Source organism: Legionella nigrisilvae (genome assembly GCF_977063395.2).
Window position 1 is genome coordinate 346,028 of the sequence record NZ_CDRUGZ020000043.1, and the last position, 57,671, is coordinate 403,698.

The following is a 57,671-nucleotide window of genomic DNA, read 5'->3' on the forward strand; positions in this document are numbered from 1 at the left end:
AAAAACTATTCTCCTCAAGACTACGCCTGGCATCTGAGTCGCTCTAAAACTGAATATCAAAATTCTAACTCGCCTATTTTTTACCATGAAGATGAGCTTTTTGGTCAAACTTTTCCGCACCACATAACTCAAGCACCAAGCCCCGAATACTTTAAGTCTCTATCGCGTTCCCCCAAAGCGGACCAACTCACTGCAGATTTTGCCGAACATCTTTTAACTGAAGAACGATTGGGACAATCTTCTGGAAAAACTGATTATTTAGGTATTAGCTTTTCTGGCGTTGATGCAATTGGCCACCAATTTGGTCCCCATAGCCTGGAGTCAGAGGATAATTTATTAGAACTAGATAAGACTCTCGCACATCTTTTATCAGTTATTGACAAACAGGTAGGCCTCAACAATACGCTTATTGTGCTTACTGCCGATCATGGTGTAAATGATGGACCAACTTATCTCAAAGCACATCGTATGCATGAAATTAATCCCATTGACGTCCCTAAAATGGAGCAATACATTCGTAGATTATTAAAGAAACAATATACGCTCCCAGAAGAAACATTAATGTCCGTCACTCCGCCTTATATCTATCTCAATCATAAAGTGATAAGTCAGCATAAAATAAAACTGAGCGAGGTGAAGCGTTATCTTGCACGGGCTTTAACGCTACAGCCTGGAATTTTCAAAGCTTATGCATTGCCACTTACGGATAGTGAAAAAGATTGGCTTAGTGCTAAAGTGGATAAAATGTATTTCCCAGACCGGTCTGGAGATCTGTACCTGGTTCAACCTCCAAATCAATCCAATGGTACTAAGGGTATAGACCGTGTAGCTCATGGAAGTCCATGGCAATATGACAGTTATGTTCCGCTCCTGTTCGTCCATCCTGATTTTAAACCACAACGTATCTTTCGTTCCACTTACACGACGGATATTGCTCCTACTTTATCCGCGATACTTATGATAAAAAATCCATCTGGAGCTGTGGGACATCCTTTGCTGGAAGTGGTATCGGCTTTTAATTAAAAATAGACCCTGGGTTTTCTAACAGCCCAGGGCACTATTTTAACTATAGAAATCAGCTAAACTTATATTAAAGAATTGGTATGTTTTGAAGCTTTAAAAAACAGTACTATAACAAGCAAACCCTAATTAAAGATTGAATTTAACGCAAAAAACCTTTAGTATTTGCACGAAATTTCTAACGATATCATCATGAACAAACAAGCGATAATTATTGGGATTTCAGGCCCTTCTGCATCAGGTAAAAGTCTTTTAGCGAATACAATTGTCAATGAGCTTGGCTCGGAACAAGTAGTAGTTATTTCTGAAGACGCCTACTATAAAGATAATGGTCATTTACCGTTCCCTGAAAGAGAAAAAATAAACTACGATCACCCTGATTCTTTTGATCATGCATTACTTTGTGACCATTTACGACAATTAAGAGATGGTAGACCGGTTGAAATTCCAATTTATTCTCACTCAAAACACATGCGCTTGCCTGAAACCAGAACAGTCGGGCAACACGCAATTATTATCCTTGAAGGTATCTTACTCTTTAGCGATAAAGAATTACGTGAAATAATGGATATTCGAATTTTCATGTCCACTCCGCTCGATGTGTGTTTAACCCGGCGTTTAAAAAGAGATGTGGTTGAACGGCATAGAACTTTTGAATCTGTGGTACACCAATATGAAACCACGGTACGTCCCATGTACCTGCAGTTTATAGAACCATCTAGTCGCTATGCAGATATTATTATTCCTCGCGGAGGAGAAAACAGGATTGCTATTGAAATGATTCAAGCTAAGATGCGGGAATTATTAGCATTGCATACTAATTAATGTGGGTTCGAAATGGAAAAAAAGAATTTTATTTTTTCATATCGAACTTAATTATTTAAAACTAGAGCCGCTTATAAATGCGAGCATTTTACGGGATAACATTCGTTTAGCGATAAAAGTCATCAAATGCCTTTTATATCGAACTCATGTTAATTAATTGAGGAGAGAATGGTGGGATTTTTAACAGGAAAAAAAGCACTTATTATTGGTCTAGCTAGCAATCGCTCGATTGCTTATGGCATTGCCAAAGCATTTCATGAGCAAGGGGCTGAGTTAGCTTTTACCTATCAAAATGAGCGTTTACAAGATCGTGTTGAAACAATGGCAGCTGAATTCAATTCATCCCTAACCTTTCCTTGTGATGTAGCTCATGATGAAGAAATCCAAGCTCTGTTTTCAAATCTTCGCAAGCATTGGGATCATTTGGATATCTTAATTCATTCAGTAGCTTATGCTCCAGCGGATCAAATTAGTGGAGATTTTGTAACATCTTGCACACGTGAAGGCTTTCGAATTGCTCATGATATCAGTGCCTACAGTCTAATAGGGCTAGCACAAGCCGCTTTACCTATGATGGAAGGTACTGAAGGTTCTCTTTTAACCTTAAGTTACTATGGTGCTGAAAAAGCAGTACCTAACTATAATGTTATGGGAGTCGCAAAGGCTAGTCTTGAAGCTTCAGTACGTTATTTAGCTTCAAGCTTAGGTTCCAAAGGCATCCGCATTAATGCTATATCAGCAGGACCAATCAAAACACTTGCTGCGGCTGGAATTAAAGATTTCCGTAAAATTCAAACTGCCTATGCTAATATTACCCCGCTCCATAGAAACGTTACTATTGAAGAAGTCGGAAATACAGCTGCATTTTTGTGCTCTAACTTGGCTTCAGGGATTACTGGCGAAGTAGTTCACGTTGATGCCGGTTATCATGCGGTATCCACTATGAGCGATATCAGCTAATTTTTTACCTTTCCTATAATCCGGAGAGGTTTCTAGCGCAAGTAAATTTTATTCCAAAACCCAAAATTTGGCTCGAACCAGGAGCCAAATTTTAACGAAATATAATTACACCTTATCTCCCCCTCCCCAAAGTTCATAATCAAGGTTTCTCCAAAAGATTAGTTCGTGGACTAAGAGTCAAAACTTTAACGAATTGATATTTATAAGCTATTCTTTATACACCAATCCTTAAAAAGAGCCATCATGCATCAAACCCTCAGTTCGATTCCATTTATTTGGACCTTCGTTATGATGAGTTCTTTAGCACAGGGAGCTCCATTTTCTTTAGACAATATGATCAAGGTCACTCCAGAAAATGACACTCAGTGCGTGCAATACTACCTGTATAAAGGTGTCCTTTATTGTAATTCAACAACAGACTCTAACCCCATAGATTCTCAAATAAGAAACTATGAGCAATTAAAAATTTCATTTGATGAGCGTCCTTGGAAAATGGCTTGGGGCAACAAAAATTCAATTGGCACAACAATCGAATACGTTCCCGCAGGCGATGATATAAATCATTGGCTTGAATTAGTTACAAGTCAGTATTTTCCCGGCTTACAGAAAAAAACATCATTAAAACAATTTGCTAACACCTTAATAAAAAATCTAACCGATTTGGGTTATCAACCCATCATTACTTTCCATGAAGATACAGAAAACCGGGTGTTATTAGAAATAAGAATAGAAAAACCAGAAAACCAAATTCGAGATGAGCTGGAAATGTTAATTAAAGACAACAATGGAATCTATCTTTTGCAGTATGTCATTAAGAAAAGTGACATGGGCAATGAAAATAGACAAAGATGGATAAACAATTTAAAAAATAGTGTGAAATTAAAGGAGGCAGGTCCTCAGAACACTATGCAATGATTAGCTAAGTTTTGGAGCATCAGGTTCCAGATCTTCAGTCTCCGCAGGCGTATCATTCGAATCTAAAGGGTTTTGCTGATTCATGAGCTGTGCAGGGAGACGTGTCTCACCCACGCGAGTATTCGTAAGAACATCCATTTCACCTTGGGTGTCATTTGGATCATAATTAATTTTCCTGCTCTGTTCTAATTCTATTTTAGTATCGATAGGATCATAATTAATTTTATCCTTAGTCAGTTCTTCTTTATCCTCATGCTTTAATTTAATCTCATGCCATTTAGAATTTTTCATAATATGCTCAATAAAAGTATTTAAGTATATTATAGCATGATGCCCATAGCATGAGATTAAGGGGAAGAATTGATTACTCAATTTCCCCTGTATTTTTATATACTGCATCCAACGCCTTTAAGGATTCCAACAAAGGTTTCATTTTCTCTAAAGGCCAACTGTTAGGACCATCACTCAACGCCTTATCGGGATCAGGGTGAGTTTCCATGAACAATCCTGAAATACCTGCAGCTACTGCAGCACGAGCAAGAACAGGAACGAATTCGCGTTGCCCCCCAGAAACCCCATTATTTCCTCCAGGCAATTGCACTGAATGCGTTGCATCATAAACGACAGGACAACCCGTTTCACGCATAATGGCTAAAGAGCGCATATCAGAAACCAAATTATTGTATCCAAAACTTACGCCGCGCTCACAGGCCATAATCTGCTCATTACCACATGCCTTTGCTTTATCAATCACGTGCTTCATTTCCCATGGAGCTAAAAATTGACCTTTTTTGATATTAACAGGCTTATTCATCGAAGCCACTTTCTGAATAAAATTAGTCTGTCTGCATAAAAATGCGGGAGTTTGTAACACGTCTACCACGCTCGATACCTCCAATAATGGAGTATCTTCGTGGACATCCGTTAAAATAGGTACACCCACTTGATTTTTTACTTTTTCTAAAATGGATAAGCCCTTTTCAAAGCCTGGTCCTCTGTAGCTGGATATAGAAGAACGATTTGCTTTGTCAAATGAAGATTTATATATAAAAGGAATCTGCAATTGATTACATAGTTCCTTTAAATAACCCGCGGTTTCCAAAGCCAGTTCTTCACTTTCAATGACACAGGGTCCAGCAATTAAAAATAAGGGCTTATCTAAACCTACTTCAAATCCACATAATTTCATTCTTAATTTTTTCCTTGATGTTTTTTGCGAGCAGCAAGTACGAATTGTTTAAACAATGGATGACTTGCTCTTGGAGTCGATGTAAATTCCGGATGAAATTGGCATGCCAAAAACCAGGGATGATCGGATAATTCTATCATTTCCACTAAAGAATTATCTGCTGAGCGGCCGGAGATAATCAACCCATGTTCAACCAGGCTTTCTACATATTTGTTATTCACTTCATAACGGTGTCGATGACGTTCTATTATTTGTGGTTTTCCATAGACACTATATGCCAATGTACCTTCTACTAATTGACACATTTGTGCCCCTAATCGCATGGTACCACCCAAATCACCATCTTCATCGCGAAGTTGTTTGGACCCATCAGCATCCATCCACTCATTGATTAAGCCCAGCACAGGATACGAGGTATTTTTATTAAATTCAGTCGAATTTGCATCTTTTAAACCAACAACATTTCGGGCAAATTCAATAACGGCTGTTTGCATTCCCAAACAAATCCCTAAGAAAGGAATTTTATGCTCTCGAGCATATTGGATTGCTTTGATTTTACCTTCAACACCACGCTCTCCAAAACCTCCTGGGACAAGAATTCCATCAATACTTTCTATAAGCGAAGCACCATGAGTTTCAATTAACTCCGCATCCAAATAAACAATTTCGACTTTCGTTTGGGTATGAAGCCCAGCATGCAGTAAGGCCTCATTAATGGATTTATACGCATCATTTAACTCAATATATTTCCCGACCATGGCAATTTTCACTGTTGCGGTTTGAACGGCTCTCATAGCCACAACCCGATCCCATTCACTTAAGTCAGCTGGTTTTACGTCAAGACCCAATTTTTTTACTACAATGTCATCGAGCCCATGCTCATGCAAGATTCTTGGAATTTGATAAATACTTGGCGCATCTTCTAGAGAAATAACTCCTTCTTTCTCCACATTAGTAAATAAGGCAATTTTTGCCCTATCAGACATGGGTAATGCTTTTTCTGAACGACAAATCAAAATATCAGGTTGAATACCTATAGATCGCAATTCCTTTACCGAATGCTGCGTTGGTTTTGTTTTCGTTTCACCTGAAGTAGCGATATAGGGCACCAAAGTCAGATGAAGGAATAACGTTCTTTGCACACCCAATTCAATTCGCATTTGACGAATGGCCTCAAGGAAAGGTAATGACTCGATGTCACCTACAGTTCCACCAATTTCAACCATTGCCACATCAAAACCGTCGGCACCTAATTTAATGCAGCGTTTGATCTCATTAGTAATATGGGGGATTACCTGAACCGTTCCCCCTAAATAATCCCCTCTTCTTTCTTTTTTAATGACATTTTCATAAATTTTCCCTGAGGTAAAATTATTACGTTTTGTCATAACGGTATTTACGAAACGCTCATAATGGCCCAAATCGAGATCTGTTTCAGCACCATCATTGGTCACAAAAACTTCGCCATGCTGGAATGGACTCATCGTTCCAGGATCAACATTTATATAGGGATCAAGCTTAATCAGTGTTACTTTAAGACCACGCGCTTCGAGAACCGCCGCGAGCGACGCAGCTGCAATACCCTTTCCTAAGGAAGATACTACTCCACCTGTAATAAAAATAAAATTTGTCATAATTGACCTTGTATCCTGCTAATTAAGTACTGTTTAGTAGAGAATATAGAGTTCGGATTCCATATAGCCTGGGAGATTGAAGCGAAATCTTGGATTTTCGCTTCCAAATTCTCCGGGTTTCGCTTCGCTTTACCCAGGGCTATACAAACATAAAAGAATCGAAACTAACTAACTAATAGCCAATAAATGCCCCATTTTCTCTTTCTTAGTTTTTAAATATCGGTGACTTTCCTTAGTAGGTTCTATTTCTAAAGGCACTCTCTCCATAACCTTTACACCATAATGATCAACCGCAGCAATTTTTGATGGATTATTAGTTAATAATCTTATTGCATCAATACCAAAATATTTAAGTATTTGATAAGCAATGGCATAATTTCTGCTGTCCGCAGGAAGACCTAGTTGATGATTCGCATCAACGGTATCCCAACCTTCTTCCTGCAAGGCATAAGCTTTAAGTTTGTTTGCTAAACCAATTCCACGGCCTTCCTGGCGTAAATAGATTAAAACACCCCCTTCAGCCGCAATTAGAGACAAAGATTGCTCCAATTGTTTGCCACAATCGCATTTACACGAGCCCAAAATATCACCTGTAATACATTCTGAGTGAATACGTACTAGAGGTACTCGATTAGCAAATATAGGTGGCTTCACCAAAGCGAAATGTTCTGCACCATCCAGTTCATTTGCAAAAACAGTCATATTAAAATCACCTTTGTCTTGCAAAGGAATACGTGTTGAAGCAGCCGCATTGACTAATCTTTCATGGCGAATTCGATATTCTATCAAATCTTTAATCGTTACCAGAGGAATATTATGTTGTTCGGAAAATGTAACCAATTCATCACGTCGACTCATGGTGCCATCTTCGTTAATAATTTCACAAATTACAGCAGCAGGAGTTAAACCAGCAAGTTTTGCCAAGTCCACACTACCTTCCGTTTGTCCAGGACGTTCTAAAACGCCTTTTTTCTTGGCACGCAAAGGAAAAACATGGCCTGGAGAAATAACATCCGCAGGACCACTCTCAGAAGAAATCGCAACTTTAATTGTCCGAGCCCTATCTTTAGCGGAAATACCTGTAGATACACCTTCTGCTGCCTCTATGGATACCGTAAATGCAGTACCATAAGGAGACCTATTATTTTGCGCCATCATCGGTAATTGCAATTTATCAATGAGTTCATCAGCCATAGACAAGCAGATCAAACCACAACCATAGCGAGACATAAAATTAATTGCCTCTGGTGTAGCATATTCCGCAGCCACGACCAAATCGCCTTCATTTTCCCTATCTTCATCATCCATTAAAATAACCATTTTACCGGCTTTGAGTGTTTCCACTGCGTGTTCTATTGTAGCTAATGAATACTTCATAACGCGACCTCATTTGATCCAGTGTTCATTTAATCCTCCAGCCAATCCAGACATGCTATCATATTGTCGCCCATAGCATGCCAAGAAATAGTATGCGCTCGGTCAAATATCCCACTCTGCTGGTATGCTGAAATTGCATCGTGTTCCAAAATACTTGGAACAATATATAAATAAGTTCGATGAACTAACCCTTGTTGGTGCAACGCACTAAAAAGTGCACCACCGGCTTCTACCCAAACATCATGATACCCAAGCTCCCCCAGATGGCTCATCATAACATTTAAATCCATTACTCCATTTTTCATGGGCATTAAATGCAAAGTACTGTTAGGATAAGAAACCTCTCGTTCATTGCAATGATACACATGACAATGAGCGGCGGTTGAAAAAATTATAGACTGCTGCCCCAGGTTCAACTCTCTATCGATAATTGCAACAGGCTTTGCCTGTTCTTCCTGGCCTAAACGCACGTTCATTTTGGGATTATCCCTACGGATTGTTTGGGCAGTAGTGAGAATCACATCTGCGGCAGCGCGCATTTTATGCGTAAATTCCCCACATAAAGCATTAGATAAAATTACCCGCTCTCCTACGGAACGACCAATTTTACCGTTTAGTGTTTGTGCTATTTTCACGGTTACTCTTGGCTTTTTAGTTTGAGTCCAGTAGGAATAACTTTTATAAAATTCAGTAATTTCATCTACAGGATAATGCGTCACCTTAATTCCATGGGCTCTTAATTTTTCTGAGGAATTATTTTTAGCAACTACTGGATTAGGATCCAAATAAGCAAAAACAACTTCTTCCACTCCATGATTGATAATCGCATCGACACAAGGTGGCGTTCTTCCCCAATGATTACATGGCTCAAGAGAAATATATAGACAAACCCCTGGCATTTGAGGAGGAATTTGTGTTAACAATAATTGTTCTGCATGCGGAGTTCCTGCCCCTCCATGACTTGCTTGTGCTATAATAATTCCATTTTGCACAGCAACCGCGCCAACACAGGGATTGGGGGCGCAATGACCTTGTCCAATACGGGCCTGTTCAAGTGCTGCGAGCAAAAACTTTTTGTGCATTATTTAAGTACCTTTCTATGATGCATGGTAGCTGCTCAACGCTAAATAGACGTGATCCCAAGGACAAACCGCGGGATGACGAGAAAGGATGAGTAGTTACGATGCGTGAATGATAACAAATTATTCAATTTTTGAGTAGCCTAATGATTAAATTGAACATTAAGAAAAACATTTTTTGGATACTGTTAGCGAGTTTTCTTGTCCGACCCTCATTTGCCGAGGGTCTGTCTCCATACTCCACCAGCGAACTGGAACAGTTAGAAAAAGAATTCGTACAGCAAATTAATCAATCAGAAAGCGTGGAGCGAAATCCATTAGCAAGCCAATATATTAATCGCATCGGAAAAAGCCTAGCGCATGCAGGGCATATTAAAACTCCTGATTTTTTTATAGTAAAATCGAATGAAATCAATGCATTTGCCGGTCCAGGGGGACATATAGGTATTAACTCGCAACTTATTTTAACAACGAGTACTGAAAGTGAGCTGGCGGGAGTCATGGCCCATGAAATTGCACACGTACGGTTGCACCATCTCTACAGGATGATCGAACATCAAAAACAAATGCGCGTTCCCATGCTTGCATCCATATTGGCATCTGCTGCTCTAGGAGTAATTAATCCCACAGTAGGAATGGCTGGAATGATGGGTGCTTTAACAGGATTCTCACAAGACAATATCAATTTTACACGATCCAAAGAAAAAGAGGCGGATAGGATTGGGATTGATATGTTGACTAAAGCAGGATACAACCCCCAAGGGATGGCGGCTTTTTTTAAAAAAATGCAGGAAAATTCGCGGTATTACTATACGGCAAACGTACCTGCTATTCTACGTACTCACCCTCTGGATGGAGACAGGGTAGCAGAAGCAGAAAACCGTATCGCGCAATCTTCACACAAACACCATGTAGATTCTCCGGAATATCCTTTGGTTAAAGAATTAATCCGCACATCAGTCGCTCAAGATCCTAAAACGCTATTTGATTATTATGAGCATCAATGCAACAAAAAAACCCCTGCTTATGCCTGCCAATATGGGCATGCCCTTACTTTAATCAATAATAACAATTATGCAAAAGCAGCCACTGTCTTAACTCCTTTATTGACAGAAAATAATAATCTCTATTTTCAAATTGCTATGGCACAAGCTGAAACAGGAATGTCCCAACATAAAGCAGCCCTCTCCCGATTAGAAGAAATACAAAAAAATTACCCTGATAATTACGCCGCTCTTATGGCGTATGCCCAAGGTTTGTTGGCTGCGAATCAAAATGAGAAGGCTACCAGTATTCTACTTAAAGGAAGTAGAAAATATAAACATGATCTACCTTTGTGTCGCGAGTTAGCTCGAGCCCAAGCGCAATCACATCAAAAAGATTATGCTTATTTTACTCAAGCCCAATGTCTACTACTTGAAGGACAAAAAAGAGCTGCGGTAGCTCAACTAAAGGTGGCCCAAAGCCTGGCAAAAAAAGATCCTTATTTATCAGCAAGAATCTCTGCCAAAATTGATGAAATTATGAACTAATCAAAAGAGCTTTTTTCGTACACGCTCCGCTCATGCTCTATCGATAGATACACCCTATCTTATGATAGAGCGAGACGCCAACACACTGTTCGTTCATAAAACTTTAAGACGAAATAAATAACGCTAGCTCAATTCTTACTCACGAATCAAATTGATGAATTATCATACAGTACTATACTAGAAAAATATGTCTCACGTTTCATACGATAATCGGTAAGGTTTCTTCATGATTATGTCTAAAATGTTACGAGGTATAATTTATTCCGCATTTCAGTCACAAATTAAGGCGGATAGTGTGACTTGGCACACTGAGTTAGATCAGTTTGTTCTCAATGAAAAGGATATGGATTTCTTAAATGAAGAGGCTTTAATTTTCTTCAATCAAGTCTTGATTAAGAAATTACGTAAAGAAGCATTACATCGCTTAGATTTTCATTAACAACTAGGACATACTTGTATTCTTGTGAGTGGCGGGGACATTTATCTCAAACATTCTGCTGATCATTATCAGTTCGATCAGTTGATTTGCACAGAGTTAATATACTGGTCGCATGAAAAAAGAGTACTGTCTTGGAAAATATAAGCTGGAAAATTTAAAAAAAGATACAGCACCAGGAATAGTTATATTTTATATGCATATGGGGATAGCCCAAGCAACTTAGCTTTGCTTAATTATGCAGACTATGCTTTTTATAAATGTTTCCAATAAAAGAAACAGAAGCAGCAATAAAATGCGGAGGGATCTCTATGAACGATTCAACAGTATCATCGATTACCAATTTTTTAATACAAAATGACTTTGATAACCCCTCACTAACCCAAATCTCGCAAAATCTACAAAGCTCCTTATATTTTGCGAAAGTGGGAACGCGCGAAATAACCATTAAAGTATTTAATAAAAAGGAGTTGGAAACTCTTTATCAGTTAAATACCCAAAAATTTCTTCGTTTTATGGAGTTTCAAATGGGGTGTATTAATGATTTGACTCAAATTATACCTGCACCCCACTTAATCCGTTTTAATAATTTCTTTGTACAGGAAATGGATAATATACTGTTTTATATTATGGATTATATCCCTGGAGAAACTCGGGATATCTCGGCTATTACTCCAGCTCAGAAACAGGATATTGCCCGAATATTAAGGTTAGTCCATCAAACAGACTTAAGTCATTATGATACTAGTTTTTTTTCTATAAGAATTGATCTTCTTGTCCAATCCTGGCAATTTTTTCTAAACAATCAGGGAATAAGTTTAGTAAAGCAATTAGCTGCTCCTCTTCAAGATAACGCTTTAAATAGTTTTCTTGATCAAATATCCAACGAAGTGACCACTCAAGCCCTCTGGGATGTTAATAATAAGAGTAACTTAGTGATTGCCCATGCAGATATAAAACCTAAGAATGTTATTTGGAATCGTAAGGATGAGTTTTTCATTATTGATTGGGAAGATTTATCTACCATGCGAGCTGAAATTGATTTTATTGATACTATTACCAGTTGGACCCTTAAAAAAGATAATGAGGAATATGTATTAAATAACCATGAATTAAAGCTGTTTCGAGATGCTTATGCTTTGCCTTTGACAATTAAAGAAAGCGATATCCACTTTTCAGCGGCAAAATGGATGTCCTGGATTATGACCTGTTATTCACGATCTAATAATGAAAAGGTACATGATGGAATGATGATGTTGAAGTTGCTTGCAAATAATAAAAGATCTTTACTGGACCTCTAGTATCTATCTTCATTATGCAAAGGAACAATTTTTTAAACTCTGTGTCCGGGGTATATTTTTTACCAAAAAAATAAAATCGCAGTAAGTAAAAGAAACTCCAACAACAATTTATGTCATGGAGTTCCTATTGCAGCTTGCCAAACAATATTTAAAACTAATCTCGAAAATTCTCATACTGCAAGGGCAATTTAATATTTGATTTCTTCAGGAGCGCAATGGTTTCTTGCAGCTCATCTCGCTTTTTTCCTGAAACCCGAATTTTGTCTCCCTGAATTGATGCTTGCACCTTAATTTTGGAATCTTTGATACATTTCACTATATCTTTAGCTGTAGGCTGGTCGATTCCTTGCTTGAAAGTCATATTTAAAGAATAAAATTTTCCGCTGTGTACGGGCTCATCTTCCATATCTACTCCCGAAGCATCAAGATTGCGTTTACTGCAATGATTACGGAATAAATCCTCTAATTGTCTGACTTGAAAGTCTGATTCAGCGCGTAAGGTTACCGTGAGTTCTTTAAGCTCTATGCTTGAGTCCACTCCGCGAAAATCGAAGCGAGTCCCCATTTCACGCAAAGCATTATCAACAGCATTACGTAATTCAACCATGTTTGTTTCAGAGACAATATCAAAAGAAGGCATAAGTTACTCATTCAAATTAAAAAATATAATTTAACAAAAAACAGAATGTTGCACCACATTCCAATTCTCAATTCTTATTGTTGCATATTCACTTAAAGAGTGTTATCAAATTAATTGGCTCAAAAATATTCTATTTAGTTACCAACCGTACAATAACCCTCGGGTTATTCGAATCTCAAGGAGTGAGAAGTATGGCAAAGGAAAAAAAGGAGTATTACACCTCATATCAACCCCAACCCCAGCATTCTCGTTTTTGGCTTCATTCGGAGTCATGTTATACAGATGAAGAATTAGCGCAAAGAGAATGGATTCTTAAAACACGTGCCAACTCAGGAATTCATCCGGATTATTTAGCCAACCCCAGTTCTTGGTTTGCAGATGATTCCCAAGCTTTAATTAACGTTTATGAGCGTTCTTGGTTTTACTCTAATGCATTCAAAACACGTCATGCTTTAACTCGGGATGATTTTCATGTCCAACCCATCGATAGTCAACGTTTGCAATGGACTGCCTTATATCAACTAATGCAAAAAATTGGTGATTATTTATTGTTAAGGAATCAGAACTTACGTCCAGATCATTTAAATCAGCCTATGAATTTTTTCTTATTGGATCTTAATCATATACTGAAAGGAATAAGTCAAAATCCCAATATCAAGCAAACAAGCGAACAATTAGAATTAGTCACTCGTTATGTACGTACTATTGAAAAGAATATATCTCCTTTTATAGGTTCAGATCGATTATTTTTAGCTAATTTTCGCAGTACAATTGACGATGAAATTCATCCCCTGTTAGCCCACAAGATTGAATCGCAACTATTAAGAGATCGCCTAGGTGACGTATCCAAAACAATTGAACAACTATCCACTGAACGTAACCGCGTTTTGCACTTTGCTCTGAATGCAAATCAGGTTAATCCTCATCCCTATACCTTTGCAATCGATAAACCTGCTGATTTAAAAGCCTATCCTACTCAAGCAGTAAAAGAATGCGGGAAAAGTTCAACTGCGGTCGTAGACAGTCCTATTTCTACATTGCAGTTGACAGCGGATCAACTTAAAAACTGCCCGGATTTCCAATTAGTAAATATGCAAGATAATGTATTAGAAAATTATGCTCAAGCCATAACTGATTTAAATGAACTCGACCAGTTTCAAAAAGTCATTACTCAGACAATGGATCTTTTGGGGCAAGCAGGTGAGGTGTTTACCGTTCTTCAATTTAAGGAACAATTATCTTCACTACTGAAACAAATTGACTCCTTTATTGATGAATCTTCCGTTCATATTGAAGCAATTATCCACGCCAATACCAATGCGTATCATAAAGCGATTCAGGAGGAACAAAATTTATCTTTAATTAAAAAATGGATAACTTCTGAACAATCAAAATTGAATACCTTTATCACAAATCAAGATACTCTGGCACAATTTCCCTCTACAACAAGTGATCTTTCGAAAACGAATCAAGTATTAAAACAACAGGTCAATTATGTTATTGCTCATTTAAATGGTCCTAAATTGAAAGATACTGATTTCGTAACATTAGCTGGACAAGCTCAGGAATTAAATGCATTAATGGATTCTATGCATCGTTGGATCTCATTCCAATACTCCATTAAAGGATTGCAGCCCCCTAAAGAACCTGAAAAACTACAGTTAATACCCGAGCCCAGAGCGCAGCAAAAACCTCATTACCAACCTAAACTGCACTCCTCCTTTTTTGAGTCAAATAAAAAGCAAGCTATAGACCATTGCTCTCCTAATTTGAGCTATGAACCACCAACATGCCGTCTTCCCATTGAACAACCACCTGCGATTGCATCAGCCTGTACTGATCAAGATATGACTGTATGTAAGGTGCAAAATGACTCACCCCGTAACGATCTTACAGGGATGTATCTAGGGATGATTATTTTAGTTCCCATTGGCTTTCTAGCACTTTATTTATTGTACCTATCCTTTAATAAATCAGAACCCAAAGTGAAACTGTTAGGAAGCAAAGAGGAGTATGAAGAAATTAAAACTAAATTCGATGACTTTATTATCGAAATCAAAAAAAATGACGACTTGAGCGACTCCCAAATACAGAACAAAATGGAAGATTTCATTGAAACATACAGTGAGTTAAACAAACAAGCTCAAAGAGGAATATATGATGTAGAAGAATTAAAAGAACTTTTTGAAGACGTGAGCGATTTTTATAGCGAGTATACTTCCGAATCAGAATCAAGCACATCATTGATTTATTCGTGAATTCTTTGATTGCCGTGCACTAAGTGAATTGCTAATACCTCTAATGAGTGGCATACAAAATAAAACTGGGGGTGCTCCCCAGTTTATACATTGCATCAACCGAAATACACTTTGTACAGTAAGAATAGACCGATGAGTAATGTAATTACCCCACTTATAATGAATAGTTCCGTCTTAGTTATCATTTTATTCCAAACTTTATATACGGTATCTGGAAAATAGAGCCTAAATAAGCCGCCAATCAGTATTAACCACGCAAAGACGGTTACAATAACAGGCCAACCTAATACCCATACGTTATGACTCAGAACCATTAATAATCCAATTATTAATGTTATTATGCCAACAACCAACATGACCGCTCGTTGCCCCATTAATTCCCTCATCGCGGTAACTACAATTTCACGTCGTACAAGTAAAAGCAAGCTCACAATTACCAGATACCAACCTAGCACTGCTGCTAAAAAATTGGTACCCATAACAATCTCCTGATATAAAACTCTCCTATTTAAATTATAGTAGAATATCCACCTTTATAACGTGGTGAATCAGGCAAAAATAGCTAAACTTATATATATGTTTGGATCAAAGGATTCTTTAAAATGAGCAAGCAATTTACTGCAAATGTTTACTGTAAAGAAGCTATGATTGCGACCCAAACAGGAGATGATCTTGATCAGCTGTACACATGGATGTTGATTCAAGTTAATGGGCACTTTGATGATATCCGCGGTGAAATTATCGATAATACTACAAACAAAACCGTGAGAACATTTCGCAAAGCCCCTATAGAATAAGCTCCGATCAGGTTCTGGAATACCTAAACTATGGGTCAGAATGCGTTCACACAGTAAAAGAATATGTTGACTAAGATAAAGAAGAACTTACAATGGGACCCCTTTATTTTTAAGTTTCATTAAGGACAATCATGAGCGCAACTGGAAAACCATCTTCATTTAATCTGTTTTGGTTGCTCAACTACATCTCCATCGCTTCAGTTTCAGCAGCGATTATTACCCCTGCTCTTCCAAAAATTCAATCTGAATATGCTCTAGGTCCGGGTATTATCGAATGGATAGTTTCTGCTTTTTTAATTGGGTATGTAGTAGGGCAATTGGTCTATGCACCTCTTGCTAATCGCTATGGACGCTTAAAAGCCCTACGTACAGGACTGTTGATTAATTTATTTGGCATTCTCATTTGTTTGTTCGCTTTATTACAAGGAAGTTATTGGTTACTAATCGGGGGACGCCTCATAACGGCTTTAGGTGCGGCAAGCGGACTTGCCTGTACATTCATGTTAATCAATGAATGGTTACCCGAAACTCAAAGAAAAACTGCTATGGCCTATTCTGTGTTGTCTTTTGCTCTTGGCATCGGAATCGCTGTAGTACTTGGTGGATTAATTACAGAATACCTCAATTGGCAAGGATGTTTTTGGATATTACTGGTACATGGCGTAATTATGCTCTGGGGAACGTGCGTGTTTAGTGAAACCTTAACTCATCCCAAATCAATACACGTCTTGGCCATTATCCGTGATTACTATGCTGCATTGACTTCTGCTAAATTAGTAATTTTTTCATTAGTAGTAGGATGTTGCTCTGCAATTTCGTACTGTTTTTCTGCTGCAGGTCCTCAAATAGCTGAAGAAATATTGAAACTCTCAGCAGCAGAGTATGGCTATTGGAATATTCTCAACATCATTGGCATGCTCTGTGGAGGATTATTAGCCAAACAATTACTGGCTCGTTTCTCGGCAAATCGACTCATTGCCATTGGCTTTTTAGGAGTTGCTTTAGGCATATTTAATTTATTGATGATGTGGCACATAAAAAGCGAATCTTCATTGTGGTTCTTCCTAATCACAGGAAGTCTTTATTTATTTAGCAGTTTCTTATTTTCAGGTGGGTCATTTGTTGCTTCAAATGCACTGAGTGACAAAGCCAGCGCTGCAGCAATGATGAGTTTTGTTAACATGTGTTTTGCAACACTGGGTGTGATAGTTATGGGTTATCTGATGGTAAATCCTTTATTAAGTTTTATTATTATTTTAGGTATTATTTGGCTCCTGGTTGTTGGACTCTTGCTGATAAAGGCTTTAAGGGTAAATAATACGTTGCTGTTATCAGGAGATTCAGATTAACCATCGACACTATAGTTCTGCAGAGGGAGGCAGCAATGGGACAGGGTCATATACCACAATCATTACAAAACTTCTTGGATTTGACCCATACAAAGCAAGCTGTCCTTATTCCGGAGGAAGTACGTGATCTTGCTGAAAAAACAGCCGAGGCTTTTGCTCTACCCAAAGTATACGTACCTTTAGTAAGCAATCCTGTATTACGGGTTGCTGATCTTGAGATACCCACACGAATTTATCATCCCGCCCCCCAAAAAAAATTATCCTTAATTATTTATTTCCATGGTGGTGGACATTTATCAGGAAGTCTAGATACCCATGATGCACTTTGTCGACGAATTGCGGTTACCTGTCAAGTTGTAGTCGTTTCTGTGGGATATCGATTAGCTCCGGAATTTCCTTATCCAGCGGGACTGATGGATTGTATTGCTGTTTTTGAGCAAAGAGTTGCATTACTCAAAGAGTTTCAAGTGGATACCCAGCATGTTTTTTTAGCAGGTGACAGTGCTGGTGGGAATTTAGCACTCTCTGTCTGTCATCAAATGAAAGAGCTTGGGGATCAAGCGATTAAAGGATTAGTATTAATTTATCCGTCTGTAGATTTTTCCATGAACTATCAATCGTATCAACGAAATGGAGAAGGATATTTACTTACACGCGACAAAATTAAATGGTATTTTGACAATTATTTCAAAAATGGTGGAGATCGAATTCAAGCATCACCGATGTATTTTAAACATTTGGAATTATTACCGCCTTGCTATATTGCGGCTGCTGAATATGATCCACTATTTGATGAAGCAATTGATTTTGCAAAAAAAATAAAAAACCTAGGAGTTACCGTTGAATTAGAGGAATTTAAAGGGATGATCCATGTTTTTGCGCAACTTGAAATATTTGTACCCGATCAAGTCTCACGATTAATTGAATCCATAGAATATTTTATTAAGGTATACTCTAAGTAACAGGAAAAGCACCGCTCTGCCTCCCAGGTATACCTATGTTTCATTAAAAAGTATCAAATCCTTGATGCTCTTGCCAATTGACTTCTTCGTAAGTACATTCCTCTACAAAAGCAAGTTGGGGACCTTTTTTTAACCATGCATAAAATAATTTTAACTTGTCAGTTGTCCCGCAAGCAAAAACCTCTACGCGCCCATCGTCCAAATTTCGCGCCCATCCTGTGATATCTAACTTAATCGCTTCTCTCTGTGCTGAAGCGCGATACCATACTCCTTGGACTTTTCCCGAGATATAACATCTCATGCATGCTTGATTTGTCATAAAAATTTCTTATTGGTTTTTGGAGAAATAAAGTTTATCTTATTTTAGTGTCTTTTTACATTTTACAAATTTGAGCGTCCTTAAAGGAGATAAAAATGGCTATATGGTTTAAAGAAATTACTCTAGATGCTCTCAATCGGTTCGGAAAAAATACCATGTCTGAATTTCTTGGCATTGAATTTATTGAAATAGGTGATGATTTCTTAAAAGCAACGATGCCAGTAAATGCTCGCACCAGACAACCTATAGGTATTCTTCATGGAGGGGCTAATGTCGCGTTATCCGAAACAGTTGCCAGTACTGCAGCAAATGCAGTTATTGATGTGAATCAATTTTTTTGTGTCGGTTTGGAAATTAATGCCAATCATATTCGTTCGGTTAAAGAAGGAATAGTCACAGCAATTACCTCCCCTTTTCACCTGGGACGTTCTACTCAAGTTTGGGACGTGAAAATTTTTAATGAAGAAGGAAAACTAACATGCATATCGAGAATGACGGCCTCATTAATAAATCGGCCTAATCAATAAGACATCTTCCAGTTTTTCCTCTGTTTCTTTGGGCATTAATGGTACAATAACCAGCATTTATTTTAGTCTCTGCTGTTATGAAACCTAATCTGACTCTTAAAAATCGAGGTGCTCTAAGCAATCCAGACGGTCGATTTGAACCGCAAACCCGTGAACATTTCGCTGATGGCTGGGATATAGAAGAAGAGATCCTTCCTCCTTTAGAAACTTTTTTATTACCCGAACGCGCCAAATCAGTCATTAGTCATAATGACTCTCCTGATATTGGTTTTGAGCAGTCAATTAACCCCTATCGAGGGTGCGAACATGGATGTATTTATTGTTATGCCAGACCCAGTCATTCATATGTTAATTTATCTCCTGGAATCGATTTTGAAACCAAAATCTTTTATAAAGTGGACGCTGCAAAACTTTTGGAAACAGAAATTAATAAAGCAAGTTATCATTGCAAACCTATTGTCTTAGGTGCAAATACAGATCCTTATCAACCTGCAGAAGCAAAGCTTGCTATTACGCGTAGTCTTTTAAACGTATTAGCTGCTCATCGTCATCCTGTGATTATCATTACAAAAAATGCGCTCATAGAACGTGATTTGGATATCCTGTCCTCCATGGCTGCACAAAATCTAGTTCGAGTTGCAGTAAGTATCACCTCTCTATCAAAAGATTTGAAAAGAATTATGGAGCCAAGAACTACTGCACCGGCAGGACGAATCAGAATAATTAAACACTTAACTGACCATGGAATACCCTCGCGTGTCATGATTGCCCCTATCATTCCGATGATCAATGACATGGAATTGGAAAAAATCATGAAGACTGCAGCAGAGAGTGGGGCCAAACATGCCAGTTATGTGTTAATTAGACTACCTTACGAAGTAAAAGAATTATTCAAAGAATGGCTTACCAAACACTTCCCAGAAAGAGCCGAGCATGTAATGAGCCTAATTCGTCAAATGCGCGGTGGAAAAGAATACGATTCCCGATTTGGAATTCGAATGCGAGGAGAGGGGGAATATGCCAATCTATTAAAAACTCGATTCCACCTTGCCTGTAAAAAATTCCACTTAAATATCGAACCCTCTCCAGATTTAGAAATCAGCAAATTTTGCAAAAAAGAAGATTCAACCTACAAACAATTAAGTTTATGGGATGAGTCGTGGTAAGCAATTTTTAAGCATCTCCTTGAATTTAAACTCACTTCAAAAGTATGTTTAAAAAAGATATTTTCAGCGATTTACAATCATATAGAAACTATCAAAGATATTTGCTTAAATTTTATGCAAATTAAAAAATAAACTCTATACTTAAGCTGAGTGAAAAAAAAGATAAACCCAAGGAGGATGTAATGGATACAAGTTTCTATCTTTCAAAAATAGTACGTACAGCAATTATAGTCGGTTCATTATTCTTCGCCCTAGGTTATACGTCTATTGCCAGCGCAGCTCAAGGTTGTGGACATGGATTTCATAGGAATATATATGGCATGTGCGTATACAACAGCCCAGGACCCAATGCAAGACCCGCTCCATACCATCCAGGCTGCTGGAGAAATGTTTGGGGACAATTACGCTGTTATTAATACCGTCAAACAAAGCCTTACCTTAGAAGGTAAGGCTTGTAACAAATTATCTTTACTTTATTCTACTTCTTCTTATTAGAATGGGTCTCTAATTTAGTTTTTTCGTGAGTAGGTTTCATCTTATCAGGATGAGTAGAGTGCTGTTGATCATGGCGACGTGCATCTTGTGACTCTTTTTTAAATTTATCATGTTTTGACATTTATACTCTCCTTGAGATTAAAATTCCTTCAAATTTAAACTTAGTTCGACATGCTTGAAAAAGCAAATCATCCTTTTAAATAGCATCATTCTTTATACTCGTTATGAATTCACTTAATTAAAAAAGTGCGCTAAAGTAATTTTAATTGAACTTGTTGAAGAATGGATTTGTTTCATGACACCCGAAGTAAATGAAGCTTTGAGGAATATCAGACACCAAAAACCTTTTATTTTAAACATTACCAATTATTTTCCAATGGGATATGTAGCAAGTGGAATACGTAGTATTGGTGGTTTCCCATTAATGTGTAGTGCGGAAGAAGAAGTTGAAGAACTATTGGGAATTTCTAAAGCCGTGGTAATCAATATAGGCAAATTAGATAACCCATTTGTTAAATTAAGTAATTACATCTGTACCCTAGCAAACCAGAAGAATATCCCCATCATTTTAGATCCAGTCGGAGCAGGTGCAAGTCGATACCGAACGGATGTTGTATCCAAAATGATAAAGATGCATCAAATTTCAATTATCCGTGGCTATCCTAATGAAATTGTGAGTTTAGGGACTGATGAACTTATAATTCAAGGTAACAATCATCTACTCGAAGAGAAAATGATATTAGATAATGCGAAATCATTATCAAAAAAATATAAATTATCTGTTGTAGTCAGTGGAAAAAGACATCTCGTTGTTAAGGAGAATCAAATCAATCAATTTAATTTTGATTCTGAGTTGGTTCAAAAAGTGGCGGGGATAAGCAATTTACTTTCAGCAATTATCAGTGTTTTTAATTCTGTAATTCCTGATCCATTTTTAGCAGCTAAGAATGCTGTGCATTTTTATGCTGAATGTGTTGGGCCTACTTCCAGTAGTGCTTCAGGCCCTGCTTCATTAATTATTGGAATAATTGATAAAATCTATATGAATGCAATAAAAGCGCAATTGTATACTTAATGTCGAAACGGGTTATGGATAAATTCCTCAGAATCGCTAAGTTCTAAGGAACTCAAAATATTATTTAGAAAAGGCCATAAAAGCAAATATTCCTTTATCTACAAGAACTTGAAAATTACTCCAGGATTGCTGCTGGGCAATTTGAGCGAAGGTGTCAATGGATTCGGGGTAATCATCCGCACGCGGATGTTCCATCCGTGCTATGATTTCGTCATTAGTAATATCAGGGTTACTTTCAACAATACGTGATTTCAAAGCATTCAACCATTCCTCCCGTGTCTGATCCAGTTGAAGAACACCATCAATCAATAACAAATAACCATTGGGATTTAGTTTTTGTTTGCAAGTAGCAATAAAGTTGATTTTATCCTGTAGGGATAAATGATGAACAGCATAACTGGTAAAGATTACATCCACGGGAACCGATAAACGAGGAAGAGCCACCGTCATATTATCCGCAATGAACTCTTTTTTACACGGAAGTAAGGCCAAGGTATTTTCAGCCATTTTTAAAACGTCTGGCGCTGCGTCAATACCTATATATCTTTCTATTGAGGTAGCTGAAAGTACAGAAGCAACCGTACTACTGTCACCACATCCAACATCCACAAAAGAAAAAGAACGATTTCCTATATGAGTCGAGAGAAATCTTTGTAATGCCTGCACCATTTCACGATGATATAAGGTATTATTTTTAATAGTGCTTTGATAGCGTTGCCAATTCTCATTAAAGTATTCACTGACGGTAGTCATAGCCTATTTCCTACAATATTTGATAATGTATAAGCGAATAATAGCAACTCTCAACACTAAGGTATACTGGACTACTATAGGCGAAATAAGATACAGATTGAACAATTTGGAACTAAATGGTACACTTTGACCTATTTGGTAAGTATATGGACCACATATGAATTATTTTTTTTCGCTTTTTCTCACTTTATTTTTCTCTGCAAGTTGTTTCGCTGGTATTACCACCGAAGTAAGTTTACGAGATAAAATTGGTCAAATGCTTCTTATTGGTTTTGATGGGAAACAAATTAATAATCGATCCCCAATAGTAAAAACAATTGAAGATCATAATATCGGTGGTGTTATCTTATTTGACTACAATTTTCGGACAAAAACATTTGACAAGAATATTGAAAATCCAGAACAAGTAAAAAAGCTGAATCATGAGCTCCAATATTTTGCGGAACAAGGTAATTTAAAACATCATCGAGTGCAATTACCTTTATTAATTTCGGTAGATTATGAAGGGGGCCAAGTCAATCGTTTAGGAGAGCAATACGGGTTTCCTCCAACTTTATCTGCAGCCGAAGTGGGTAATAGAAGTGTTAAAGAAGCAGAAACTGCTGCTGCACCTATGGCTCATACTCTAAAAATGGCGGAATTTAACTTAGACTTTGCTCCAGAATTGGATGTAAATGTTAACCCTGATAATCCAATCATTGGAAAAAAAAATCGAAGTTTTTCTAGTGATCCAAAACAAGTGACACGCTATGCAAATATTTATAGCCATCATTTCTTAAATCAGAAAATTCAATGTGCTTACAAACACTTTCCAGGGCATGGCAGCTCAACCCAGGATTCACATCAGGGTTTTGTCGATGTTACAGATACTTGGCGAACTTACGAATTAGAACCCTTTGAACGCGCACTGAATTCACCTGAAGCATGTGGAGTGGTTATGACCGCACATATCGTGAATCGTCAGTTAGATCCCTCAGGATTGCCAGCCACTCTATCTCATAAAATCTTAACCGAGCTTCTACGGAATCAACTCCATTTCCGCGGGGTTATCATCACGGACGATATGCAAATGAAGGCGATTAGCGATAATTATGGGCTTGAGCAAGCTTTAGTATTGGCGATCAATGCAGGTGCAGATATGCTGATATTTGGTAATAATTTATCGGTTCCATCACAAGACCCAATTCAAGTCATCAATATTATTGAAGCCAAAGTTCGCTCTGGAGAAATCAGCCAAGAACGGATAAATGAAGCCTATCAGCACATTGTGACTTTAAAAGAATCATTAAACTAAAGGGCTTATTTCTTCAAATTAAGTCTAGACGCTCGAAGTGAAATTTAGACTCGAAACTTTCTAAATTTCACCTCCCCGCTTCCCAGTTATCTAACTAACTCGTTTAAATTGAATAGCAACATCGACGTCCATGCCAGGTGAAACCGTGAGCTTGCCTTTTGCGCTTCCTGAATTTTGTGAAAAAATACCGTTCAAGTTACCGTATTCTGTCTTAATGGTTACCGTTCCATTCACACAAATTCCACGCAGTTTCGTTGAATGATGTTCTGGACATATAAGACTTCCTGAACGTTTGTCTGCATTGACTTCAATCGCAAAATGACCTGTAGTATCTACAGCTCCAACTGTTCCTGCTCCATTGTAATGACACTCCCCTATCAACCAATTAGAAGCCTTACCTGATCCAGCCCAATTTCCAGGAATATCTTCACATTTATTTGAACCCGAGTAAAAGGTAAAATCAGCATAAGATATGCTTGCAAAAGTCAGAGCGACAGCTGTAAATCCAATGAGCAGTTTTTGTTTCATTTATCATCCTTATAAAATAAGCCATACAAACACAACATGTTTGCGACGGGTGGAATTCAGAATGTATTATTACTTTATAAGACTAGGAGTGCAATCGGAAAAATCTGAACCAAGAAATAAGTTCAGGAGCAGCTCGAGGGCATCCAACTCAAGTATTTATGCTCCTGTTTCCCTGGTTATATTAGGTCTTTGCATTTGAAATTTGGGTACGTGGCGATGAACATTCGTACACAAACAAATATCTTGGCTTAGTTAATTTGTGAATTACTGGGATGATCTTATTGTGAGAAATTGTTGCGACTGATCGGCATTGATTAAAAAATTGTTCAGGACATTGTTTCGTATCTTTAAAATCAAAATAGTAGATTTTAGCAATTTCCCCTTTGGATAATGCTTCTAAAAAGGCTTTATCCCAGTATTGATATTGATTGATATCGTTGCAAGGAATTGCATGAACTGACTCATTGGGCATAAAAAAATTCAACGCTGAAGCATTAGTATAATATCCAGCAGCTATAGGCTGTCCTTTTTTTATGATTTCTGGCTCTTTAATCGCTTTTTGTAATACCGTGTAAAACTTACCTTTTTTCATATATGTTGCGATTGGCCATGAATTAACAACAATCACCATGAGGCTAAAGATTAAAAAAACGGGATAACAGCACTTAAAAAAACGGTGGTAATTATATTTTGTAATGAAATATCCTGTTGCTAAGGCAATATTCATGCCTAGAGGTGTTAGGTAAATAGCACGGGCACTTCCACCCAGAAGGGTTGATATGAACCAAAATAATAAGCCTACAAATAATACTGCATAAGTGAGTTCCAAAACTTGGTTATCGGATGTAGGCTGGGTTTTTCGATACTTATACCATCCAAATGCAGTCAACAAGAGGAAAACTGAAAAATTAACTACTAATGTACTTAAAAGCCTTAAGAGACTATGGGATATGGTAGTATGATTTTGAGTTTGACTGTGGAAATTTAATAAATAAGTAATTGAGATCCAATCATGCTGGATATTCCAATAGATTACAGGAGAAATCATTAAAATAATGATTAGACAGGCTAAGTAAAAATGTCCATTTTTAAAAAGTTGCCGCTGTTTGGAAAAAATAACATAGACCAAAAGCCCCATCACACTTACAACAGCAGTATATTTAGATAAGATCATTGCTGCAATAAATAAAGCACAAAGATACACATCAAGAATGCGTTTGTATAAAATGTAACGCGCAAAAGAATAAAACGACAGAATCGTAAATAAATTCAATGGTGCATCATATAAAACACGAACAAAAACACTTTCGGTGGTAGTAGGCAAAACAACCCATATCAGCGCACTAATTAATCCTGTTTGTTGGTTGTGCAAGAGTGTACCGGTTTTGTATATATAATAAGCACCTACAATCAAGCATAAAAAACCGATAATATTAATGGAAAAAAAAGTATCCCCAAAAATTGCTCGAGAAATATGGAAAAAATAGGCAATCATGGGTGGTCCGTCAAAATAAGACCAAGCTAATTGTTTACCCCAAGCGTAGTAATAAAAACTGGTTATGGTTGGAATGATGAAAAAGGTTGCAAGGAACAACAGACCAATATAAATAATCAGAAAAGGCTTTGTTACTTTTTCATTCCACATAAATCACCACGTTCCTTTACTTTGAATAATTGGAGTCCTATTAGGACATCATGAAAATTGAGCTTTATAATATCATAAGAAACATTTAATATGCATTAATCTGGAGCTGGGGGTAGTTTTCCTCCTTCACCTACCTCAGCAGGGTTAGGTAAAATCTCTACAACATGCGCAAGCCATTTTTTATTATCAGCCCTAAGAATACTGTTGGTGCGTCCATAGATGAAATCATTAAATTTGCAATTAATTAGTGAGGCTAATGCACGGTCACATCTAACCTTATAATACGTTCGATCTTGTGTGACTATTTCCAGATGATACTTGAGGAGCAATTTACCAAAAGGAGTATTCGTATGGAGTATTTCTTCTATCATATTTTTGGGCAGCTCATTAAAGTTCATCGTAATAAATGCTAACTCAACTACAATCACTTCTTTTTTTGTTTGGGCTAACTCAGGTTGATTTCTCTCTTTCTTGCTATCAATAAACATAACTATAGTACGTTGATAAGTATTTTTTTCAGGCCTCTGGGCTGCAAAAATTGTTTTTATAATGGCACTACGTGCATAATATTTTTCTATGCTTTTAGTCATTAGGGGCTGAGTCAATAATTCATTATAGGGACTTGGCAATTGAGAAGGTGCAACTTTTGTCGCTATTTTATTGATTTCTGAAAGTTGATTTATCTGCAGTTGAATCTCTTTCGATTCAGGAGTTCCATTGACCGCAAGGGCTTTAACAAAAAGAAGCATTCCTAGGAAAGGAAAGAACAGGAAAAATTTCATTATAGCCTTTATTAAAAATCTCATTTGTACTCAGTCTTTGTTAGTTCTTCCTTAGACACTATACCAGGTCTAATTTCATCTACCACTGAACTACCCTCAAGATTGGAGAAAACAGATAGGCTTGGAGTGCTGTAAACAATTTCTGTATAAGAAAAACCAGTAACCTCTTGCTGATTATAGCTTCCTGATACTTCGCAATATCCTTCCCAGTAACCATGTTTTTCCTGCTCGGGAAAAGCGGCAACATTCGTAAGGGATAGTCCAATGCTGGGTATATTAATTCTGTATGTAGTGGGATAAAGAATTGATAATAAGGGGTCAAACCAATAATCTTCGCGAAACACTTCCATATCTTGGTAAGAAATAAATCGCTTTTCGCCAGAAGGCAAAATTACGTTTGCTAGCCCGCCAATTACCTTGTTATCATTAAAATTGAAGATAAGGAAGATATTGGCGTCAATACCATTATTCAGGCGCACTCCAAACCACTCCCACCCATTCGAGTCAAGGTTAAAGTCGCCCCATTGATGGTCCATCCAGGCATCACCTGGATTTAGATTGATTTGATACGTCTTATCATTGAGTTTAAGCGTCCCCGTTGTTTTGAAATGAGGTATGGAATAATAATATGAATTGGTATTATCAGCCATTGGCATCAGTCCATTTTCATTGATCAAGAAAAAAGATCCTTTTGGCTCCATAATTAAATTGAATTTTAAGGCAGTGTTATTTTGATGAGCTTCTGCGTTCAACAAATAAACTTCTTTCTCTTTTTCACCCTTTTTTTGTAAACTATAGTCATTTTTTACAATAATATTTAATTTTTCAGTATCAAATTTACCTTCATTAACAAAATAATCTTTACCTACTCCATAGGCTATTTTATTGTCCAAATCAGCAAGTTGCATGTGGAGCATGGGTTGTGTATAGACACGTCCTTTTACATTTATAGCGGCATTAAATAAAGCAACATCAAAACTTAAATGCCTTCCCTCATCAGTAACCAACTTGCCATTGAAGTACCACCATTCAATCATGTGTGTAAATGAGTAGGGTATGTTTTGATGGTGTGCTGCCTCGTCTCGAGGAAAGTCTAAAGGAAAATAAGGTAAGTTGGCGTGAGCCATTGAAGTAAAGAGTGCTATTAACATCCATTGCATACGCATTATTATTAGTTCCTTTTTAAATTTCAGAAGCGCATTTTAGGTGCGATGATATAAGATGTTGGTATGGATTATCAATGCTGGACATTCTAGAGGGGGTAAAAAAACACCTATTTAGATAAGGGACTCCGCAACTTTGGCTGCGGAGTCCGAGTGCTACATTGAAAAGTAGTTATAACCCCAACTTTCGTTATTTTCTTCCTCGCTACTTTCTTCTTCTTTTTGACTTTGTTCTTCGCTTGCTTTTATTGGTCCTTCTTCCGGCTTTTGCTCAGTTTGTGAACCAACTTGTTCTTCCAAGTTCTTTTCTTCATCTAAATCTAGAGCCGTCAATAGTGTAGCGAGAGCTATCATACGCATTAATTCAGGAGAGCCATTTAAGGTCATGAAAATTAGAGTGTTTTCATCAATGGCATCTATAAGGTGTAAATGCCCATGTTGACAGACAAAGACTTGAGGGGCTCGTGGAGCAAAACCAAAGAGCGTATTGGCATTTCTTCTTTCCGCATGATTTTGGGGGGCTGGTGATTCTTCAGTCGGCTCGGTGGTAGGTTGCGAACTCTCTTCAGAAGTTTGCTCATTACCTTCATCTTCGCTTAGTTCGGAGTTCTCTTCATCGCTTTCTTCAAAACTACTTTCCTCAAAACTACTTTCCTCAAAACTGCTTTCATCAAAGCTACTATCCTGGGAACTGTATAAATTTTTTGCTTCTTCAGTTTTTCTTTCAGCATTAGGTGAGGCAGGTGGTGTATGAGGCATGACATGGCTCCTTTAGAATTAATAATTATATCCGATAATAAAAATACCTCTGAAATGACCACGCATTATAACGGTCATGTCTTTTCAGGAAAAAGTTTACAGTTAATTTACAAATTTTGGTAGAGCAAATGTACAAATTTAATTATCATCAGATATTCATTCTCTAGAAAATAGTCTTAAAAACCGTACATAACCAAATGATTTAAAATAAATTTATGTGAATTCGTGCAGTTAATTTTGACTCCACGATCAATTTGGGCTTACATTGTTAGAATAATTCTAAGCTAAATAGATAACGATGCTCTAGGGCTTTAGTTTGACCCTACCCATAAATTTATTGCATCATCTCAATATGTATATTTTTAAGCATGCCTAAATCCAAACAGACTAATGAGAACCCTACATGAATGCATACCAACAGTTAGAACATCATTTTAAAAAGTATTATGATTTTGAAAATCTAGCCGCAATTGTCTCCTGGGATGAAGCATCCATGATGCCACCTGGTGGGGGGAAAGCCCGAGCAGAGGCTTTAGCTACATTAAGTGCTGTTCAGCATGATTGGTTAACTGATAAAAAAGTTGGTGACTTGATAAAACACGCAAAAGATATTGAGGGTTTATCATTATGGCAGCAAAAGAATCTTTATTGGATGGAGAAAGAATACCTACAGGCGACCTGTATTCCCGTGCATTTAGTCGAAGAATTTACTAATGAATCTTTAATTTGTGGTCAAGCATGGCGAGAATTACGCGCAAAAAATGATTGGAAATCGTTTAAACCCTACCTGGAAAAATTATTTCAAAAAGTAAAAACAATTGCTGAAATTAAATCCCAAACATTTAATAAGCCAGTGTTGGATGTATTAATTGATGAATATTCTCCAGATTTGGATTGTAATACAATTACTCCGATTTTTAATTCATTAAAACAAGAACTGGCTCAACTTATTCCCAGTATTATTGAAAATCAAAAGAATAGGCAAATTAAAACACTTACAGGAACTTTTCCGGTAGAAAAACAAAAGCAACTGGGAATGGAAATAATGGCTCGTCTAGGATTTGATTTTAATCATGGGCGACTTGATGTAAGCCATCATCCATTCTGTGGTGGAATATCTAGTGATGTTCGTATCACAACACGTTATAACGATCACGAGTTTTTATCGTCCTTAATGGCAATTACCCATGAAACGGGTCATGCTCTTTATGAACAAGGATTATCAAAAGAATGGAGTACACAACCTGTGGGTCATTCTTTAGGAATGGCTATGCACGAAAGTCAATCCTTGTTTATTGAAATGCAAATTTGCAGAAGCCTGGAATACCTCCGTTTTCTTGAGCCCATAGCACAAAAATATTTCAAAGATGTAGAGCATATCACTGCAGAAAACCTTTTTTTTCAATACACGAAAGTACAACCGAGCCCAATCCGGGTTGATGCGGATGAAGTAACGTATCCTTTACATGTAATACTACGTTATGAAATAGAACAACTATTATTTTCTTCCGAGATTACTGTTGCTGATTTGCCGGAAGTATGGGATACCTCTATGCAAAGGTATTTAGGCTTATCCACCAAAGGCGATGATAAAAATGGCGTGATGCAGGATGTTCATTGGCCATCCGGAATTTTTGGATACTTTCCTGCTTATACATTTGGAGCATTAATTGCTGCTCAATTGTTTTCAGCCGTAAAGAAATCCATTCCGGATCTGAAAGATCAATTGCAGCAAGGTAATTTCAAATCATTGTTAGCTTGGCTGAGGGAACATATACATCAGAAAGGAAGGTTATTAACCTTTCCAGAACTATTGCGTCAAGCAACAGGTGAAACATTAAATCCTGATTATTATTTTGCACATATTAAAGAACGATATTTATAAATCCTAAATGGGATTAAAATCATGAATAAACGCAAGATTCAAAATAGTGCCGTTATTGCTGCAGCTTTAAGTGCTTCGCTCGTGGCTTTATATACCAATACTGATTGGTTGTCTGAAAAAAACCAGACAGAGGAGCTTGAGCGATGTTATGGCGTAGTACGTGCGAGTAAAAATGATTGTGCGACATCGAAACACTCCTGTGCCGCGCAAGCAACGAAGGATGGAGATCCAGAGGAATACATCATGTTACCTAAAGGATTATGTGAGCGCATCGTAGGAGAAAAGAGTGCTTAGTTATAATCAATTACCGCAGCGCATTAGAGATGATATGAAGTCCCAACAGTACCGAAGCGAATTACTGGTTGGCGGGGTGCAATTAGGGGTTATATTTTTGTTGATGATCATAGACTATTTAACTCCTATAGGTTATACCCCTCATGCTCCAGTGCATTCTACCTCTTTGGGCTTATCATTATTTACTATTCTAATATTAACGCGGTTATGGTTTGCTTATACAAATCAGTTAACCCCTAAAGTACTTGGATTATTCGTCATCACCGAAATGTTCTTATTGCTGTTTATTATCTGGACTTATTACCTACAATATGAAACCTCAGCAACCATTAATTTAAAAAATACCCACATCAATTATGTTTATATCCTGATAGCTCTTCGCGCGTTGCGTTTTGAACCAGAATGGGTATTACTTTCAGGCTTTACCGCAGTTATAGGGTGGACTGTTATTGTTTGGCAAACCTTATCCAGCACCGGAATGAGTGTTATTACCTGGGACTATATAACTTATGCTTCCACCCAGAGTGTTTATTTAGGCGCAGTATTCGATATACTTTTATCTATTTTCTTAGTTACAGTGATCTTGGCATTAGTACTCCAACGCGCCCAAAAGACACTGTTCCAAGCAGTAGCGCAAACCAGTGCCGCAAAAGATCTCTCCCGTTTTTTTGACTTAAGCGTTGCCGAAAAAATCATCCACTCTGATTCGATTTTGCAAGCAGGTTATGGAGAAACACGTCATGCAGCAATTTTATTTACCGACATGCGCGGCTTTACCAAAGCATCTAAAACTCTGTCACCAAGTGACTTGATCCAATTACTAGGAGAGTATCAGCGTTTGCTCGTGCCAATCATTCAAAAACATAATGGCACGATTGATAAGTTTATGGGAGATGGCATCATGGCGAGTTTTGGTGCGGTCACCCCTTCAAATACTTATGCAGCAGATGCCTTAAGAGCAGTAGATGAGATTCTTGCAAAGCTGTTAGTATGGAATGAAGCACGTAAAAAAAATGGAGATTTTGTGCTTGATGTGGGTATGGGACTGGCAGTGGGAGAAATCGTTTTTGGAGTTATTGGTAATGCAGACCGACTTGAATATACAGTGATAGGAGAAACTGCGAATTTAGCCGCAAAATTAGAGAAGCACAATAAAGTGGAACATTCAAAAGCATTAACTACTGCATCTACACTAACAGAAGCGCTAAAACAAAACTATGAAAGTGAAGCTCCAAAAATAGAACGAAAATCCCGGAGTGTTGCAGGAGTTGACGATCCTATGGATTTGGTGGTTTTAGCTGAGTAACCATCACTACTGAGTTAGGAGACAAACAAATTGGATACTTCAACTCAAGCATTTCCACAATAAACGATTTTTTAATATAAATTCTAAGCCTGCAACCAAATCAAAATCAGGATTGAATGTGGTTATATGGTCATAGGCATGCATCAAAGGTGTACGATTTTTGAGGCATACGAGCCAATAGAACAGATCTTTAGAAATCCAATGAGTGATTACTTGGCTGTTTTGACGAGCAATCACTGCATAAGAAGGAATGTGACGTAGATCAATTTTTTTTCCATCTGGCCACTCAATGAACTCGATAATTTCTTTTAATGAATACAGTGATGAAAATAAATGCACCGAAGGATTAAAAACCAAACGTAAATCCCCTGAACCTTCCAACTTTTTTTGTAATTTCCCGGGTTTAAGGCTTTTAAAATCTAAGGCACGGTAACTTTTATGTATCAACCATTCTAATTCTGCTATATCTTTCAAATAAACAAGATGTTGAATTGAATTAATTTCTTGTAAAAATCCTGGAAAATTCGCCCCCCAATCATCAAGACAATTTGTTACAGGTAAATTCATTTCTTTTTGGCAAAACATACGGGCAATTTGATGGGCACACTCCTCCCCTATCAGCTTCCAAATAAAGGGATAGGTAATTTCTAGCGCACGACATAAATTCAGCATAATATTGTTTCGATAGATGCTGAGTCTAAACTCAGGATCTACTTGATTTTTGGAGATATGTTCTGTCAGTTCATTATCGTTTTGGTAAAACACTGCTTGGGTAAAATCCTCCTGGATCTGCTTTATTGTTGCTATATTTAACTGACTTTCTTGCTTCATTCAGTAAAACCTCCAAATCAGGTAGATCCGCATCCCATTCAATCAACGCGGGGACATGCCCCATGCGGTTTACAGCATATTGATATAATCCCCACACTTCCTCACATACAGGTCGATCATGGGTATCTAAAAGCAAACTATTTTTTTCATCAAACACCTGAACTGAATGTCCAGCCAAATGAATTTCTTGTACTTTTCCCGAAGGAATAGATTGGATGTATTGATATGGATCCCAGTCATGATTAACAGACGACACAAAAATATTATTCACATCCAATAAAATTTGAGCCCCAGTGCGTTTTACTAACTCCGCTAAAAATTCAGCCTCTGAATAAGTTGAACTTCGATACTCCAAATAAGAAGTTGGATTTTCAATAAGCAAGGTTCTTTGTAAATAGTTTTGCGCTTCATCAATATGATTCGCAATCATTACTAAACTTTCTTCAGTATAAGGAATAGGTAATAAATCAGGAAGATAAGCTCGCCCGTTATTACTCCAAGATAAATGATCTGAAACTAGAACTGGCTCAAAACGCTTAATCAATGTTTTAATTCGTTTTAAATGATTCTTGCTTAGTCCCCAGGCAGAACCTAAAGATAAGCCTACCCCATGAAAACTTATAGGATAGATCTCCCCTATTGAAAATAAGATATCTAATAATGGGCCTCCGTCACTCATAAAGTGTTCTGTATGCACTTCTACCCAATCAATTTCAGGCTTTTTCCTGATGATTTGCGTATAATGTGGAGGTCTTAAACCGATACCTATTTTATCACCACTAATTAGCATTATTTTTTAAATTAGAATGTTTATTTAATTGAGAGAATAATTAATTAAACTTTTTATTTCTAGGTTCCCCTTTTAAGTTTTGTGGAATAAATAGTTTGGATAAGACACTTATCCACCTAAGTTCTCGCTTTGCGTGGGAGAAAAGAATCTCAAATTGAATAATTCTTGGAGTCATTCACCAATTTTATAAATTGCTGCAACTCACAAGTAGTTCCACCACAAGCAGGAATTGCAACTGGATTACCGTTATAAGTGATTTTTACAAGGTAATAATTTGCATCATGTTCATAAAGTGAGAAATTAAGATTTGAAGCATACGGCGGTGCGGTTTGCAAAGGAGATCCCAAAAAACTTAATGCACTTGCAATAGTCCTATCGTGTGCAGATAACAAAACGTATTTAAGCTTGGATTTTTTCTGGCTACCACTATTAAGAAAATTGGCAATATTTGTCATGAGTTTTGAACTGTAAGCAGCTGCTACTGCTTGAGGTTTTTCTTGTGCCATAAAAGCCCAGTTACTGGCATTAATGATTGTTTCTATATCTTGACTACTCAAACCAACGGGCATCGGTGCATTATGGAGTTGATGAATGTATAAAGCATCGCCTAATAATTCAAGATTAGTCAGATTTTTAATTTGAACCCCTGTCAGAGCACTCCAAAGGGGATATTTATCTTTGAGTTCATTATTTTTTTGTTGCCATTCTCTCGTAGAGTACACATATTGTTCCATTAATTTTGCTCGTTCCACGGCACTTAATTGCTGGATGATCACTTCATCATATTTAGAGGGAGCACTAAAAACAGGAATGGGTTGAAATCCATAAGGCAAAGCTGGAAGAGAAGATTCCGTTGTATTTGGTCCTGTCCCTGGCGGGTACAATCCCATTAATAATGACTGTGCACTCATCAATGTGCGTTCATAATCAGTAGAGCGCACATACATTGTTCCATGCTCGTAGCACTCAGGCAATAGATGGTTTTGCTCAATATATTTTTTACGGAACTGGATACCCATTTTATATTCTTGTTGCATACCTTCTGCTGTAAGCTGCCCCGGACCCTCTTGCCATTGATAATTTACAACTGAAAGTGGGACAATCGGAGTCCTATCCCCATGCCGAATGATATCCACTGCAAAAATTAGGGTATCATCTGCAAATAATAACGATGGTAGACTCAGTAGTAAGGCAACGCTTAAACAAAATTTGTAGCCCATTTCATACTCCTTGTTAAGAATATATTTATGTCAAACGGAGGTTTTTTACGTATCACCGGTTTTAGCTCTGCACTATGATGAGTATGCAGGCAAAAAGTCAAGATTTTATTTTCGAGCTCCATTTATCCTTCAGCTGTCATGTAAAAATCCGTAGAAACAAGTAGGTTGATTTTTCCCTGGAAAAATTCCCACATCAATGTAATATAATTTGGCTGTTCAGATCACACATCGATAAATGCCAGGAGTTAAAGTGAACGGATTGAAATATTTTTTTTTATTGATAGGTCTCTGGCTTATAAGTGTAACTGCTTCCAGCGCGAACGCTTCATCATCCAGCACGCTTCATATCACTACTCCGAATAAATCCCTTACCCTGACTCGAACTGAATTGCTATCCCATCCAAATCTAACCCAAGTAACAATTAATAATGACCGCGCTTATCCTGATAAAGTCATGCACCATAAAGCCATCCCTTTATGCAAGTTGCTCGCTCCCTTTCACATAAAAAAACAAGATATCATTGAATTCATAGCGAAAGATAATTTCCATGTCTATGTGCCTGCAGGTAAAGTTATGGACTGTAGTAAAAATGCATCCATAGCAATGTTGGCCATAGAACCCTCATCAAAATGGTCAATAATTGAAAATCACACCGGGCTTACAGCAGGACCTTATGAGATAATTTGGCTTTATCCAGAGCGTTCGTATATATCTCCAGAATTTTGGGCATGGAGTGTTGTTGCGATAAAAATTACTCGAGAACTTAATTACCACCATGTGCTCTCCCCTCCCAAAACAAAAAATACATCGATTGCTAATGGGTACAAAATTTATATTAGTCATTGTGAGGGGTGTCATACCATAAATCATATCGGAAAAAGCGATATCGGTCCGGACTTGAATTGTCCTAAAAATCCTTTGAATTATTATCCTAACATGACTCAATTGAAAAAATTTATTCGGGATCCCAAATCAGTGCGTTCTCTTCCACAGGGCCGAATGACTGGTTCTGATAGACAATCTCTATCCGATAAAGACTTGAATGATTTAATTAAATTTTTCGCTTATATGAAGACCCAAAAACAATGTTAACCCTTCAAAAAAATGCTGGCATTCAGTGACTGCATTGACAACCCTTTTCTAACATCCTAGAGTTTAACTATATAAAATACGGATTTACAACATGAAGCTTATTAAGCAACTTGTTTTTATAATCCTATTAGCAAGCTCTTTCTTTGCTTATAGTAGCCCACTTACTGTTGGGGTTTTGAAATTTGCACCACCTTTCTCATCGACCGACATTGACAATCATTATTTTGGTTTTAGCGTCGACCTTATGGATGAAATATGCAAACGCATTGCTACGGACTGTATCTATAAACCCACAGATTTGGATTCTCAATTTAGAGATCTGAATACAGGTTTTATTGACATTACTTTTTTACCCAGCCCTCTTCCTTCAACTGAACCAACAAATTATGTTTTCAGTCTGCCTTATATAACAAGTAATGGACAATTTATGTCATTAAAAAATTCGAATATCAATTCAATCAACGATATTAAGAACAAAAAAATTGGCGCACTGCAAGCAACATTCATCCAATATAATGTATTACCTAATTATACTTCGAAACAAAATATTAAAGCATATTCTAAAATCACCTCATTAATAGAAGCCCTCAACAATCATGAAATTGATGCCGCATTAGTCAATGAAAATGTTGCTAAATATCTGTTGAATAATACCCTGCAAGGCTTCCAACTCGTAGGAAAACCCATCGTGATAGGAAACGGGTATGGAATCATCGCATTGAGAAAAAATGCTCCTATAATTGATAAAATTAATAAAGCCTTATTAGAAATAGAAACCGATGGCACTTATTTAACCATTTATAATAAGTACTTTGGTGATTAGCCTTATATCTCTCCTTCGATGACTGATATTTCTATTCTAAATACCAAAATATACGTGGAATAAGCGTGTCTTGTGGAGTGATCTTTAACTCTTTGAAAAAATATCTAATTTTATTGATCTGGGATTAGTAATCAACTTAAGATAAACACTAAAATGAATATCCGAAGATGGATTTGAAGATGCAAATATTAAAAACTACTTTGCCTCAGCTTTGTATCGGTGTGTTTGCTATACTATTCCTTACACTTAGCCATGCCAGTAAACCTGTATGGACTTTTACACCAGATCCCAATTATCCCCCCAAAATTTATATAACCCCGATAGGATCCGCGACAATTAAATATACGATAACCAATCAATCCCGTAAAACCCACACTTTATCTATGAAACGTATTGAGGGGATTACCCAGGTTACTTCAACGGGAAATTGCCCAAATCCATTTAAATTAAATTATCATCAATCCTGTACACTTAATTTGTTGGTGAATGGAAGTAAACTATCAGGCAATATTAAGGGTGGTCCTATTGTTTGTGAACAAGGAAATGGACTGGAGTGTTATCGACCTGCCTCAGCTAACATTCTAAATATTACGCAAATTCCTGTAACAAAATATGTAATTACGCCAACAGCGGGTGCACAGGGAACAATTAAACCTAATAAGCCCCAAACTATCATCGCGGGTAGTAATTTGACTTTTACGGCAACGCCAAATGCAGGTTACCAAGTTGATCAATGGTTACTGGACGGAGGTACGGCGCAAAAAGGTGGATCCACGTTCACGCTATTTAATATTGATAGCAATCATACAGTGGAGGTTACATTCACAAGAGCCGGTATAATTTATGCAGGGACTGCTAGCGGTACGGTTTATTTTTCTATTAATAATGGTTTGACTTGGACTCCTACGCCCAAAATACCCTCCTCGAATAATTCAGTGAATGGGATATTCGTAACCCCCACTACCTTATACGTAGGAAGTGGAGATGGTAAAGTGTACTACTCGACTAACAACGGTACTTTTTGGAGCGCTACCACCGCCCCAGGCACTTCAGCCGTAAATAGTGTTTCGGTTACAAAAGCAGCAAACATTTATGTTGGAACACAAGAGGGGAAAGTTTACTACTCAAATGACAAAGGAATTACTTGGGTATCTACCCCAACCAATCCAGGTACAGGAGCGCTCAATAGTATCTTTTTAACTCCCTCTACTATTTATGCAGGAAGCGATGATGGAAATGTTTATTATTCACTAAATAATGGAACTACTTGGAATAAAATCAACGGTCCACAACCAAGTATCCCTGTTCCTATCCAAAATGTTTTTGCTACCAAGAGCCAACTTTATGTTAATACCCGTCAAACCTCATCGAATAGTACCCTACCCCCTGGTACTATCAATTTTGAATATGCCTATTTTACTAACAGCTTAACTAATTCAAATCCGATATGGACTTTTTTATCCCAGATAACGTACACCCTGTTCGTGAATGCAGATGCAACTGTAATCCATGCAGGAACTCAAAATGGTCATGTATTTTCTTTAACCACTGGCGATGATTTGGGATTTATCACATATAGCCCGATTACTAGTCTATTTTTTTTCGGATAACATAGGGAGATAATTCATGTTGAAACTTAAAAAAGTAGTATTTCTTTTATTGTCATGTGGTTTTGTGGCAACCACTCCCTATGCAAATCCAGCAACTAGCTTATCGAGCATACCCAGCCCAGGACTAAATTTACTAAATCAGGCTACTCTGATTCGCCCTCTGGATTCTAATATACATATTTCATTTATAGTGAGATTAAAAATACGAAATGAAACAGAATTAGACAAGCTTGTGCAAGATATTTATGACCCCAATAGTACCCGATACCATCAGTTTTTAACTTATACTCTTTATGAACAAGAATTTGCGCCAAATAAAGAAGCAGAAGAAGTAGTACAACAATTTTTTTCATCTCAAGGAATGCAAGCAAGCATTGTTAATCATAGTATTCATATCACCGGTTCAGTAGCGCAAATTACGCAAGCGCTTCACGTGCAAATGAACTCTTATCAGTATCAAAATAAAATCGTTTATGCTAATGCAAACAAGCCCAAAGTAAATGCAGAGATTGCGCAATATATCGCCGAAATTACGGGACTTAGTACCATTCCTGAATTTCATTCGAATATAGAAAGTATCAAGAACAATACGGATGAAGTCCATGATTTAAATTTTATTTGGAATACTTTTACTCCATTTGCAATTCCCACAGATATTTCATTACAAGGTTTTACAGGTGAACAATTGCAAAAGAGTTATAACCTGAAGAACATTCCTCGTATTAATGGAAAACAACTCGATGGGACAGGCCAGACTCTGGTAATTGTTGATTCTTGCGGCACGAACAGGCCAGATCAGATTTTAAGAGATGCAAATCAATATTTTAAAGCAAACAAAATAAAACCTTTTGTGACTACAGGGCCATTAAAGAATTTTGCGATAATTAATCCTGATGGCACCCCCTTTACACATTGCCCTAATGCAACCTCTTCGAGCAATGAAATCTTCCTGGATATTGAATCATCCCATACAATAGCACCTGGGAATAATACAGTTTTGGTATTGGGTAAAGATCAAAAGACCCTACTAATCGAGGTAATCCACAATCTGATTAAGAATAAAAATAACATTGCAGGTTTTCCTAATGCGTATGTGATTTCTAATAGTTGGGGTGCTGAAGAAACGTTAGATACTTCGCTCGAACAAACATTGAAATTAGCTGCTGCCGCAGGGCTCAGTGTGAATTTTTCTTCCGGAGATTGTGGAGATTTTACCTACAGCACCCAAAAAAAATGTACTGGAACTTGGCCTTCTCCTCCGAAAGTTAATTATCCCGCCAGTTCTGCTTATGCCACTGCAGTTGGAGCGACAGCCTTATTTGTAGATAAAAAATACAATTATGCATTTGAAACCGTATGGGGCTCAGTGAAAGCATCCAAAGGGAGCTATGTGTATGATGGGGGAACTGGTGGAGGCATTAGCAAATTTTATGGTCCAGTTAAATGGCAGAACTCCATTAGAAATTTCACAGCAGGTGGTTATGGAGTTATTAGTAGCTTTGGAAATCGCCGCGCATTACCTGATATTGCAATGCTTGGAGATCCACAAACCGGACTACTGATTATTGCAGATGGAGCACAAATTCAGGACGGAGGCACCAGCTTGGCATGTCCGTTATTTTCCGCCACTTTAATCTTAGTAAATCAAGCTCGTAGTTTACTCAATAAAAAAACACCAATAGGTCAGGCAGCACCTTATTTGTATCAAATGAATCATGTATTACTCGCCAATAGAGCAATCAATCTTATTATTCCTCCAGCTCTTATTATTAGTGGTGCCACACCACCACCATCTACATCGATTCAAGATACCCCTCCTCCAGCTTCAGCTTTTACTATTAAAAATAAAACTTTTGGATGGGATTCCTCACTTACCCTAGAACCGGAAGATCAATTTTGGAATGATGCAGTGGGTATAGGTTCACCTAATATTCCGAATTTTGTTTCAACCATGGCTAAAATGTAGATGATAGAAGTAGGCGCGCAAAATTTGCAGGCAAAATGAAGTGGACCCAGGTTAACTGAGTTTAAGCGCTTTCTGGGTCCTCTACTACGTGATCAGTTATTTGATGTATTTAATAGGCAGAGTGATTTTAAATTCACTTCCTTTTCCTAAAGCACTCTTTATTGAAATGGTTCCGTGATGTTCGTGAATGATACTATAAGAAATAGACAAACCTAAGCCAGTCCCTTTTCCAACGGGTTTGGTCGTAAAAAAGGGCTCAAAAATCTTAGCCATTGTCTCTTTAGTCATACCTACACCTGTATCACGGATACTAATTAAAATATGATTCTTTTTCTTAGAGGTTGTAATAGTAATTTCTCCCTGTTCAGGAATTGCATGTGCTGCATTGGTGATAATATTCATAAATACTTGATTGATTTTTCCCGGAAAACATTCGATCTCAGGAATATCCCCATAGTTTTTATTAATGATAATTCGATCACGAAATTGATTGTGTAATAAAGTTAAGGTGGAATCGATATTCTCATGGATATTTGTTTTTTTCAGATCCCCCTCATCAAGCCGCGAAAAAGTACGTAAATCTTTTACAATACTCGCGGTGCGTCTTGCACCCTCTTCAATACCATCAAGTAAATTATGCGTTTCTTGGAGCGTAAAAGCCAAGTCTATTTCTTTGCTGTATTTTGAAATTTCGAGCAGTTTTTCTTTTATTGGTATTTCAGGGTTAATTTCCTCGTACTTATTTAACAGCTTCATAATATCGTCAATATCATTTTTTAATGGGCCAATATTGGCGGAGATAAAATTAACTGGATTGTTAATTTCATGCGCGATTCCTGCGGTTAATACTCCTAAAGAAGACATTTTTTCTGCTTGAATTAATTGAGTCTCAGCCTGTTTTAACGTTTCTAATGTCTTATTGAGTTGCATATTCTTTTTATTAAGATCCCGTGTACGTTGTTCCACCCGGGATTCGAGCTTGATATTTGCTTGCAGTAATTCTTCTTGCGCTTTTTTTCGTTCGTTAATTACTGCAGACAAGATTAGTGTAGTAAAAAAAATGACTGCAACAAATGCCTGTAAAAATATTAAACTGGTTGAAATGTTCATGAAATTAAATTCTTGATAACCGTGGATCTCCAGCCAGAGTACCGAAATTGAGATTAAAAATGCAGTAATGACTGCCAATCGAAGACTAAAACGCACGGCTGACCATACACAAAAGGGCAGTAAAATATAAGCTAGAGGATAATGCAGCATATAGATCATGCTAATTGCGCCACATAATAGGGTGATTAAGCAAGTATATTCAAGAAATTGCTTCAAATTGAACGTAGGTTTACTATGATACCAAGTCATAATAAGAGGGGTTATAACGATAATGCCTACCACATCCCCTATCCACCAAATAAACCAATTATTAATGATAAAATCAGTTTTAATTAAATCAAATAACACGAGCGATGTAATACCTATAGTGCAACTCGTAAGAGATATAAGAAAATCACCTCCGAATGTAAAAATTAAAACATCTCTGACTGTATAGAATGGTGTTTTGGTGCGAGTGTAGTGTTGAATAAATTGAGCCCCCCAAATTGCTTGTAGTCCCGCTCCAATTCCAATCAAGGTGGATGCAATCCAATTTTGCCAAGAAATCAGATTACCTAATGTCCCAGTGACTATTATTTCAGAAATAACGATTCCGAAGAAAACATTCTTTCCGCACCACAGCACCATAGCCAATGCGGCACCTGATGGAAGCCAAAGAGGGGTAACTAAGGTATTAGGGACCATCCAAATATTACTTATTACCCCTCCTATGGTATAAAGCAAAACTATAATTAGGTTTTGGTACCAGAATTGCCATGTTTTTAGAGTGTCCCAGTTCATTTTTTCTTTCCAAGTACTCTGTAAAGTTTGACTTTTTCTAGTTTGCCTCGGATTACTTGGGGCCCTAATTCTTCAACCAAAATTTCATTAGCAATAGGTCTATAGGTACTTTCACTAATCAATAAAGTATTAGGTTTATTTTTGGTAAGCTCTTCTATTCGCGATGCTGTATTGACCGTGTCGCCAATAACTGTATATTCCATATGTTCACTAGTGCCTACATTCCCTGCGATTACCTCTCCTGTGTTAATGCCAATTCCTATAGCAATTTCTTGGCCAATTGCATCACGGTATTTTTCATTAAATTCACCCAGTGCGTCAATCATTGCTAACCCGGAAAGTACAGCATTTAATTGATTATCAATATGCGAAACAGGTGCACCGAATAAAGCCAATATTCCGTCACCAATTAATTTATTTACGCTGCCATGATGATCGCGAATTTTATGCGTCATTAATTCAAAAAAAGCATTGAGTAGTTCCACAGATTTAACTGGCCCTAATTTATCTGATATAGAAGTAAATTGGCGTATGTCTGCAAACATGGCTGAAACTATACGATATTCACCGCGGATCAGAGATTCTTCTCCCTGAGAATTTAAAATTTCATCAACTATATTTTTAGGCACGTATTTTTGAAATAACTCCATAATTCGTTTTTGATATAATACTTCTTGGTTCAGTTTTTCAACCAAAGACAAACGCTCTTTTTCAAGATTTAACATCTTTAAACCTGTATCGATATTGATCTTTAAATCAACAGGATCCCATGGCTTAGTTATATAACGAAAAACTCGTCCCGTATTAATGGCTTTAATAATTGCTTCAACATCAGTAAAACCCGTTAAAATCATGCGAATTGTATGAGGATACTCAGGAATAATGGACTCTAAAAATTGAACGCCGGTCATTTCGGGCATTCTTTGGTCCGTAATAACAATCTGAATATTATTATGACGCATAATATCCATACCTTCCCGTCCTGAAGTAGCAGTATACACATTAAAATGACGGCGAAATGTCGCGACAAATGCGGTAAGATTATGCGCTTCGTCATCAACATACAGGATATTACATTTTTCATTATCCATAAAAAACTCTTTCGCAACAAATTGAAACCCTATAGATATTTATAGTCCATTGGCTATCACTTTGGCCAGTTTCAATGCTTAGAATAAAAAAGATATTTTTTAATTTTTTTGAACCGTAAACTCGCACTTTTTATTGAATTAATTGGTTTTTTTAAGATAAAAATCCATCCAGTCTTTAAATCGTTGTAAACGATCGATTTGAAAATCGGGTCTATCAAGAGAATGATATTGTTCAGGATATATTATTAATTCGGTGGGTATGTTTTGTGATCTTAATGCCTGATATAACTGTTCCGATCCGATGCATGGCATATTAAAATCCAAACTAGCGCACATAAACAAAGTAGGTGTTTTAATTTTATTGGCCTTCATTAACGGATAACTCAGTTTCATATAAATTTGAGTGTTTAACCAGGGTTTACCTAACTCTGATTCATAATCTAAAGTATATTGGTCTACGCCATAGTTGCCCAAAATATTGCCAGTCCCTGCGCCGCTTACCGCCGCCTTAAAACGGTCAGTGCTGGCAATCACATAATCCGTAAGCATGCCGCCATAGCTCCAGCCTCCCACAGCTAGTTTATGGGGGTCGACAATACCCTTCTCAATTGCATAATCCACTGAAGCAAGAACATCTTTAACATCCAGATTACCCCAATCTGCGTTAATCGCATTAGAAAAATCAAATCCCTTTCCGGAACTACCCCGTGGATTAGGTGCTATGATGGTATAGCCTTGAGCAGCAAGCCACTGCCAGTCAAAATTAAACTCATGACTGAATTGATAAACGGGACCACCATGTAAATTTAAAAGCGCGGGAAATTGTGTCCCAGGTTTATAATTTGCAGGTTTTAGCAATAAACCATCGATCAACGTGCCATCAGCACTTTTAAACTGGATATTTTCTACAGGGCGAAATATAACCTCATCCAAAAGTTTTTGATTATGGTGAGTCAAGGGTCTTAATGAATTTTCTACTGCATAGAGTTCTGGTGGATGTTGATCATCCGAAGAGACAACTACAATATGTTCCTTCGCTACTGAAAATTCACTATCAACTTGTTCTCCTTGAGTTAATGTTTTGACCTTACCTGTAAGCACATCAACCTCACTAAGATGGGTATTTCTGCTTGTTTCAATTAGCGCATAAATTTTTTTACCATCCTCAGACCATTCCGGCTTTGTAAACCATCGATCAAGAGGGGCAATAATTCGTTCTTGATGACTGGTTAATTTAACAACCGCTAGTTGTGTTGGCGCATAGATAGGTGATTTATTATTAAAGCTTAGGTAGGTAATTTGAGAATTATCCGGGCTCCAGGAGGGAATAGATTCCCAATCGGGATCCATGCCAGCTCCAGGAAAACGAGTTAATTGTATCGCCTTACTTCCAGATTTACTACTTATCACATATACATCTGAGTTATAATTCCTATCCGGTTCCATCCCTCTTTTAGAGACAAATGCAATATAGTCTCCATTGGGTGACCAAGCCGGAGCCCATTCATCATATGGTCCCGGAGTTAATAACTCAATTTGTTTACTTTGAAGTGCGATACGATAAAGATGCGTTCTTTTGTCGCCAAGATAACCTTCAGAGTCTTTTTTAAATAAAAACCGTGTAATGATTATAGGTTTGTTTTTAGAAGATTTTTTTTGAGGATCGCTGGCAATAAAAGCGATGCTTTGAGAGTCCGGTGCCCAAGTAAAATCACTTACCTCGTACTGGTTATTAGTTAATCGGATAATTTGCCCACTTTTTCTACTCAATAATCTAAGACTATCATCACTATCCGATAAAAAAGCAATCCATTGGCCATTAGGGCTCCACTTAGGTAGATAATTACTGGCTTTCTTATTATGAGTCAGTTGTTTGGAGACCTTGCCATCGTAAGACACTAACCAGATATTTCTTATTGCGCTTGTTTCGTTGATATTTTCTTCTACTGTATAAACTATCCATTTTCCATCTGGCGACATATCGGGCTCAGCGACAGTTTTTATCCGCATATAATCACTTAAAAGTGGCAATCTTTGTGCAGACCACCCCCTTTCACTCAACATAAAAGCTAACAGCAATAGGACAAGCTGAAAACAGACATGTACTTTTTTCAAAATAATTTCCTTTTAGATATGCATCTCTTATAGTCAGAAATAACAGAGCCAAAACTTCAACCAGCTGGAGATGCGCCAAAGTATCATATCATCGTTGTTTTTATATTAGTTCAAAATTTCATATGTATCGAAAGCTGGAACAAAAAGATCTAAAACTTCGACTTACTAATTTGAATGCTTGTTGTAAGAAACTCTCTCATTATTGAAACTTTATTTGGAATATTTTTATCCAATTAAATTCAAGAGCAGCAAATAAAAAATATTCAAATAAACTACTCACTTTAAAAGCATTTTTACACGAAAGAGCTGATATTTTCACTTCCTGCCAATCAATTCAACAAAAGATTTTTATTGACCAAATAGGACAATATGTGAGATAACCCACACGATATAAAAAGCACAATAATGCAAATTAAGGATCATTATTGATGAATTTATATCAATAAATAACAGGATCTGTCTCCGAAAAACCAGAATGAGACAAAATATCAAGGGAGTTATTTTATGAGAGCATATAGAGAATTACGCCATCTTCCAAATTCCATTCCTTTATCAAAAATAAAGGAAGTTCATTCTTACAGCCGACCCGGCTTTCTTTTAGGAATTTTTTCAGGAAATGGATGGCGTCATAAAAGCATGGAAAAAACAATAGACCACTCGACAGATCCTAAGCTATATAATGAGTTAAAGTCACATGCTGCTGAAAATTTAAAAGCATGGGAAAAAGAAAAAGTAGAGCCTCCCCAAAAAGTTGAAGTGGTTTGCCGAGACTTTGGAGATGCCGCTTTGGAAGCAACTAAAAAGCATGGAAGAATATATCCTATTTTGAATATGGCCAATTCTTTGTTTCCGGGAGGAGCTGCTCTAGAAGGTGGGAGTGCTCAAGAAGAAAATATGTGGCATCGTTCATCTTGTGTCCGTTCATTAGGCTCCCGAGGAATTTATTACGATGAAACTCAAAAATGTTTTCTTTATGATGAACACGCGCGCAGACTCCTAACTGCTGAAGAACAAATGAGCCCAGAAGAACTGGAATCCTTAGGTATAAGACGAGGCATAAAAATACCCCAAGCTTATAAAGTCTTTATGAATGATGAGCCACAGATTTGCTTTCGTGGCCCGGAAATTTTGGTTCCAATAAGTTCTGATGAACTCGCATCAAAAAAACAATTTGTAGCGGACAGTGCATTGAGTTATACCTTCCTTCCAAAAAACAAAATTTTTCCTTTTTATGAATTGCGGTCAGCCGCTCCTGAGCTTGTTGATAGAACGATTGACTTCAAGAATGAAGATTCTGTAAGAGAATATACCCAAGATCTAAGTCGTCGTATCGGTGCCCAATTAGATACCTTAATTCTCAAAGGAAAAACGGACGCCATTATGGGAGCATGGGGATGCGGAAGTTTTAAAAATAATCCAGAGGTTGTTGCCAAAATCTATTCCGAAGAAATTGAAAAACGAGCACAACATTTTCAACATATCATATTCCCAATTATAGATGCTGAACATAGACCTAACTTCGAGGTGTTTAAAAAACATTTAGATGGTATAAAACTGGGAAACTTAGCAACCAAATCAAATACCAAAACACCCGTAGAGCTTAATCCCTATGGTTTGTATGCTCAAGGAACTAAGAAAGTACAGATACCCTCCAAAGAAGAACTTTCGGATCCATGGAAATGTACTATCTTGTAAGTCAAAATCCAATGTTTCTTATTCCCATAGCGCAGCATTTAAAAAGTTGCGCTATTTCTGAAAAATAATGTCCTCTCTCATTTCACATATTGCTTTCCTAAAAGACTCAGATAGGCCTATATCTTATAAATTTCTCGATTGAACATTAATAAACCTCTTTTCTATTCCACTAAACAAAATTTATCTGCTATGATCCTTTTTCATTCGCAGAGCTCATTTAATGACTCTGGTGGCAATTAATTGATCCGCAATAATAGGAGTACTGTGTGCTATCCAAATTAACCCCCATAAATAGATCGATTTTTGTTCAACGCGTATTAAAGTCTTTAACTAAATCAAATTATCCCTTGTTTTCAGACAAACTGGATATCTCGTATGCATCTCTGTCATCAAAAGAAATAAAGATTGGAGCTGAGCAATTACATAATAGCCTTCCATCCGGAAGTGACTTACTTTTCAGAGGAACAGAAGGTACTAAAGAAGTTTTTGAAGCCATGACGAGTAATTATCTTGGGATGTCTTCCGTTCAGAGAAAAAAATCATCCAATCATGATATTGTGAGCTATCTCGTTGATAATGACAGTCGATATTTTTTTTCTGCATCGCCCTGCAAATATACAGCACAGCCCTATGCAGCTGGCATATCAATCATTCCATGTCGCGGTTTCATTTGGGTCACTGGACTGCCTAAAGTATATACGCTTCCGCAAAAACATTTATTTTTAAACGAGGAATTATTTGATAGTTATACAAGAAAAAAAATTAAAGAATTGGACAAGCATGAAAAATTTTATCCTATAAAGGAAACCACTGCGAGCAACAATGAAGTAACGATTGTTATTGGTGCTGCTAAAGACGATAATTGGGCATTAAACGTTTCTGAAGACGTAATGAAAGTAATTCAAGTACGAGGTCCTGGTCGCCTCCTAGGAAAATTTATGGCTTCCAATGAGATAGTGCACGTCCAAGATATAGAAAATCCAGATTTCAAAAAAAGAGTGTGGTCTCTTGAAGTAGTATTCTCAGATGGAATAATGCTTGAAAACTTTGAACGCATGAATAAAAGAGCTCGAGAATTAGGTTTAATAGGAATGCACGAACGTTTGTTAACCATTCATGATGCGGCAAGCGTAGTAGATTCTGAGGAATTAGAAGAATTAAATTCCCGCTACAGCGTCCCAACTACTCTTAGAGTTGCAAAAGTCCATAAAGATATTCCTTTGGGCCTAAAAGAGCCCTTAATTCAATGCATAGCGGCAGAGATTAGAAGTACAAAAGCCTTAGAGGAAACTACACACGTAAACAGCTCTAATACATTATGAATTATTGCGTAGGCTTGGATTGATATAGGCTCTTCTTAAATGAAGAGCCTTTTTAAAAATTAGTGCACAAGAACATAGCGACCATTTTGTAACATATACTTATGGCCATTGTGATCCACATATTGGGGTTGTGCTTTGTAAACTGTATGTCCAGTTACAACTCCAACGCCAGTACCAACTACCCTGCCTACACCATGACCTACAGCTGCACCCGTATTAGCTATAAAACCTACCCCGGTACCTACCACATTAGCACCATATTTTACTCCAGCGCCTACAGTTTGATTACTGTATTGGGCAGCTTGGTTCATCGTATTACAACCCACTAAACTTAAAGACATGAGTAATGCTGTAGATGTAATTATTGCTTTCATTATTTTCTCCTTGAACCCATAAAAATGACTTCTATATGTATTTATAGTTTATAAATTGAACATTTGTTAGGATTTTTTAGAGAAAATATTTGTTGGGCTCAGGATAAAATAAAGAATTTTAATCATAATCTTTCGAAATTTGTTTTAATTTTATAAACAAATCAAAATTGAATTATAGCCATCTGAATTGAAATTTTGCGTCTATTTAATGTAAGAGAAGGGGAGCAAAAGCAACATCTTTTATAGGTAATACATTAAATTCAAGCGATCAATTCAATGCACTACCGCTATTCATCAAACTCTTTTTATTAGAACTCTTCCTGATAAGAATCCGGAAGGTTTCCTTGAAAGTTTCTAAAATTTTCTTCCGCTTCATCCTTTTTTTCAATACTATAACAATCCTTTCGCTCCGCAGGATCTTGTATATCGTCACAAGTGCTATTATTTGGATTTACTGCATTAACAGCAAATGCATTCAACGAACAGAATGCTAAAATCAAAACTAATTTTTTCATAATTGACTCATAAATTTATTTTTCTTGTTCGAGTAATCATACCTAATTCGAGAAATAAAATATATTTAATTTGCTTCAATGATATGGACTCAAAAATAATGGTCTTAGTTATCTAATGATAGGTAACTCAATTGAAGCCCCCTAAATTTTTCGTACATGCAAAGTTAATCTGCATGCACAAATGAAGTCTTAAAAGCATAAAAGCGAGATCGACTAAATAGATAATAATGTGCTTACTTCATCAATTTGCTTGCGTTGTTTTGTTAGTTCGTCTTGTTGGGACTTATCAAACATCAATTGCTCAAGTGCTGTAATCACGGTATAGGGCAAAGGTTTAACTGCTGCAGCATAAAAGCTGCTGTAGTTTTTATTACCAAAAAAGTTCACGTTTTGCGGTAGCTTGCTCATAGTTTCAACTATTTTATTTCCTTGAGATTCTAATTGTTTTGCTTGTGCTTCTGCCTGGGTCACATAATGATAGATACCAAATGTACCTCCAACTACCAGCGACAAACCAATAACCAGAGGCGCTATAGAAGTAACCGAAGCTAAAACCAGCACCAAGCCTGTGGCAACCGCCAATGTGGATAACACAGTATTACAACCACTATCAGCAATAGATAATAATTGCTGATTTAAATCTGAAACTTGTTTAATAAATTCAGCTAACCCCTTCTTATTTTGTTCAAAATTAATGTAATCATAAATGTCTTGATTATGACTTTGATAACCTTGCATCGCGCTGAGATGATTTAACATTTGCTCAATGATATAGGTTAAATCTGTTATTGTCCCTTTACGAATATATACCATTACAATGTTATAAAGTGTCTTCAACCAATGAGGTTCGGTATTCATAAATTCTCGAGAATAAAGATCCAACTTTTGAATAAACTCAACCGACAATTCCTTGCCGATATCCAGATGATTTGTTCTCCAAAAAGCCAATCCACTCGAGTATTTGGGTAAACCGTCAGCAAAACTTTTATTTCTTACTGTTAGAGTATTTAACAAACTGACATACATATAAAATTTACCAAAATGGTCAGTATTTTGATTTTCAATCTGGTGACATAATAACGCTAATTGACTTGATGGCATTCTTAACTCACTGTAAAAAAAAAATGATAATATAATAATGTGAATTATTAGTCACTCGTTTTCCATTGTAAGATTTTTCTTGGTCAGGTCACAGTTTTAAGCCCTATAAAGGCAGCGCAAAGCACTCACCATTCCTTAGATAAGATTGAAATAATGGGCTCTGAGCAGAGCCCATGCATTCTTATTTATATGAAGCATTCACCGGACAAGTGAACGTTTGTCCCTTCGTGGAAAGGGTTGCTTGAGAGGGTAAGCTAATAATACCATTCGCGTTGAAACCAATATTTGGCACATATACCGCATCGTTTAAAGTCATTGCTAAATTTCCATTGGTAAAGGATATAGTTGCATTCCATACTGAGGTCACCGCAGTAATCCCCTTAGCTACTAGACTTAATATCGCAGGATTAGTCATAGGTGACTTGGTGCTGATGTATAGGTTACAAGAACTCCCAGCCCAAGAGTCTTGTGGGGCCCCCCAAGTACTACATTGGGACTTAACACTACAATTATTAGATGCCACCACGGTATAATGAATAGTCTCTTGCTGAGCCGTATTCGCACTGATACTCAAATTTGTATTAAACTGAGCAGAACATAGTGTATTTTGGGGTAACTGAAGCGGTGTAACATTGATTGTGTAGTTACCAACAGGAAGGGAAACATCTTTTGGTGTTGAGCCAAGTAGCTGAACACTACTGGTATTAGAGTTCGAAGAATAAGTTACCGTAAATAGCTGGTCCGCATTGATAGGACAATTGCTATCTCCTGTAATCTGAATATTGAGAGTGCCCTTAGGCTCTTCAACATATTTAACTTTAATATCCGTTTCAGTATTTAAAGAAACAAGAGCCGTGTTTGTATTTTCGGGCACATAATTGATGCCGTCACTATTGGTAATTGAGTTTCCGGTTAACGTATAATTTCCTACAAGGACGTTGTTTAAACAGGTCAATGTATCAAAAGCGGTTAAGTTAAATTGATAACTGTTATTAACCGTTGTAGCTGTGGTCACAGGAAATTTTGTTCCCGTATATACAATTGGCATAGGTACTGTTACGCATAATTTGCCGTATTGTTGCACGGGTAAGAGTGCATTAAAGAGATCATGCAAATCTTGTTCTTTCCATGCAAATAGACTTAGATCAGAGTCACTTGCTCGAAGCCCTACAGGAAAATCAGCATTATTGAAGGTCCAAAAAAATAAATTATAATTTATTTTTTTATTAATCAAATAAGGTGCAACTGAATTTAGAAAAAAATCTTCGCCCCCAGTTGCAGGTATTTGAACGTCATATCCTAATTCACCGATTACAAATGGAAAACCTGAGTTCAATAAAAAGCCAAAGTTCCAATCAAATCGTATAGGACTGTCATTTGCATCGGACTGCCACCCAGCCACCTGAGATCCATATATATGGGGGCAAAAACTAGATGTCCGTTATTCCCATCATTATTAGGCCCCAACAACCAATCTGCGATAACATTTGGATCGGTGTTGCTAAAATTATTCGTTTTAATCGCTTGAATTAATTGGGTTCTAAAAGTGATGCATCAAACCGAGCCACGCCGTTCGCTGACTGCGTTGTATCTAGTAAAGAGCGGAAATTTTCACCCCAATTTGAACCAATATTGGTTACACGCGAGGTATTCGCTGTAGGACAACGACTGTTGTCGTTAGTTAAACTAATGACATTCGGATCATTAATTTTTGTAGAAGAAGGCAAACAAATAGTAGCAGTATAAATCACTTTTACCCATACAACAAAGAATAAACACCCTAAATAAAAGTCCTTGATAGGTTAAACTTTCGAAGCATTGATGAGGGAGCTACCTTTTAATAGGTTAACTGTGAGCTCTTATCATTATACGTAATGGGCATAAACCAAATTGTAAGTTAGAATAAACTTTTAATTAATACGTATGAAATGAACAAAATTTTAAAGCGAATTATAGGCTTATACTGCTTCTCTTTTACTCTTCATGCAGCTACTCAAACCTCAATTAGTTATTCACCGGGGCTTGGGTCGCCGATTACTACGGCGACTGCGGATACCCTGGATAAAGGCCAAATAGGGATCAGTCAACGCGCAGAATATTATCCAAGCATCCCTTTGTCTAGTACTGAACTTTTACAACATCCCTTAGCAGAAAGCCAGAAGTCTACTTTTACGAATTATCTTCAGGGATTTTATGGACTAGAAGATAATATAACCATAGGCATCAGTATCCCTTATGTGGTTAATTCATCCATCTCTGCTGTTAATTTTGATGCGGAAACCAATATAAAAAACATTATTCAATTGGGAAGCCCTTCGGGTATAGGCGACACCAATATCTTTTCTTTGTGGCAATTTTTGAATGGGAACAAAGCTTTTGCTTCACTGGCATTACTCTATGGCATCAATGCCCCGACAGGTAAAACCACAGTAAGAGATAATTATGGTGTACTCTTTTCTGCATCCGATCAACCAGGAAGTGGTGCCTGGACTCCCTTTGCAGGAATTATTATTTCAAAACAATTTAAGAAGTTTTCCTTAAGCGCAAACTTATTATATACACAAAGTACTGAAGGTTCTCAAGAGACAACTCAAGGCTCCATATTCGATTATAATTTTGCGGCTGTCATAGAGATGTACACAAAAAAAAAATTACACGTTGATGGTATTATCGAACTTACTGGCGAATATGCTGAAAAAGATAATATTGCAGGTTTAAGTGATCCAAACAGCGGTGGAAATAGTATTTTTTTATTACCTGGCTTAAGAGTAAATATGAATACCAATTTCTCGTGTTATTTTGGAGTTAATGTTCCCCTAGTCCAAAACTATTACGGAACTCAGGTGAAAAGTGCATACGGGCTCACTGGAGGAATTGATTTCACCATATAATAGTTCCGATTGTTTATCAGTTTAAAATGATCTTGTTACAATTGGTTTCTAATAATTGGCAATTGTAATGCGGTTGTAATTAACTCCCTGCGGCTATGACAGTTGAGTTTATTTTTAGCTGCATTAAGGTGATCTTCAACTGTTCTTGGTGATAGGTTTAATTGTTGACCAATTTGTTTTATTGTCATTCCTTTAACCAAATAATATAAGCATTTAATTTGTTTCGTTGTGAGTTGAGGGTACGAATTTTGATCTGACCGCTGAGAAGGAAGAACATTGAACTCAACAGGGCTGGGCATAGCCAAGGGTAGTGTCTCGTGTATGGCTTTAAACAATGAAGCATCATCATCTATCAAAAAAGATATTCCCACAACCCCCATGATCGTTCCTTGTCGCGTATACAATGGTGCTTTACGACTCAGATAATGCTGAATAGAACCATCCACTTGGACTGTCTCAATAAATGTTTTTGCTTTATTCTGTTGTATTATCTCTGCATCATTTTTTGCGAGTATAGGAGCTTGTTCTTTCCACAATAAGTCCGAATCCCTCATTCCCTTCATATCTTGCATCTTATTTACAAATAACATGTTCTGATTGCAGTCTAGATAACGCCCTTTTTTATCTTTTAAATAGATATTTGCCAGAGTGGTATCTAGAATATTGTCTACATTTGCTGTTTCCGTGTGTATATAGTGATCAATTTTATGCATTACCTAGTACATCGATAATAATTTATTAGGATTATTATACAATAATGAGCAACTTGTGTACAGAATCCCACTGATATCGAATTCCCTTTCTAGCAAGGTTTGACTTACTAAGAGCCCACCTCCACGGAATTAGAAAAATTAACAATAACAGATAACATACGTCCAAGACCCCACATACCTCCAAGACAGATAAATAGAAATAGCATATGTGCAATTGAAGTGGTCCTGAAATAAAAGACTTGAAAAAAAATAGAAAAACACATGAAGACTAATCCGAATAAAATAGTACACAATGATCCTAAATGTTCAACTGGCTTCCCTACAAAAAAGGCTAATAGAAAAATATATATTGAAATTGCAAATAAGATACGGTCGAATTTCTCTCGAATATCATACCAATATATAAGTTCAAAAAATAAGATAACTATACCTAATACCCCGGCCAAAAAAACGAACATGACTAGGGCCTTACCCTGCTCGTTTTTAGAAAATAATTTCATCAATCCATTCATTGGTACGTCTTAATTATTTTATAAGCATCTTCCTAGTTTGTTATGAATTTAATAATTTGGATACCGTATTGATCACGGTGTTTATTAGATCGTCAAATCTTGAAAATAATATTCTATGAACTACCAAAAGCGATGTTGGTTTTCTTTACAAATTTTTAATTCCAAGAGGACTATGAAGCAGAATCAAATGTTTTTTCCTATACTTATTGATGTAATTATTTGAAGTTATGAAATTTATAATTTCTCATTTTAATAGATATTTTTGAACCAGTTCCGTGATGAGTTTGTTTAAGTATCGAATCAAATATTTTTAGGATTGAAATAAACTAACTATTAAGGACAGATACATGTACTTTGATTCTTTTAGTCGTGAGGAATTACAAGATTTTATATTCCAATTTGAACAAGCACTCTACAATCATCACCAATGGTATAATCTAATCATACGTTCCCTTATATGTAGATTACCGCCTGATTTACACGACATGAGTACGAGTGCTCATAAAGAATGTCAATTCGGCCAATGGTATTATGAAACTGCGTCCAAGAGATTAAATCAACATCCAGGATTTATCGCACTGGGAGAAGAGCATCTGCAAATGCATAGAGCAGCCGCTACCCTGTTAGTCGCAATAAGTAAAGGCAATGCTGTATCCCCTCATGATTATGATATTTTTTCAAATACCATGGAAAAATTACATCTCGAAATTTTGGCAATGCAACGAGAATTAAGTGAATTACTTTATAATCGTGATCCATTAACGGGCTCGATCAACCGGAATAATATGTTACCCATCTTACGAGAACAACAGGAATTAGTTAATCGACAAATACAATTATGCAGCTTAGTAATGATTGATTTAGATCATTTTAAAGAAATTAATAATAAATACGGACATGCAGCGGGTGACAGCGTATTAGCTTCCGTATGTCGATTTATTATGGAGAATATGCGCCCTTACGACAAAATTTTTAGAGTTGGCGGCGATCAATTTTTACTGTGTTATCAAAATACTAATACTGATCTCGCTCTTGAGATCACGGAACGTATTCGGATAGGAATTTCTTCACTAAAAATTAATATAGATAACCTTAAAACTATTCATTTAACAGCTTCATTTGGTATATCGCATCTTAAGACAGGTATTACAATTGAAGAATCCATCAAAAACGCTGACCAGGCTCTATATAAAGCAAAAAAAGAAGGACGAAATTGCGTACAAGTTTTTGATTCTTGACAGGTTTCTAGTCTTAAGAAGTGCTATCTTATAACTCAATGTGTGCAGTTAACCCTAGGGAAATCAATGAAAAAAAATTCATGGTTTCATTTCTTCTATACGATTAGGCATCCCATTGCAATTCTTTGTACCCTACTCGGTTTTATTATCATTCAGTACGTGGCAATGCTTTTGTATATAAAGCCCTACCAATCTCTAGGTTTCTTAAAGCTATGTCAGAAGTTATGGCATTCAAGCAATTTGTTTTTACAAATGATTTTGATATTTAATGTATTTATTAAACCACTGTTCATTTATTTTTTTGTGATTTTTTTATTTCATTATTTCAAAAATAGAAACCTATAAATTGCTTACTCCTTTATATTTGGGTTAGCTTCGAATTGGACTTGGCCGGCCCTAAAAATTTAACTCCCACGTACCGCGCATAAAGCACGGTATCTAGAACCCTGATCCCCCTCCGGATGTAATAACAACGGTTCAAGACGGTTGAAACCTTTCGCAAAATTTCAGGTTGGTAATTTTCGAAAGCTCACAGCCATGCGGTTCCAGCTATTAATGGTAATAATAGCCATAGTCAGATCAATGAGCTCCTTTTCATTGAAACAACTTAAAACTTCATTATAGAGTTCGTCAGGAACGTGGGATTCTGATAATAAAGTAACTGATTCACTCCAAGCTAAAGCTGCTCGTTCCCGAGGAGTAAAAAAAGGAGACTCTCTCCATACAACCAATGAATGGAGACGACGCTCAGACTCCCCATCTCTTTTAGCATCCGCACTGTGCATATCAACACAATAGACACAGCCATTAATTTGTGACACACGTAGCCTAACCAATTCAAGAAGAGATCGTTCTATTCCACTATGAACAACATACTGTTCAAGACCTAAAATCGCATTCACTGCGTCAGGAGCAAATTTAGTATAATCAATCCGTGTATGCATTATATTTCTCCCTATATTTTAATCAGATAGATTCTTCCTATAATTTGGAGCATTTCATTGTCCTAAACTCAAAAAACAATTACGTCTAAAGAGCACTAAACTGAGGGCTTAAATTATCGGACATAGATGGGCACCCAAGTTTACCAAACCTAATCCTATTCCCTATTCATTGTTTCTTTTTATTAAATCGTTGTTCTTCATCCTCATCCGAATCAGTTCGTTGGTGTTTTTTATTTTGGTTTGAAATAGGTTCCTTTTCTTTGCTTTTGCTCTGAAAAAATTCCATCCAATCTGTATAAATCCCGGGTTTTTGGGGTGAGGATACTTTTATTCGTACACTAGGTCCCCACATTGATGATATATAGCGATCGTCGGAGAGCATTGTTAATTCATCAAGAGTAAAAGGGGAATTTCCCCCTACATCGCCATAACTTTCTGCCATTGTAGAGAAATATTCCATACAACGCTCATATATTCGTTCATTGGAAATATCAATTTTTGAATAGTGAGACAATCTCTCTGCCTTTGCCATCTTTTCTTTAGAACGTAAGACCATTTCATATGCCGATTTGTAATGACTGTCCAACAAATAGGTTTGAAGATTAGGTAATCCCAACTCCTTACCAAAACATAATAATAGAGAGTTTAAAACAAAAGGGGATCGGCAGCTAA

At 36.9% G+C, this 57,671-nt stretch carries 56 protein-coding genes (2 of these 56 running past the window's edge); 27 read left to right on the plus strand and 29 right to left on the minus strand.

Going from position 1 to position 57,671, the window contains the following annotated elements:
- The 4 genes from ACWTE2_RS31930 to ACWTE2_RS31945 form a co-directional block, all read left to right on the plus strand.
- Nucleotides 1-1,023 carry the 3' portion of an alkaline phosphatase family protein gene (locus ACWTE2_RS31930; protein ID WP_454785924.1) on the plus strand. It extends 597 nt beyond the left edge of the window, so 1,023 of the gene's 1,620 nt are visible here — the last part of the coding sequence; the start codon falls outside the window, past its left edge; the stop codon is at nt 1,021-1,023.
- Nucleotides 1,024-1,212: 189 nt separating this feature from the next.
- Nucleotides 1,213-1,845, plus strand: a complete 633-nt coding sequence (gene udk, locus ACWTE2_RS31935) for a uridine kinase (protein WP_182393204.1) — start codon at nt 1,213-1,215, stop codon at nt 1,843-1,845.
- Nucleotides 1,846-2,013: 168 nt separating this feature from the next.
- The gene (locus ACWTE2_RS31940; protein ID WP_454785925.1) at nt 2,014-2,805 is read left to right on the plus strand and encodes an enoyl-ACP reductase FabI; all 792 of its coding nucleotides are present in this window, start codon (nt 2,014-2,016) and stop codon (nt 2,803-2,805) included.
- A 243-nt stretch (nt 2,806-3,048) separates the two neighbouring features.
- Entirely contained in the window at nt 3,049-3,720 is a 672-nt protein-coding gene (locus ACWTE2_RS31945; protein ID WP_454785926.1) for a hypothetical protein, read from the plus strand.
- On the opposite strand, the gene ACWTE2_RS31950 is transcribed toward ACWTE2_RS31945, so the two are convergent.
- From ACWTE2_RS31950 to ribD, 5 genes are all read right to left on the minus strand, one after another.
- Nucleotides 3,721-4,011 carry a hypothetical protein gene (locus ACWTE2_RS31950; protein WP_454785927.1) on the minus strand — a complete coding sequence of 97 codons (291 nt, stop codon included), beginning with the start codon at nt 4,009-4,011 and terminating at the stop codon, nt 3,721-3,723. It lies immediately after the preceding gene.
- A 73-nt stretch (nt 4,012-4,084) separates the two neighbouring features.
- Nucleotides 4,085-4,909 (minus strand): 3-deoxy-8-phosphooctulonate synthase, encoded by an 825-nt coding sequence (gene kdsA, locus ACWTE2_RS31955; RefSeq protein ID WP_182393202.1) that lies wholly within the window; start codon nt 4,907-4,909, stop codon nt 4,085-4,087.
- Nucleotides 4,910-4,911: 2 nt separating this feature from the next.
- Complete coding sequence (locus tag ACWTE2_RS31960) at nt 4,912-6,543, minus strand: CTP synthase (protein WP_454785928.1); 1,632 nt, start codon at nt 6,541-6,543, stop codon at nt 4,912-4,914.
- A gap of 168 nt (nt 6,544-6,711) precedes the next feature.
- Nucleotides 6,712-7,920 carry a 3,4-dihydroxy-2-butanone-4-phosphate synthase gene (ribB, locus tag ACWTE2_RS31965; protein WP_454785929.1) on the minus strand — a complete coding sequence of 403 codons (1,209 nt, stop codon included), beginning with the start codon at nt 7,918-7,920 and terminating at the stop codon, nt 6,712-6,714.
- Between the two features lie 29 nt (nt 7,921-7,949).
- Nucleotides 7,950-9,002, minus strand: coding sequence for a bifunctional diaminohydroxyphosphoribosylaminopyrimidine deaminase/5-amino-6-(5-phosphoribosylamino)uracil reductase RibD (ribD, locus tag ACWTE2_RS31970; RefSeq protein ID WP_454785930.1), 1,053 nt, complete (start codon nt 9,000-9,002; stop codon nt 7,950-7,952).
- 143 nt (nt 9,003-9,145) lie between these two features.
- On the opposite strand from ribD, the gene ACWTE2_RS31975 reads away from it, so the two are divergent.
- The 3 genes from ACWTE2_RS31975 (at nt 9,146) to ACWTE2_RS31985 (ending at nt 12,268) form a co-directional block, all read left to right on the plus strand.
- Nucleotides 9,146-10,531: a M48 family metalloprotease gene (locus ACWTE2_RS31975; RefSeq protein ID WP_182393198.1), complete on the plus strand. Its 1,386-nt coding sequence runs from the start codon at nt 9,146-9,148 to the stop codon at nt 10,529-10,531.
- A 232-nt stretch (nt 10,532-10,763) separates the two neighbouring features.
- Complete coding sequence (locus ACWTE2_RS31980) at nt 10,764-10,970, plus strand: hypothetical protein (RefSeq protein ID WP_454785931.1); 207 nt, start codon at nt 10,764-10,766, stop codon at nt 10,968-10,970.
- A gap of 308 nt (nt 10,971-11,278) precedes the next feature.
- On the plus strand, nt 11,279-12,268 hold the full coding sequence (locus ACWTE2_RS31985) for an aminoglycoside phosphotransferase family protein (protein ID WP_454785932.1): 990 nt from the start codon (nt 11,279-11,281) through the stop codon (nt 12,266-12,268).
- 154 nt (nt 12,269-12,422) lie between these two features.
- On the opposite strand, the gene ACWTE2_RS31990 is transcribed toward ACWTE2_RS31985, so the two are convergent.
- Nucleotides 12,423-12,908 carry a YajQ family cyclic di-GMP-binding protein gene (locus ACWTE2_RS31990; protein ID WP_182393195.1) on the minus strand — a complete coding sequence of 162 codons (486 nt, stop codon included), beginning with the start codon at nt 12,906-12,908 and terminating at the stop codon, nt 12,423-12,425.
- A 191-nt stretch (nt 12,909-13,099) separates the two neighbouring features.
- Here ACWTE2_RS31990 and ACWTE2_RS31995 point away from each other — a divergent pair, with 191 nt between their 5' ends.
- A complete protein-coding gene (locus tag ACWTE2_RS31995) occupies nt 13,100-15,166 on the plus strand; it encodes a hypothetical protein (protein WP_454785933.1) in 2,067 nt (688 codons plus the stop codon).
- A 95-nt stretch (nt 15,167-15,261) separates the two neighbouring features.
- Here the strand turns inward: ACWTE2_RS31995 and ACWTE2_RS32000 are convergent, their stop codons facing one another.
- Nucleotides 15,262-15,645 carry a hypothetical protein gene (locus ACWTE2_RS32000; protein WP_182393193.1) on the minus strand — a complete coding sequence of 128 codons (384 nt, stop codon included), beginning with the start codon at nt 15,643-15,645 and terminating at the stop codon, nt 15,262-15,264.
- A gap of 123 nt (nt 15,646-15,768) precedes the next feature.
- Here ACWTE2_RS32000 and ACWTE2_RS32005 point away from each other — a divergent pair, with 123 nt between their 5' ends.
- The 3 genes from ACWTE2_RS32005 to ACWTE2_RS32015 all read left to right on the plus strand — a co-directional run bounded on the left by ACWTE2_RS32005 (nt 15,769) and on the right by ACWTE2_RS32015 (nt 18,274).
- Nucleotides 15,769-15,963, plus strand: coding sequence for a hypothetical protein (locus tag ACWTE2_RS32005; protein ID WP_454785934.1), 195 nt, complete (start codon nt 15,769-15,771; stop codon nt 15,961-15,963).
- Nucleotides 15,964-16,094: 131 nt separating this feature from the next.
- Nucleotides 16,095-17,312 (plus strand): MFS transporter, encoded by a 1,218-nt coding sequence (locus ACWTE2_RS32010; RefSeq protein WP_454785935.1) that lies wholly within the window; start codon nt 16,095-16,097, stop codon nt 17,310-17,312.
- 35 nt (nt 17,313-17,347) lie between these two features.
- Nucleotides 17,348-18,274, plus strand: a complete 927-nt coding sequence (locus ACWTE2_RS32015) for an alpha/beta hydrolase (protein WP_454785936.1) — start codon at nt 17,348-17,350, stop codon at nt 18,272-18,274.
- A 43-nt stretch (nt 18,275-18,317) separates the two neighbouring features.
- On the opposite strand, the gene ACWTE2_RS32020 is transcribed toward ACWTE2_RS32015, so the two are convergent.
- Nucleotides 18,318-18,593: an acylphosphatase gene (locus tag ACWTE2_RS32020; protein WP_182393189.1), complete on the minus strand. Its 276-nt coding sequence runs from the start codon at nt 18,591-18,593 to the stop codon at nt 18,318-18,320.
- Between the two features lie 95 nt (nt 18,594-18,688).
- Between ACWTE2_RS32020 and ACWTE2_RS32025 the strand changes: the two genes are divergently transcribed.
- The 3 genes from ACWTE2_RS32025 (at nt 18,689) to ACWTE2_RS32035 (ending at nt 20,702) form a co-directional block, all read left to right on the plus strand.
- Entirely contained in the window at nt 18,689-19,120 is a 432-nt protein-coding gene (locus ACWTE2_RS32025; protein WP_454785937.1) for a hotdog fold thioesterase, read from the plus strand.
- A gap of 77 nt (nt 19,121-19,197) precedes the next feature.
- Nucleotides 19,198-20,286: a PA0069 family radical SAM protein gene (locus ACWTE2_RS32030; RefSeq protein WP_454785938.1), complete on the plus strand. Its 1,089-nt coding sequence runs from the start codon at nt 19,198-19,200 to the stop codon at nt 20,284-20,286.
- A gap of 182 nt (nt 20,287-20,468) precedes the next feature.
- Nucleotides 20,469-20,702 carry a GCG_CRPN prefix-to-repeats domain-containing protein gene (locus ACWTE2_RS32035; RefSeq protein WP_454785939.1) on the plus strand — a complete coding sequence of 78 codons (234 nt, stop codon included), beginning with the start codon at nt 20,469-20,471 and terminating at the stop codon, nt 20,700-20,702.
- Nucleotides 20,703-20,764: 62 nt separating this feature from the next.
- Here ACWTE2_RS32035 and ACWTE2_RS32040 read toward each other — a convergent pair whose 3' ends face one another.
- Nucleotides 20,765-20,902, minus strand: coding sequence for a hypothetical protein (locus tag ACWTE2_RS32040; protein WP_454785940.1), 138 nt, complete (start codon nt 20,900-20,902; stop codon nt 20,765-20,767).
- 174 nt (nt 20,903-21,076) lie between these two features.
- On the opposite strand from ACWTE2_RS32040, the gene thiM reads away from it, so the two are divergent.
- Nucleotides 21,077-21,856 carry a hydroxyethylthiazole kinase gene (gene thiM, locus ACWTE2_RS32045; RefSeq protein WP_454785941.1) on the plus strand — a complete coding sequence of 260 codons (780 nt, stop codon included), beginning with the start codon at nt 21,077-21,079 and terminating at the stop codon, nt 21,854-21,856.
- Nucleotides 21,857-21,916: 60 nt separating this feature from the next.
- On the opposite strand, the gene ACWTE2_RS32050 is transcribed toward thiM, so the two are convergent.
- Entirely contained in the window at nt 21,917-22,609 is a 693-nt protein-coding gene (locus ACWTE2_RS32050) for a class I SAM-dependent methyltransferase (RefSeq protein WP_454785942.1), read from the minus strand.
- A gap of 157 nt (nt 22,610-22,766) precedes the next feature.
- Between ACWTE2_RS32050 and ACWTE2_RS32055 the strand changes: the two genes are divergently transcribed.
- Nucleotides 22,767-23,903 carry a glycoside hydrolase family 3 protein gene (locus ACWTE2_RS32055; RefSeq protein ID WP_454785943.1) on the plus strand — a complete coding sequence of 379 codons (1,137 nt, stop codon included), beginning with the start codon at nt 22,767-22,769 and terminating at the stop codon, nt 23,901-23,903.
- A 90-nt stretch (nt 23,904-23,993) separates the two neighbouring features.
- Here ACWTE2_RS32055 and ACWTE2_RS32060 read toward each other — a convergent pair whose 3' ends face one another.
- From ACWTE2_RS32060 to ACWTE2_RS32080, 5 genes are all read right to left on the minus strand, one after another.
- Complete coding sequence (locus tag ACWTE2_RS32060) at nt 23,994-24,431, minus strand: hypothetical protein (RefSeq protein ID WP_454785944.1); 438 nt, start codon at nt 24,429-24,431, stop codon at nt 23,994-23,996.
- Nucleotides 24,432-24,612: 181 nt separating this feature from the next.
- A complete protein-coding gene (locus ACWTE2_RS32065) occupies nt 24,613-26,076 on the minus strand; it encodes an ArnT family glycosyltransferase (protein WP_454785945.1) in 1,464 nt (487 codons plus the stop codon).
- A 95-nt stretch (nt 26,077-26,171) separates the two neighbouring features.
- Nucleotides 26,172-26,882, minus strand: coding sequence for a hypothetical protein (locus ACWTE2_RS32070; RefSeq protein ID WP_454785946.1), 711 nt, complete (start codon nt 26,880-26,882; stop codon nt 26,172-26,174).
- Complete coding sequence (locus ACWTE2_RS32075; RefSeq protein WP_454785947.1) at nt 26,879-28,024, minus strand: lipocalin-like domain-containing protein; 1,146 nt, start codon at nt 28,022-28,024, stop codon at nt 26,879-26,881. Before ACWTE2_RS32075 ends, ACWTE2_RS32070 begins: the two co-directional genes overlap by 4 nt.
- A 153-nt stretch (nt 28,025-28,177) precedes the next feature.
- Nucleotides 28,178-28,780, minus strand: coding sequence for a hypothetical protein (locus tag ACWTE2_RS32080; protein ID WP_182393178.1), 603 nt, complete (start codon nt 28,778-28,780; stop codon nt 28,178-28,180).
- Between the two features lie 403 nt (nt 28,781-29,183).
- Between ACWTE2_RS32080 and ACWTE2_RS32085 the strand changes: the two genes are divergently transcribed.
- The 3 genes from ACWTE2_RS32085 to ACWTE2_RS32095 are packed head-to-tail and all read left to right on the plus strand — an operon-like array spanning nt 29,184 to nt 32,265.
- Complete coding sequence (locus tag ACWTE2_RS32085) at nt 29,184-30,665, plus strand: carboxypeptidase M32 (RefSeq protein ID WP_454785948.1); 1,482 nt, start codon at nt 29,184-29,186, stop codon at nt 30,663-30,665.
- 21 nt (nt 30,666-30,686) lie between these two features.
- Nucleotides 30,687-30,959 carry a BufA1 family periplasmic bufferin-type metallophore gene (locus tag ACWTE2_RS32090; RefSeq protein ID WP_454785949.1) on the plus strand — a complete coding sequence of 91 codons (273 nt, stop codon included), beginning with the start codon at nt 30,687-30,689 and terminating at the stop codon, nt 30,957-30,959.
- Entirely contained in the window at nt 30,952-32,265 is a 1,314-nt protein-coding gene (locus ACWTE2_RS32095; RefSeq protein ID WP_454785950.1) for an adenylate/guanylate cyclase domain-containing protein, read from the plus strand. The genes ACWTE2_RS32090 and ACWTE2_RS32095 overlap by 8 nt, the downstream gene beginning before the upstream one ends.
- A gap of 39 nt (nt 32,266-32,304) precedes the next feature.
- Here ACWTE2_RS32095 and ACWTE2_RS32100 read toward each other — a convergent pair whose 3' ends face one another.
- The 3 genes from ACWTE2_RS32100 to ACWTE2_RS32110 form a co-directional block, all read right to left on the minus strand.
- Entirely contained in the window at nt 32,305-33,096 is a 792-nt protein-coding gene (locus tag ACWTE2_RS32100; protein ID WP_454785951.1) for an HvfC/BufC N-terminal domain-containing protein, read from the minus strand.
- Nucleotides 33,011-33,886 (minus strand): MNIO family bufferin maturase, encoded by an 876-nt coding sequence (gene bufB, locus ACWTE2_RS32105; protein ID WP_454785952.1) that lies wholly within the window; start codon nt 33,884-33,886, stop codon nt 33,011-33,013. The genes ACWTE2_RS32100 and bufB overlap by 86 nt, the downstream gene beginning before the upstream one ends.
- Nucleotides 33,887-34,035: 149 nt before the next feature.
- Nucleotides 34,036-35,106: a histidine phosphatase family protein gene (locus ACWTE2_RS32110; protein ID WP_454785953.1), complete on the minus strand. Its 1,071-nt coding sequence runs from the start codon at nt 35,104-35,106 to the stop codon at nt 34,036-34,038.
- 250 nt (nt 35,107-35,356) lie between these two features.
- Between ACWTE2_RS32110 and ACWTE2_RS32115 the strand changes: the two genes are divergently transcribed.
- The 4 genes from ACWTE2_RS32115 to ACWTE2_RS32130 all read left to right on the plus strand — a co-directional run bounded on the left by ACWTE2_RS32115 (nt 35,357) and on the right by ACWTE2_RS32130 (nt 40,598).
- Entirely contained in the window at nt 35,357-36,199 is an 843-nt protein-coding gene (locus ACWTE2_RS32115) for a c-type cytochrome (protein ID WP_454785954.1), read from the plus strand.
- 91 nt (nt 36,200-36,290) lie between these two features.
- A complete protein-coding gene (locus ACWTE2_RS32120; protein WP_454785955.1) occupies nt 36,291-37,022 on the plus strand; it encodes a transporter substrate-binding domain-containing protein in 732 nt (243 codons plus the stop codon).
- A gap of 179 nt (nt 37,023-37,201) precedes the next feature.
- A complete protein-coding gene (locus tag ACWTE2_RS32125) occupies nt 37,202-38,632 on the plus strand; it encodes a DUF6242 domain-containing protein (protein ID WP_454785956.1) in 1,431 nt (476 codons plus the stop codon).
- A gap of 16 nt (nt 38,633-38,648) precedes the next feature.
- Nucleotides 38,649-40,598 (plus strand): S53 family peptidase, encoded by a 1,950-nt coding sequence (locus ACWTE2_RS32130; RefSeq protein WP_454785957.1) that lies wholly within the window; start codon nt 38,649-38,651, stop codon nt 40,596-40,598.
- Between the two features lie 96 nt (nt 40,599-40,694).
- On the opposite strand, the gene ACWTE2_RS32135 is transcribed toward ACWTE2_RS32130, so the two are convergent.
- From ACWTE2_RS32135 to ACWTE2_RS32145, 3 genes are all read right to left on the minus strand, one after another.
- On the minus strand, nt 40,695-42,488 hold the full coding sequence (locus ACWTE2_RS32135) for an MASE1 domain-containing protein (RefSeq protein ID WP_454785958.1): 1,794 nt from the start codon (nt 42,486-42,488) through the stop codon (nt 40,695-40,697).
- On the minus strand, nt 42,485-43,579 hold the full coding sequence (locus ACWTE2_RS32140) for an adenylate/guanylate cyclase domain-containing protein (protein WP_182393166.1): 1,095 nt from the start codon (nt 43,577-43,579) through the stop codon (nt 42,485-42,487). The genes ACWTE2_RS32135 and ACWTE2_RS32140 overlap by 4 nt, the downstream gene beginning before the upstream one ends.
- Before the next feature lie 138 nt (nt 43,580-43,717).
- A complete protein-coding gene (locus tag ACWTE2_RS32145) occupies nt 43,718-45,643 on the minus strand; it encodes a S9 family peptidase (RefSeq protein WP_454785993.1) in 1,926 nt (641 codons plus the stop codon).
- Between the two features lie 555 nt (nt 45,644-46,198).
- Here ACWTE2_RS32145 and ACWTE2_RS32150 point away from each other — a divergent pair.
- Together ACWTE2_RS32150 and ACWTE2_RS32155 are read left to right on the plus strand one after the other, a co-directional pair.
- Nucleotides 46,199-47,389 (plus strand): poly(ADP-ribose) glycohydrolase domain-containing protein, encoded by a 1,191-nt coding sequence (locus ACWTE2_RS32150; protein ID WP_454785959.1) that lies wholly within the window; start codon nt 46,199-46,201, stop codon nt 47,387-47,389.
- A 266-nt stretch (nt 47,390-47,655) separates the two neighbouring features.
- Nucleotides 47,656-48,711: a hypothetical protein gene (locus ACWTE2_RS32155; RefSeq protein WP_454785960.1), complete on the plus strand. Its 1,056-nt coding sequence runs from the start codon at nt 47,656-47,658 to the stop codon at nt 48,709-48,711.
- A 59-nt stretch (nt 48,712-48,770) separates the two neighbouring features.
- Here the strand turns inward: ACWTE2_RS32155 and ACWTE2_RS32160 are convergent, their stop codons facing one another.
- The 5 genes from ACWTE2_RS32160 to ACWTE2_RS32180 form a co-directional block, all read right to left on the minus strand.
- The gene (locus ACWTE2_RS32160; RefSeq protein ID WP_182393163.1) at nt 48,771-49,085 is read right to left on the minus strand and encodes a hypothetical protein; all 315 of its coding nucleotides are present in this window, start codon (nt 49,083-49,085) and stop codon (nt 48,771-48,773) included.
- Between the two features lie 308 nt (nt 49,086-49,393).
- On the minus strand, nt 49,394-49,600 hold the full coding sequence (locus ACWTE2_RS32165; protein WP_454785961.1) for a hypothetical protein: 207 nt from the start codon (nt 49,598-49,600) through the stop codon (nt 49,394-49,396).
- A gap of 213 nt (nt 49,601-49,813) precedes the next feature.
- Nucleotides 49,814-50,701: a hypothetical protein gene (locus ACWTE2_RS32170; protein ID WP_454785962.1), complete on the minus strand. Its 888-nt coding sequence runs from the start codon at nt 50,699-50,701 to the stop codon at nt 49,814-49,816.
- 181 nt (nt 50,702-50,882) lie between these two features.
- Nucleotides 50,883-52,103, minus strand: coding sequence for a hypothetical protein (locus ACWTE2_RS32175; protein WP_454785963.1), 1,221 nt, complete (start codon nt 52,101-52,103; stop codon nt 50,883-50,885).
- A gap of 127 nt (nt 52,104-52,230) precedes the next feature.
- The gene (locus tag ACWTE2_RS32180; protein WP_454785964.1) at nt 52,231-52,452 is read right to left on the minus strand and encodes a hypothetical protein; all 222 of its coding nucleotides are present in this window, start codon (nt 52,450-52,452) and stop codon (nt 52,231-52,233) included.
- 177 nt (nt 52,453-52,629) lie between these two features.
- On the opposite strand from ACWTE2_RS32180, the gene ACWTE2_RS32185 reads away from it, so the two are divergent.
- Nucleotides 52,630-53,592, plus strand: coding sequence for a transporter family protein (locus ACWTE2_RS32185; protein ID WP_454785965.1), 963 nt, complete (start codon nt 52,630-52,632; stop codon nt 53,590-53,592).
- Between the two features lie 35 nt (nt 53,593-53,627).
- On the opposite strand, the gene ACWTE2_RS32190 is transcribed toward ACWTE2_RS32185, so the two are convergent.
- Nucleotides 53,628-54,305, minus strand: a complete 678-nt coding sequence (locus ACWTE2_RS32190; protein ID WP_454785966.1) for a helix-turn-helix transcriptional regulator — start codon at nt 54,303-54,305, stop codon at nt 53,628-53,630.
- An 859-nt stretch (nt 54,306-55,164) separates the two neighbouring features.
- Here ACWTE2_RS32190 and ACWTE2_RS32195 point away from each other — a divergent pair.
- The gene (locus ACWTE2_RS32195; protein ID WP_454785967.1) at nt 55,165-56,055 is read left to right on the plus strand and encodes a diguanylate cyclase; all 891 of its coding nucleotides are present in this window, start codon (nt 55,165-55,167) and stop codon (nt 56,053-56,055) included.
- Nucleotides 56,056-56,561: 506 nt separating this feature from the next.
- Here the strand turns inward: ACWTE2_RS32195 and ACWTE2_RS32200 are convergent.
- Nucleotides 56,562-56,999 carry a carboxymuconolactone decarboxylase family protein gene (locus ACWTE2_RS32200; RefSeq protein WP_454785968.1) on the minus strand — a complete coding sequence of 146 codons (438 nt, stop codon included), beginning with the start codon at nt 56,997-56,999 and terminating at the stop codon, nt 56,562-56,564.
- A gap of 166 nt (nt 57,000-57,165) precedes the next feature.
- Nucleotides 57,166-57,671, minus strand: partial view of a hypothetical protein gene (locus ACWTE2_RS32205; protein WP_454785969.1) — the final stretch only. It continues 868 nt past the right edge of the window; 506 of the gene's 1,374 nt are visible here — the last part of the coding sequence; the start codon falls outside the window, past its right edge; the stop codon is at nt 57,166-57,168.

Bases quoted from the DNA above. Each gene is read 5' to 3' on its own strand.
- udk (WP_182393204.1), top strand. From the start codon at position 1,213: ATGAACAAACAAGCGATAATTATTGGGATTTCAGGCCCTTCTGCATCA.
- ACWTE2_RS31940 (WP_454785925.1), top strand. From the start codon at position 2,014: ATGGTGGGATTTTTAACAGGAAAAAAAGCACTTATTATTGGTCTAGCT.
- ACWTE2_RS31945 (WP_454785926.1), top strand. From the start codon at position 3,049: ATGCATCAAACCCTCAGTTCGATTCCATTTATTTGGACCTTCGTTATG.
- ACWTE2_RS31950 (WP_454785927.1), bottom strand. From the start codon at position 4,011: ATGAAAAATTCTAAATGGCATGAGATTAAATTAAAGCATGAGGATAAA.
- kdsA (WP_182393202.1), bottom strand. From the start codon at position 4,909: ATGAAATTATGTGGATTTGAAGTAGGTTTAGATAAGCCCTTATTTTTA.
- ACWTE2_RS31960 (WP_454785928.1), bottom strand. From the start codon at position 6,543: ATGACAAATTTTATTTTTATTACAGGTGGAGTAGTATCTTCCTTAGGA.
- ribB (WP_454785929.1), bottom strand. From the start codon at position 7,920: ATGAAGTATTCATTAGCTACAATAGAACACGCAGTGGAAACACTCAAA.
- ribD (WP_454785930.1), bottom strand. From the start codon at position 9,002: ATGCACAAAAAGTTTTTGCTCGCAGCACTTGAACAGGCCCGTATTGGA.
- ACWTE2_RS31975 (WP_182393198.1), top strand. From the start codon at position 9,146: ATGATTAAATTGAACATTAAGAAAAACATTTTTTGGATACTGTTAGCG.
- ACWTE2_RS31980 (WP_454785931.1), top strand. From the start codon at position 10,764: ATGTCTAAAATGTTACGAGGTATAATTTATTCCGCATTTCAGTCACAA.
- ACWTE2_RS31985 (WP_454785932.1), top strand. From the start codon at position 11,279: ATGAACGATTCAACAGTATCATCGATTACCAATTTTTTAATACAAAAT.
- ACWTE2_RS31990 (WP_182393195.1), bottom strand. From the start codon at position 12,908: ATGCCTTCTTTTGATATTGTCTCTGAAACAAACATGGTTGAATTACGT.
- ACWTE2_RS31995 (WP_454785933.1), top strand. From the start codon at position 13,100: ATGGCAAAGGAAAAAAAGGAGTATTACACCTCATATCAACCCCAACCC.
- ACWTE2_RS32000 (WP_182393193.1), bottom strand. From the start codon at position 15,645: ATGGGTACCAATTTTTTAGCAGCAGTGCTAGGTTGGTATCTGGTAATT.
- ACWTE2_RS32005 (WP_454785934.1), top strand. From the start codon at position 15,769: ATGAGCAAGCAATTTACTGCAAATGTTTACTGTAAAGAAGCTATGATT.
- ACWTE2_RS32010 (WP_454785935.1), top strand. From the start codon at position 16,095: ATGAGCGCAACTGGAAAACCATCTTCATTTAATCTGTTTTGGTTGCTC.
- ACWTE2_RS32015 (WP_454785936.1), top strand. From the start codon at position 17,348: ATGGGACAGGGTCATATACCACAATCATTACAAAACTTCTTGGATTTG.
- ACWTE2_RS32020 (WP_182393189.1), bottom strand. From the start codon at position 18,593: ATGACAAATCAAGCATGCATGAGATGTTATATCTCGGGAAAAGTCCAA.
- ACWTE2_RS32025 (WP_454785937.1), top strand. From the start codon at position 18,689: ATGGCTATATGGTTTAAAGAAATTACTCTAGATGCTCTCAATCGGTTC.
- ACWTE2_RS32030 (WP_454785938.1), top strand. From the start codon at position 19,198: ATGAAACCTAATCTGACTCTTAAAAATCGAGGTGCTCTAAGCAATCCA.
- ACWTE2_RS32035 (WP_454785939.1), top strand. From the start codon at position 20,469: ATGGATACAAGTTTCTATCTTTCAAAAATAGTACGTACAGCAATTATA.
- ACWTE2_RS32040 (WP_454785940.1), bottom strand. From the start codon at position 20,902: ATGTCAAAACATGATAAATTTAAAAAAGAGTCACAAGATGCACGTCGC.
- thiM (WP_454785941.1), top strand. From the start codon at position 21,077: ATGACACCCGAAGTAAATGAAGCTTTGAGGAATATCAGACACCAAAAA.
- ACWTE2_RS32050 (WP_454785942.1), bottom strand. From the start codon at position 22,609: ATGACTACCGTCAGTGAATACTTTAATGAGAATTGGCAACGCTATCAA.
- ACWTE2_RS32055 (WP_454785943.1), top strand. From the start codon at position 22,767: ATGAATTATTTTTTTTCGCTTTTTCTCACTTTATTTTTCTCTGCAAGT.
- ACWTE2_RS32060 (WP_454785944.1), bottom strand. From the start codon at position 24,431: ATGAAACAAAAACTGCTCATTGGATTTACAGCTGTCGCTCTGACTTTT.
- ACWTE2_RS32065 (WP_454785945.1), bottom strand. From the start codon at position 26,076: ATGTGGAATGAAAAAGTAACAAAGCCTTTTCTGATTATTTATATTGGT.
- ACWTE2_RS32070 (WP_454785946.1), bottom strand. From the start codon at position 26,882: ATGAGATTTTTAATAAAGGCTATAATGAAATTTTTCCTGTTCTTTCCT.
- ACWTE2_RS32075 (WP_454785947.1), bottom strand. From the start codon at position 28,024: ATGCGTATGCAATGGATGTTAATAGCACTCTTTACTTCAATGGCTCAC.
- ACWTE2_RS32080 (WP_182393178.1), bottom strand. From the start codon at position 28,780: ATGCCTCATACACCACCTGCCTCACCTAATGCTGAAAGAAAAACTGAA.
- ACWTE2_RS32085 (WP_454785948.1), top strand. From the start codon at position 29,184: ATGAATGCATACCAACAGTTAGAACATCATTTTAAAAAGTATTATGAT.
- ACWTE2_RS32090 (WP_454785949.1), top strand. From the start codon at position 30,687: ATGAATAAACGCAAGATTCAAAATAGTGCCGTTATTGCTGCAGCTTTA.
- ACWTE2_RS32100 (WP_454785951.1), bottom strand. From the start codon at position 33,096: ATGAAGCAAGAAAGTCAGTTAAATATAGCAACAATAAAGCAGATCCAG.
- bufB (WP_454785952.1), bottom strand. From the start codon at position 33,886: ATGCTAATTAGTGGTGATAAAATAGGTATCGGTTTAAGACCTCCACAT.
- ACWTE2_RS32110 (WP_454785953.1), bottom strand. From the start codon at position 35,106: ATGGGCTACAAATTTTGTTTAAGCGTTGCCTTACTACTGAGTCTACCA.
- ACWTE2_RS32120 (WP_454785955.1), top strand. From the start codon at position 36,291: ATGAAGCTTATTAAGCAACTTGTTTTTATAATCCTATTAGCAAGCTCT.
- ACWTE2_RS32125 (WP_454785956.1), top strand. From the start codon at position 37,202: ATGCAAATATTAAAAACTACTTTGCCTCAGCTTTGTATCGGTGTGTTT.
- ACWTE2_RS32130 (WP_454785957.1), top strand. From the start codon at position 38,649: ATGTTGAAACTTAAAAAAGTAGTATTTCTTTTATTGTCATGTGGTTTT.
- ACWTE2_RS32135 (WP_454785958.1), bottom strand. From the start codon at position 42,488: ATGAACTGGGACACTCTAAAAACATGGCAATTCTGGTACCAAAACCTA.
- ACWTE2_RS32140 (WP_182393166.1), bottom strand. From the start codon at position 43,579: ATGGATAATGAAAAATGTAATATCCTGTATGTTGATGACGAAGCGCAT.
- ACWTE2_RS32145 (WP_454785993.1), bottom strand. From the start codon at position 45,643: ATGTTGAGTGAAAGGGGGTGGTCTGCACAAAGATTGCCACTTTTAAGT.
- ACWTE2_RS32150 (WP_454785959.1), top strand. From the start codon at position 46,199: ATGAGAGCATATAGAGAATTACGCCATCTTCCAAATTCCATTCCTTTA.
- ACWTE2_RS32160 (WP_182393163.1), bottom strand. From the start codon at position 49,085: ATGAAAGCAATAATTACATCTACAGCATTACTCATGTCTTTAAGTTTA.
- ACWTE2_RS32165 (WP_454785961.1), bottom strand. From the start codon at position 49,600: ATGAAAAAATTAGTTTTGATTTTAGCATTCTGTTCGTTGAATGCATTT.
- ACWTE2_RS32170 (WP_454785962.1), bottom strand. From the start codon at position 50,701: ATGCCATCAAGTCAATTAGCGTTATTATGTCACCAGATTGAAAATCAA.
- ACWTE2_RS32185 (WP_454785965.1), top strand. From the start codon at position 52,630: ATGAACAAAATTTTAAAGCGAATTATAGGCTTATACTGCTTCTCTTTT.
- ACWTE2_RS32190 (WP_454785966.1), bottom strand. From the start codon at position 54,305: ATGCATAAAATTGATCACTATATACACACGGAAACAGCAAATGTAGAC.
- ACWTE2_RS32195 (WP_454785967.1), top strand. From the start codon at position 55,165: ATGTACTTTGATTCTTTTAGTCGTGAGGAATTACAAGATTTTATATTC.
- ACWTE2_RS32200 (WP_454785968.1), bottom strand. From the start codon at position 56,999: ATGCATACACGGATTGATTATACTAAATTTGCTCCTGACGCAGTGAAT.